Genomic DNA, 55971 nt, shown 5'->3' with positions numbered 1-55971 from the left:
CTGTATCTGGCCGAAAAATCCGGTCGTTTCCTGCCCCATGATCGCCACGCCCGTTACGAAACCATTCAATGGTTAATGTGGCAGGCCTCCGGCCCCGGTGTCATGTTTCCGCAGTTCGGCTTTTTCTTCACCAAAGAAGGCGCCGAGTGGGAAGACAAACGGCCGTTACAGAAATACCGCAAGGAAACCAAACGACTGTTAACCGTGCTGGATCAGCGCCTCAGCGACCATACCTACATCATGGGTAACGACTACAGCATTGCCGACATCGCCAACTGGCCCTGGGTTCGGGCACTGATTCGCCCTTACGAAGCCCAGCAGGAGCTGGCGCTGGATTATTACCCTCACGTGCGCCAGTGGCTGAACCTCTGTCTCGAACGCCCTGCCAGTGTGGCGGTATTACACCCCTGAGGTTCTGGCAGACAGGCTGGATTAAGCGGCGCGGAAATCATCTGTGCCGCCGGCCTCCAGACCACCACGGCCGGGTCTCGCAAGCAGGCCCGGGATGACGTTATTATCCGTTTGCTGTTAGCCATTTTTGCCACTCCAGCGATTGCCAGCCCACTGTTTATCAACCAGGGAAGCCCTTATGAGCCTGATTCTGCACGGCACCCAGCCTTCGCCTTTTGTCCGCCGTATTCGCTTGCTGCTCGACGGCGTTGACCATGAATTCCGTGAAGTCCCGCTGTACGACGATGCCGGGCGCCAGCAATTTGCCGCGGTATCCCCCATCCGCAAGGTGCCGGTGCTGGAAGATAACGGCCAGACCATTTTTGATTCACACGTGATTTTTCACTACCTGCAAAACAAGCTGGGGCTACCGGCGCTGACACTGGATCAGCACAACCTGATCAGCGTGATTGATGCGGTGACGGATTCCTGCGTGGTGCTGGTATTAGGCAAACGCTCTGAGCTGGCGATTGAAGAAGACCGGATGATTTTCCGGTTGCAACGGGAACGCATTGCCGACTCGTTGCGCTGGCTGGAACAACAGGTCATCGACGGCAGCTTTGATGACTGGAGCTATCCAACCATGTGCCTGGTCACCATGGTCGACTGGCTGAAATTCCGCCAATTACATGACTTTGTGGATCAACCGGCATTGCAGGCGCTGGTCGCCAGTCATGCGGAGCGGCCGGTGGTGCAGTTGACGCTGCCTCGTTAGCAGGCAGCTGATACATCAATTTTTGTTATGAGTCAGCGTCGTCTGATCAAATAGCTGCAACTTCTCTGCTGCCGTAGAATGGCCGTTCGAATTATTTCCCATCGCGCGCCAGCCGGAGAAGTTAATGCTGCACGCCCTGACCCAGGCCCTGACACCGGTTTTCCTGTTAATGGCCGTGGGGATTTTCCTCAGTCGTAAAACCGATTACCTCAACAATCCCCAGCTTGGCACTCTGGTGTCGAACGTCGGCATTCCTGCACTACTGCTGCATTCGGTGCTGTCGATGGACATGGACGTGGTTGCCATGGCCAGCCTGATTGGCAGCACCATAGTGATTCTGGCGCTGGTCGCGCTGATCAACTGGTTGCTGCTGAAAGCACTGGGTATCAGCCCGCAGTTCTACCTGCCACCACTCACCAACCCCAATACCGGCAACCTCGGCCTGCCAGTGTGCTTCGCCTTTTTTGGTCAGGAAGGTCTGGCCGCCGGTATTGTGATTTCCTCAGTGGTGCAGATCAGCCATTTCACCTTCGGTGTGGCCTGCATGTCGGGCAGCTATTCCCCCAAAGCGCTGTTAAAAAGCGGGCCGATTATGGCGCTGCTGATTGGTGCTCTGCTGTTGAGTCTGCAATTACAGTTACCGGATACGGTGATGAAAACCCTCGACATGCTGGGGTCGATCACCTTGCCGGTGATGCTGTTGTTGCTTGGTCATTCAGTCGCGCAATTACGCATTTCTGATCGCGCGGCGCTGGGACGGGTGTTGATGTTTTCCGCCTGGCGGCCAGTAGTCGGTGTTGCGGTGGCCTGGCTGGCCACCCGCTGGTTACCGTTATCGCCAGTGGAATCGCTGACCATGATGGTACAAATGGCGATGCCGATGGCAGTCATCAGCTACCTGCTGACCACCCGCTACGGTGGCCCGAAAGAGGAAATGGCGATGATGATTCTGCTGTCGATGCCGTTTTCATTTCTGGTCGCCAGTCTGGTGTGGTGGTTTGGCAGCTGACTGTTCAGACAACTGGCATATAAGAAGGCACTTCCAGGCGCTTTGGCGGATGCTGCGACCGGCGGCTTTCGCTATAATACTCCGCCTGATTCAGAACCCGAGCGGAACCTGCTTGCAATGATTGGCACCCTGTTTATCTTCTCGGCACCTTCCGGTGCTGGTAAAACCAGCCTGGTAAATGCCCTGCTGAAAACCACTTCCCACATCGGGGTTTCGGTTTCCCACACCACCCGCGCACCGCGCCCGGGCGAACAGGATGGCGTCGCCTACCACTTCACCACGGTGGAAAACTTCCAGCAGATGATTGGTGAAGGCGCGTTTCTGGAACACGCCCAGGTATTCGACAATTTCTATGGTACTTCCCAGCAGTGGGTCGAAAGCGAACTGGCCGCTGGCCGCGACGTGATTCTGGAAATCGACTGGCAAGGTGCCCAGCAGGTTCGCAAGCTGATGCCCAAATCCGTTTCTGTGTTTATCGCGCCACCGTCGATTGAAGCCCTACGTGAACGCCTGACCAACCGCGGCCAGGACGACGCCGAAACCATCGAGCGCCGCATGCGCGACGCCCAGTCCGAGATGAGCCATTACGCCGAGTACGATTACCTCATCATCAATGACGACTTCGACAATACCCTCGAAGAACTGCGCGCCATTGTGATTGCCCGTCGCCACCGCCTCGAAGCCCAGCAGTCCCGCCACGCCGATACCCTCACCAATCTGTTGGCAGGCTGATTCGGCGGCAGATTACAGCGCCTGTTATCAGGCGCTGATCATCAACTCTTTCCAGGCCAACATCGAGCCATCCGACATCTTGTGGGTATCCAGCAGGTATTCTTCATAACCACTGCTGGGGAACACGGTATCGTTATAGTTGTAGGTGTCTGGCAGCCCACGACCGGTGCCGCTGTAGTCCGAACAATCGGTCAGAATCTCATCGACCAGATCATCCTCAAAGCCAACCTGTGACGTCACCCAGGTTTTGCCATCCACAATCACCATAAAGTGAATATGCACGGCACGACTGGAATACCAGCTCGGGAAGCAGGTGCTGAACCAGACGTAACCATCATCATCGGTGGTCTGGGTACCACGGAAGAAATCGTTGCTGGTGTATTCGGAATCATTGCCGGTACAGAATGCTACCGACTGCATACCATCACCGCTGTAAACGCCATAACGGTCGCAATGCCAGATATCCACCACCGCACCGGCCACCGGGCTACAGCTGGAATCCACCACCCGGAAGCACAATCGGGTTGGCAAACCGTCGCGGCCTTCGGAAATATCTTCCCGCTCAACGGTATCGGAATAGCACGGGCCTTCAGTGGTTTCGCTGGTCAGCGAGCAGGTCGAATAACTACCTTCTTCAAACGGGTTGGGATATTCCACCGTGATGCTGTCGGTGCCACCCGTCGCCCAGTCGACCGACGAGTTGTCCTGCGAGAGAGACTCCGCATCCGATGAAGATGAATCAGAAGAATCCGAGCTGTCGGAAGAATCGTCAGAATCCGAATCTGAGCTGCTATCCGTAGAAGTATCGTCAGAGCTGGTTGTAGTACCGGAAGAAGAATTCGAGCTGCCGCCGCAGCCCACCAGACTGGTTGCAGCAGGCAGTACCACTGCCAACGACAACGATTGCAACAACAGTTTTCGACGCGTCAGCAGCTCAGGCAAAACAGGTGAGTTCATGGTCTCTCCGTCATTGGGTCAGCAAAATATTTACATCCGTTATACAACGTCAGACCGCTGAAAAAGTGCACAGGCACTGACAAAAACCCGCCAGTAATGACATATCCTGACCGATCAGTTTGACGGCAAACGGGATTGGATCTGCTGTTCGATCTGGTCTTTATCCTGTTCTTTAAAACCGGGATGAACCCAGGCGACCTTGCCATCCCGATCAATCAGCACCGAGGTCGGCATACCACGCACCTGATACAAATCGGCGACGTCACTATCCACATCCAGCAGATTGGTATAACCCACCGGATACTGTTGCAGAAAGCCCAGACCAGCGGCCGCAGAATCATCCAGACTCACCGCCAATACCTGAAACCCACGTGCGCTATAACGACTTTGCAGCTCATCCAGAAACGGCAGCGACTTGCGGCAGGGGCCACACCAGGAGGCCCAGAAATCCAGCAACACCAGCTGGCCATGCAGATCAGAGATGCCCATCCGAGCCGGTTCGGGCTCACTGTTTAGAAGAGGCAAACGAAACTGCGGTGCAGGCTGGCCGATTTCCAGCGCCTGTACACTGAAAACCGTGCCTGCCAAAAGCACGACTGCCGCCAAACGTTCAAAACCCGATCGCATATTTACTCCCGAGAAGCTCAACCCAGTGCGATTAACAGAATTCTGGCACAGCCATGGGTTGCTGGCGAATTCCCAGTGCCCCAGATAACTCACCGTCCCAGCATGCCGGGACACACACGCATGTTATTTATACCAGCGGCGATATTCCCAACTCCCGAACTGCTCAGCCCGCCCCCAATCTCAGAAAAACCTTGTCGGTTTATAGCGAAAAATAATCACGATCAACCAATTGGAACCACTACACTAATTACATGCTCTTAAAAGCAATGACTGAATTAACAGGATGATGCTTCCATCGATCAAATTTTCAGCTACAATGTGCGGTCCTATCGATTAAAACCTGAACGGAAGTTTTATGGCTCGCGTAACTGTTGAAGATTGTCTGACTAACGTAGATAACCGTTTTGAACTGGTCATGCTGGCCACCAAGCGTGCCCGCCAGATTGCCGTAGACGGTGCTGAGCCACTGGTAGCGGAAGAAAACGACAAGCCTACCGTACTGGCCCTGCGTGAAATTGCTGAAGGTCTGGTAACTCCAGCCTCGATTGCAGCCCAGGAAGAAGCCGCCAAGGCAGACCGCTACTGATCGAACGACAGCGCATCATCCCCCGGAGACCCGCATGCCCACTTTTGATGCCCTGTCTGAACGACTGTCACACTACCTCAGCCACCAGCAAATCCAGCAGGTGCGCCGAGCGTATTACTACGCCGAGCAGGCCCATGACGGCCAGCGCCGGCGTAGTGGTGAACCCTATATTATCCACCCTCTGGCCGTAGCCAGCATTCTCGCCGACATGCATCTGGACCATCATTCGCTGATGGCTGCCATGCTGCACGACGTGATTGAAGATACCGGCGTACCTCGCCCGGCACTGGAAGCCCAGTTCGGCGAAACCGTTGGTTATCTGGTGGATGGCGTATCCAAGCTGACGCATATCCACTTTGAGGATAAAGAGCAGCAACAGGCCGAAAACTTCCAGAAAATGGCGATGGCCATGGCCCGCGATATCCGGGTAATTCTGGTCAAACTGGCTGACCGCCTGCACAACATGCGCACGCTGGGCTCGTTACGGCCGGAAAAACGCCGCCGCATCGCTCGCGAAACCCTCGACATCTATTCACCGATTGCCCACCGTCTTGGTCTCAACAGCATTCGGGTCGAGATGGAAGACCTCTGCTTCGAAGCCATGCACCCGATGCGCTCGGAGCTGATTCGCAAGGCCGTCAAGAATCACCGTGGCCGTCACGCTGAAATTATCAGCCAGATCGCCAACACCATTCGCAGCCGTCTCAGTGAAGCCGGTATTTCCGCCCGCGTTGTCGGTCGTGAAAAGCACCTCTACAGCATCTACACCAAGATGGCCAAGTCGAAGAAAAAAGACATCGACGAAATCATGGACGTCTACGGCTTTCGCATCATCACTGATGAAATCGACAGCTGTTACCGGATTCTTGGCCTGATGCACAGCCTGTTCAAACCCATTTCAGGTCGCTTCAAGGACTACATCGCCATTCCCAAGGCCAACGGCTACCAGTCGCTGCACACCACCCTGTTCAACGCCGGTAATGTGCCGATTGAAATCCAGATCCGTACCGAGGAAATGGAGGCCATGGCCAACTATGGCATTGCCGCCCACTGGCTCTACAAGTCCGAAAGCGACCAGGCCAGTGGCTCCCAGCGTGCTCACCAGTGGGTACAGAACCTGCTGGAACTGCAGAAAAATGCGGGTAGCCCGGTCGAATTTGTCGAACACGTGAAGTTCGACCTGTTCCCGGAAGAGATTTACGTCTTTACCCCGAAAGGCAAGATCATGACCTTGCCTGCTGGCGCGACGCCAATCGACTTTGCCTACTCGGTGCATACCGACATCGGCAACCAGTGCATCGCCTGTCGCATTGACCGTCAGCTGTCGCCTTTGAGCGCCAAGCTGCAAAGCGGCCAGACCGTGCAGATTGTGACTGCGCCAAGCGCCCAGCCGAACCCGGCATGGTTGAATTTTGTCGTTTCGGGCAAAGCCCGTTCCGGTATTCGCAGCTATCTTAAAACCCAACGCCGCTCTGAATCCGTGGCGCTGGGTGAGCGGCTGCTCAACAAGGCGCTGGCGGCACTCGACAACACCCTGGCGGATGTCGATGCCGATCAGATTGCCTTGGTGCTGAAAGAAAGTGGCCATAGCCAGCTGGAAGACCTGCTGGAAGATATTGGCTCCGGTAACCGTATGGCACCGCTGATTGCCCGCCGTCTGCTGGCGAGCCAGCGTGGCACCGATATCGACCTTGAAGCCAGCCCGGAAACGCCGCTGTCAATCAAGGGCACCGAAGGCCTGATGGTCAGCTTCGCCAAGTGCTGCAGCCCGATTCCGGGCGACCCGATTGTGGGTCACGTCAGCTCTGGCAAAGGCATTGTGGTACACACCGAGAGCTGCCGGAACGTTGAAGACATCCGCAGCAATCCGGAAAAATGTGTTGCCCTCAACTGGGCCAAGGACATCGACGCCGAGTTTACGGTCAGCCTCAAGGTTTACATGGAAAACCGCCGCGGTCTGATTGTGGATCTCGCCAGCGCCATCAATATGGCCGACGCCACCATTGAGAAAATCAGTGTCGAAGAACGGGATGCCCGCCTCAGCGTGACGCATCTGAAAGTCAATATTACCGGCCGTAAACACCTCGCCCGGGTAATGCGCAAGTTGCGTAATATCTCCGGGGTGAACAAAATCGTCCGACTGCGTAGCTGACCCCTTGTAAAAGCGAGGGGTCGGTAATCAAAACACCAGCCCCTCAAAACAAGGACTACTCCATGTCTCGCGAAGTGATCGCTACCGAAAACGCTCCCGCCGCTATCGGCACCTACTCCCAGGCTATCAAGGCCGGTGACACTGTTTACCTGTCTGGTCAGATCCCGCTGATTCCAGCCACCATGGAAATGAACAACGCCAGCTTCGAGGATGAAGTGCATCAGGTGTTCAAAAACCTGACCGCCGTTTGTGAAGCCGCTGGCGGCAAGCTGCAGGACATCGTCAAGCTGAACATCTTCCTGACCGACCTGAGCCACTTCGCGACGGTGAACAGCATCATGGCGGAATACTTTGCCCAGCCTTACCCGGCTCGTGCGGCAATTGGTATCAAGGAACTGCCAAAAGGCGCGCGGGTGGAAATGGACGGTGTCATGGTACTGGGCTGAGTCGCAGTCCAGCCTTCACCAGCCATAAAAAACAGAGCCGGATTACTCCGGCTCTGTTTTACGTAACTGATCAGCTATAACCCAACTCCGTCAGAATCTCATCGTAACCATCGCGGAACCCCGGATATTTGAACTGATATCCCAGCGCCTTGAGGCGATCGTTACGACAACGACGGTTGGCCCGGCGGGTCGCTTCCGGCATATCGTGGTCGGGATCAACATCATCCAGACGATCCTTGATCCATTCCAGCACATCAAACAGGGTCGCCGGTTCATCATCCGTCGCCAGATACAAATCATCCAGCGCTTCACCCCGCAAGGCCCGTTCACAAAGGAATTGCAGCACCCCGATGCAGTCATCGCGATGAATTCGGTTGGTCCATAGTGGCGGTTCAGGGTCACAGTGGCTGCCATGACGAGCCTGTTCGATCAGACGGTTACGGCCCGGCCCATAAATACCGGTGAAGCGCACCACAGTTCCTGGCAAACCACTTTCCAGCAGGGTCTGTTCCGCCAGCAAATGCTCCTTGCCCGCAAACGCCGCCGGCTCTGTCACTGAGGTTTCATCAACCCACTCGCCGTGCATCTGGTGGTAGACACTGGTACTGGAGATAAAGAAAAACCGCTTCAGGCTCGACGTCGACAGCGCTGCCATGACGTTTTTCATGCCGTTCACGTAATAGTCGTGATAGCCATCACGGGAAAACACCGGAGAGGCGATACTGTAAATCACCAGATCCAGTTCAGCCGGTAACTGCAGAGGAACTTCCTCATCCAGAATATCCGCCTGAATCCAGCGCAGGTTGCCCGAGTCTTGTGCCGCGCCACGACGCAACGCCCAAACCTCATGATGCTCGGCCAACGCTGTCGCCAGACCACCACCAATATCACCTGCACCTACAATCAGCACTCGCGCCATTTAAGCCTCCTGTCCGAACAACCGCCTGCGGCCTGCTTTGCTTGCGACATTCTTGCTGCTCCTGAAGATTAGTCAATGCTGAACCAGAAACGGGTTAAATATGTATTACCTGATAGTCTGAATTGATGACCCCAGCGAAATGCTATGTCATTTCATATTGCTGCTTTACCTGCCCGATTTAATAGGTAAACTGTATCAATAACATATTAGCCATGAAGGCAGGCAATCATGACTTTGACCGAACTGAAGTACATCGTCACTCTGGCGCAGGAAAAGCATTTTGGTCGCGCCGCTGAAAAGTGTTTCGTCAGCCAGCCGACCCTCAGCGTGGCGATCAAGAAACTCGAAAGCGAACTGGACATTGCGATTTTTGAGCGCAGCAAAAGTTCGGTATCCGTGACGCCACTGGGTGAGCGCATCGTCGCCCAGGCCCAACGGGTACTGGAAGAAGCCCGCTCGATCCGGGAACTGGCCAGCGCCGGTAAGGACCAGCTCAGCTCACCGCTGAAGATCGGTGCTATTTTCACCATCGGGCCTTACCTGTTCCCGCATCTGGTGCCGCAGATTCATCAGCGTGCCCCGTCGATGCCACTGTATCTGGAAGAGAACTACACCGGCACCCTGCGCCGCCAGCTGCGCGATGGCGAGCTGGATGCCATCATAGTCGCGCTGCCATTCAACGAGCCCGATGTCCTGACCCGGCCACTGTACGACGAAAACTTTGTGGTGGTGCTGCCAAAAAACCACCCGTGGAAGAACCAGGAACACATTGAACCCGAGCAGCTGGCTGACGAAGACCTGCTAATGCTGGGTGAAGGCCACTGTTTCCGTGATCAGGTATTTGAGTACTGCCCGGCACTGAGCCGCAAGCACCACACCCGTCTGGGCAGTGTGCTGGAAGGCAGCTCGCTGGAAACCCTCAAGCATATGGTGGCGTCCGGGCTCGGCATTACCGTGCTGCCGGAATCGGCGATCAGCAACCTCGACCGCAGTCTGGTGGTCACCCGGCCGTTCACCAACCCGCAGCCATTCCGCACCGTGGCGCTGGCCTGGCGGGCCAGTTTCCCTCGCGGCCAAGCGGTGGATCTGCTGATCGAAACGGCCCGTCAGTGTCGAATCCAGCACTGATCCAGCCATAATCCAGTCATAGCAGCAGGCTCACGATGGATGCCCAACTGGATCTGACTCGCCTCAAAGGGGTCGGGCCCAAGCTCAAGGAACAGCTGCAGCGCCTGAATATCCAGTCGCTGTCTGAACTGCTGTTCCATTTGCCATTCCGCTACGAAGACCGCAGCCGCATTCAGCCAATTGGCAGCCTCAACCACCAGCAACCGGCGGTGGTGCAGGGCGAGGTTCGCGCTGCTGACGTGCTGATGGGCAAACGCCGTTCACTGCTGGTGAAACTGGCTGACCACACTGGCACCATCAGCCTGCGCTTCTACCACTTCAACGCCGCCCAGAAAAAGCAGTTCCAGCGCGGTGCACTGGTGCGTTGTTACGGCGAAGCCCGCCGTGGTGCCAGTGGGCTGGAGTTGTATCACCCGGAATACCAGATTCTGCAGGACGGCCAGGAAGAACTGCCGGACGCCCGCCTGACGCCGGTTTACCCGGCTACCGAAGGCATCAGCCAGCAACGTTTGCGATTACTGATGGAACAGGCGCTGGAGTTTCTGCGCGCTGACTCAGTGCCGCTCACTGACCTGCTGCCGCCGGAGTGGCTGGCTCAATGGCGTCTGCCAACGCTTAAACAAGCCTTGCTGTTTCTGCATCAGCCGCCGACCGACGTGCGGCTGGAGCAATTGATGACCGCCTCGCATCCGGCCCAGCGCCGACTGATTCTGGAAGAGCTGCTGGCTCACCAGCTGTCAATGCACCGGCTACGTTCCAAGGTACAGCAAGACGGTGCACCCGTGATTCAGCCGGATGGCAGTCTGCGCCAACAGCTGATCGACAGCCTGCCGTTTTCACCGACCGGCGCCCAGCAACGGGTAACGGATGAAATCATCGCCGACCTCGCCAAACCGCTGCCAATGCTACGGCTGGTGCAGGGCGACGTTGGCTCCGGCAAGACCCTGGTGGCGGCGCTGGCCGCCTGTCAGGCGCTGCAGGCCGGTTATCAGGTCGCGCTGATGGCGCCCACCGAGATTCTCGCCGAGCAGCACTTTATCAACATGAGCCGCTGGTTTGAGCCACTCGGCGTCAAGACCGGCTGGCTGGCTGGCAAGACCCGCGGCAAGGCCCGCAACCAGTCGCTTGCCGACATCGCCAATGGTGACGCCCGGCTGGTGATCGGCACCCATGCGTTATTTCAGGACGAGGTGCAATTCAGCCAGCTGGGGCTGGTGATCATCGACGAACAGCATCGTTTTGGCGTCCACCAGCGGTTATCGCTGAAGGAAAAGGGCAATCTTGATGGCCAATCGCCCCACCAGCTGATCATGACTGCCACGCCGATTCCCCGCACCCTGGCGATGAGCGCCTACGCGGATCTCGACACTTCCATCATCGACGAATTACCGCCCGGCCGTAGCCCGATCCAGACCGTCACGGTTTCTGATAACCGCCGCGAAGAAGTGATCTACCGGGTCGCGGGCGCCTGCCAGAACGGCGCCCAGGCTTATTGGGTCTGCACCCTGATTGAAGAAAGCGAAGCGCTGCAATGCCAGGCTGCTGAAAACACCGCTGCCGAGTTGATCGAACAACTGCCTCACCTGCGCATCGGGCTGGTCCATGGACGCCTGAAAGCGCAGGAAAAAGCCGCCATCATGAGCGCCTTCAAGGCTCACGAGCTGGACTTACTGGTCGCCACCACGGTGATTGAAGTAGGCGTCGACGTCCCCAATGCCAGTCTGATGGTGATTGAAAACCCGGAGCGACTGGGGCTGGCACAGCTACACCAGTTACGCGGCCGGGTTGGCCGGGGCTCGGTCGCCAGCCATTGTGTGCTGCTGTACAAAACCCCGCTGTCGATGACTGGCAAACAGCGTTTGCAGGTCATGCGCGACAGTCAGGACGGCTTTTACATCGCCGAGCAGGATCTGATGATTCGTGGCCCCGGCGAAGTACTGGGCACCCGTCAGACCGGTTTGCAAACCCTGCGGGTTGCCGACCTGCAACGCGATGGTGAACTCTTGCCAGCGGTCAGGGAAATGGCCACGCACTTATGGGATAACCACCCGCACGTGGTCGCCCCCTTGATCGACCGCTGGCTCGGTGAGGCCGAACGCTTCGCAGCGGTTTAACCCGCCGGGCAATTGTTATCAGCGCTGTTAATAAGTCAGTTTGTTTTCCCTCTGCGCCGTCGTTTCCTGATCTATAGTGAAGAAACGCGTTGAGTTGACAGGGGAGCAGGCGATGGCAATTCCCGCCTCAGTTCAAAAGGTACTGGACGACTGGAAAGTCCGCTATTCAGTTACCGATGATTTGCAAAACGAGCACGTAATGGTGGAAACCGGAAACCGGCCAGCCAACCTGGCCAAAGTGATTTTTCTGAAGGATTCAGCGGGGCTGGTGCAGGCGGTCATTCCGTCCAACCGGATTCTCGACCTGAACCTGATTTCCCATCGGCTCGGGCGCCAGTTTACCGCCGTTGGCGCAGCTGAATTAAGCCGTCTCAAACAACAGCTGGGCCTTGAAGACTTCCCGGCGCTGCCACAACTGACGGGACAGGAAAGCCTGGTCGACCAGTCACTGCTGGACTACGATCACTTGCTGATTCAGGCTGGCCAGGGCGATACCCAGCTGAAGCTGCCCGCCGACCAGTTCCGCGCCCTGACCGTCAGTTCGCACATCGGCAGCTACAGCGTGCCGGTGCAGATTGATATCCATTACAGCGACGCCGACAGCGACAAGGAAGACATTCACGCAGCGGTGCGCCAATTTACGCCATTACGTATCCAACAACGCTTGCAGGATACCCTTGATCTGCCACCGCTGCCGGAAACCGCTCACCGGATTATTGAATTACGCATCGACCCTGATGCCGACACCGTGTCACTGGCACGGGCGATCGAAACCGACCCGTCAATCAGTGCCCAGGTGATGAGCTGGGCACGTTCGCCTTATTATCGGCCCCGCGGCATGGTCAATAATGTTGAAGACGCAGTGCTGCGGGTACTCGGCTTTGATCTGGTGATGAACCTGTCACTGGGATTGTCGCTCGGGCGCAGTCTGGCGATTCCCCGCGAAGGTCCGCATGGTTACACACCATTCTGGCAACAGGCGGTGATGGGGGCGGCGCTCAACAATGAGTTGGCTCGCAAGATCAAGGGCAAGCTGCGGCCAGATGCTGGCCTCGCCTATCTGGCAGGCTTGCTGCACAACTTTGGTTTCCTGGTACTGGGGCAGGTATTTCCACCGCAGTTTTCGCTGGTGAACCGCCATATCGAAGCCAACCCGCATATCAATCGCTTCTATATCGAACGTCATTTGCTGGGCGTTTGCCGCGAACAGATTGCCGCCACGCTGTTACGCCAGTGGCAGCTGCCGGATGAAATCGTGATTGCGCTGCGCCAGCAACATAATCCGTTTTACTGTGGCAATCACGCCAACTACGCCCATCTGAACTATGTCATGACACGGGCGTTGCGACGCCATGGTTATGGCGATGGGCCCGATGAAACGCCAGACCCCAACATTCTCGAAGCCCTGGGACTGACTCTGGCAACCGTCGATGAAGTGACTTCGGAGCTGCTCAACCATGTCGGCGAGCTGAGCGAACTGGTGACGCTGCTGGAGCGCTAGTTGCTGCTCTCTGATTGCTGAAACACCTGAGTGTCAGCCAACTCCGGCATGATGGCCAGAATGCCTTGCAGGCCAAGGCGGCGTAAATGGCGCTGATTGCGCTCGGGGATTTTTTCCGGATTGGCTACCGATTCCAGCGCCTGCTCGATATCGGCTTCACGGATGATGTGTAACATCGGAAATGGCGAACGGTTGGAGAAATTGCTGGGATCGTCTGCAGCTTCTCCTTCAAAACAATAGTGCGGGTGAAAACTGGCCAGTTGCAGCTCACCTTCGTAGCCCATCTGCGCCAGCAGCTCGTCACAAATCAAATACCAGTTCCAGTATTCATCAAACGATTGCAGCAGCTTTGGAGTTACAAATAATGCCGTTGGCAATTGTTGTGGGTCGGCTTCATGAACATCCGTCAGTAACTGCATCAATTCGGCAGTCGCCTGATTGAGTGAGTCGCTGTCACACACATGAATTGCAAGGCTGGACATGACCGGATGAGCGAAGGGACACAACCCTTCGCCCACCACCAGTCGGGTGACCCAAAGACGGGTCAGCTCGGCAGGTGACATCTGCTTATTGAACAGCGTCTTTCAGGCCTTTGCCTGGCTTGAAGGCAGGTACTTTGGCAGCCGGAATGGTGATGGCTTCACCAGTCTGTGGGTTTTTACCCTGACGCTCGGCACGCTGACGAACTTCGAAAGTACCGAAGCCGATCAGGCTTACGCTGTCGCCTTCAGCCAGAGCCTGAGCGATGCGGTCAGTTACCACATTGATCACTTCTGCCGCTTTTTCCTTGCTCAGGTCAGTTTTCTCGGCGATGGCAGCTGCCAGTTCTGGTTTACGCATGAAATTTCCTCTTGGAATGATACAGGCTACAAATAGCCAGGTTACCCGGACCTGCCAGAACGGACCATCTGATGTATTCATGGTCTCTGCTGACAAACCCGCTTGGTTCTGACCGCCCAACGTGCGCTGAACGGTAAAATAATCCTGCTTACCCACAGGTAAGTATTGCCAGATGTCTCAGTGAAAAGATGGCACTGCGGGACAGCAATTCAGGTCATTCTTCAACCTGTGAAATGGGTCACAAAGCCCGTCCCACAAGCCTTGCAGGCCAGTCCGGCTGCCGGATCCGGCCGCAGGCGCCTAAGCTACTGGCCAAGGCTTCGAAAATCAATGCAAGCAGGCCTCTCACTTGCCACTATTTGTGATTTGTCGCATGCTCCGCCGCCATGAAACACCGACATTCCGCCAAATTTCTGCCAATTCTTGACTGTGGGCCAGACTGGCGCAGTCATCGAATCGCTATCCCTTGCCGTTTGCCACGCCAATGGCGGCACTGGCTTTGCGACAATGGCTCGCTGACCCGGCGGCTGCAACAGCACTCAACGGCACCATTTCGGGTCGACGTACTGGCCGAAGATCATGGTCATGCCAGCCCGCAAGAGTGCCAGGATCTGGGCTTGAGCTGGCCACAGTCGGTGTGGCGCCGCGAAGTCGCCCTGTGGCTGGGAAACCAGCTGATGGTGCGTGCCCGCACCGTCGTCCCCCACCAGCAGCTGACACAGCTCAACTATCCGCTACGGGGCCTCGGTAACCGCTCATTGGGCAGCTTCCTGTTTCGCCAACCAAACCTGCAGCGTCAATCGCTGGCAATAGCCCCATCGACCCCGGCACTGCGGCAGGAGTTCCCCTGGACCCGGCGTTCTGTGTTTGCTCTCGGTGCGGTACAGATTCTGGTTTCCGAAGCCTTTTCGATCCACTTGCTGGCACCCGTCACACCAGCATCAGCCCTGGAGTAAGTCTATGTCTGTTCGTCACCAACTGGATCGCGTTTGGCCGCTCTGGCATGAATGGGTGCAAATCACCCGCTTCAACAAGCCTGTCGGCTCCTACCTGCTGCTGTGGCCCACCCTGTGGGCGCTGTGGATCGCCGCCGAAGGCCTGCCAAGCTGGCAGAATCTGATTATTTTCACCCTCGGGGTGTTTCTGATGCGTTCAGCGGGTTGTGTTATTAACGACTATGCTGACCGCCATATCGACCGTCACGTCAAACGCACCCAGGATCGTCCATTGACGCAGGGGCGACTGACCGAAAAGCAAGCGCTGCGTGGTTTTGTGGTGCTCTGCCTGCTGGCATTCGGGCTGGTATTACTGACCAACAGCCTGACGATCTGGCTGTCATTTGGCGGGGTTTTTCTGGCCGCTCTCTACCCTTTTATGAAGCGTCACACTCACCTGCCACAGGTGTTCCTCGGCATGGCGTTTTCCTGGTCGATTCCCATGGCATTTGCGGCCGAAGCCAATCAGCTGACCACTATCTGCTGGTTGCTGTTTATTGCCAAGGTTTGCTGGACTGTCGGTTACGACACCATCTATGCGATGGTCGATCGTGACGATGATCTGAGGATCGGCGTTAAAAGTACCGCCATTCTATTTGGTGACCTGGATGTGACCATTATTGCCATTCTATTTGCGATGGCGCACATTTGTATGCTGTCAGTTGGCCTGCAACTGGAGCTGCACTGGAGCTACCTGATCGGTTGGCTGGCAGGTCTGGGGTATCTGGTGTGGCAGATCTGGGCTATTCGCAGCCGTGAACGCATGGTCTGTTTTCGCGAATTCCGTCAGGCCCACTGGTATGGTGTGATTATGTGGCTGGCCTTGATCATCAGCTACGCCATCAAGAGTTCGGTGTGAAAAAGGTTCACAAACTGCTGGCAAGGCATGACGAATGCCTGTCCCGGCGGTCAATTGTCATGAGCCTGTAACACAAGGCCAGTGTAATACGGGCCGCTTATTAAATTTGTGTGACACTTCCGTGACGAGCTTACTATGACCAAAGCAGGTAAAAGCGTCCTTATCGTGGACGACGAAGCACCTATTCGCGAGATGATTGCTGTGGCCCTGGAGATGGCCGGTTACGAATGCCTCGAAGCCGCCAATGCTCAGGAAGCCCACGCTCAGATCATTGACAGAAAACCCGACCTGATTCTGCTCGACTGGATGCTGCCTGGCACCAGTGGCGTCGAATTTGCCCGTCGTCTGAAACGCGAAGACCGCACCGCTGAACTGCCGATTATCATGCTTACCGCCAAGGGTGAAGAAGATAACAAGGTACAGGGGCTGGAAGCGGGCGCTGATGACTACATCACCAAGCCTTTTTCCCCTCGTGAACTGGTTGCCCGCCTGAAAGCGGTATTGCGTCGTTCCACCCCTCAAGGGATTGAAGAGCCAATTGAAGTCAGCGGCCTGCTGCTGGATCCGGTTTGTCACCGGGTTACGTCAAATGATAAACCAATTGATATTGGCCCAACCGAGTATCGCCTGTTACAGTTCTTCATGACCCATCAGGAGCGCGCCTACTCTCGCGCCCAGCTGCTGGACCAGGTGTGGGGCGGTAACGTTTATGTTGAAGAACGTACTGTCGATGTGCACATCCGTCGTCTGCGCAAGGCACTGGGAGAGTCGCACGAGCACCTGATACAAACTGTGCGTGGCACCGGCTACCGATTCTCGACAAAAGTATCCTGATTTGATGAACCCCATCTGGCGCAGGGAACTGCGCCGCATTGTTTACCTGATGCTGTGCGGGACGGGTATTGGCTACCTGTTCCACTATCCGCTGGCGGGTCTGAGTCTGACCCTGTTGTGCTACACCGTCTGGCACTGGATCCAGCTTTATCGCCTCAATCGTTGGCTTGAAGAAGGCCAGACCACCTTGCTGCCACGCACCATAGGTATCTGGGGTTCCGTGTTTATCCAGAACCAGCGACTGCAACAGCGCAGCCTGAAAAACCAGCAGCAACTGCAAGGCATTATTAACCGTATTCAGGATTCCACAGCAGCACTCAAGGACGCCGTGCTGATGGTCGATTCGACCGGCGCACTGGAGTTCTGGAATCAGGCCGCCGAAGGTTATCTGGGCCTGCGCAGCCCGGTCGACATTGGCCAGCCGATTACCAACCTGATTCGCACGCCGGAATTCAAATCCTACTTTGATCGTGCCGATTACCGCGAGCCTCTGACCATTCGATCACCGGTCAATCCGCAACTCTATCTACAGTTCAACATCACCCTGTTTGGCCGCCGTGATCGCCTGATTCTGGTCCACAACGTGACTCGCCTGAAGCAGCTGGAACAGATGCGCAAGGACTTCGTCGCCAACGTCAGCCACGAGCTGCGGACACCGCTGACGGTCATTTCCGGCTACGTCGAAACCATGCAAATGGGGGCTGAAATGTTGCCGCCGCGCTGGGGCCGCATGCTGCAGCAAATGAATGAACAGAGCCACCGGATGGACAACCTCATCAAGGACCTGCTGATGTTGTCGCGACTGGAAACCGGCAAGGCCGAAGATGAGGTTTATGTCGATGTTGTGGCGCTGGTGAGTGCAATTCAGACCGACGCCCGCGCCCTCAGCGGCGGCCACCATCAGGTCAACTTCGAGATTGAAGACCGTAGCACCCTGTTGGGCAACTACAACGAACTGCGCAGCGCCTTCTCCAATCTGGTCTTTAACGCGGTGAAATACACCCCGCAAGGCGGCACAGTGCAGCTACGCTGGTACCGTGATGAACGTTACGGCTACATGAGTGTGAAGGACGACGGTATCGGCATTGCCGCACATCACATTCCACGCCTGACCGAGCGCTTCTATCGCGCCGACCCAAGCCGCAGCATCGCTACTGGCGGTACCGGTCTGGGGCTGGCCATCGTCAAGCACGTGCTGATTCATCATGATGGTGAGTTGCAGATCAGCAGTGCAGAAGGCAAAGGCAGTACCTTTACCTGTCGTTTTCCGGCTCGCCGCCTGAAGGAAGTCAGCCCGGCCCTGGCTAACGAGTCCGAGCAATAAAGCGGGAAACCGCGTCAAGCTTGTCCGGGTCGTCATCGACCAGGCGGATGCGGATCTGAATGGTTTCGGCATCCGGATGCGGCTCCTGTGCCTGAATCATGCGCACAAAGCCATTCACGCGGGCGAGGATCTTCTGTTCCTCGTCTGCGATATCAATCACCGCCTGCTCCAGTAATTGCGGCACATCGCCGGTACGTTTAAACACCCCCAGCATTTCCTGCAGGCTCATATCCTTGATCACCAGCTTGGCTTCACTACCGGAGGCAAACCTGACGGTCGCCAGCCCCATTGCCCGCACACCGGGCTTTCCAGCGGTAGGGGCAGCAGCCGCGACTGAAGAAGCCGAGGCAGCAGCCAACAACGGAGAAACTTCGGTGATTGTTTTTGTTTCCTGCTTTTTGGTCAGCGCCTGATTACCGACATTGCCCATCAGTACCGAAGCCCCCCCCATATCACCACGACTGCTAACGGTGCCCGCCTGCTGGGATGGCCGTACCTTGAGATGGCGAAACACCATACGGGTCAGCTTGTCGACAAAGGAGTCACGGCTGAACGGCTTGCCAATGTAATCCGAAACTCCGGCCTCCACCGCCTTGACGACATGCTCCTTGTCGCCACGACTGGTGATCATCATAAAAGGCGTGTTCTTGTAACGTTCGTCAGAGCGCATCCATTGCAGTACCTCAATGCCGGACATTTCAGGCATTTCCCAGTCACACAACACCACATCAACCCGATTGCTGCCCAGTGCTGTCACGGCTTTACGGCCATTGATGGCTTCTACCAGGTTGCACCCCGGATACGTCTGGCGGACCGCCTTTTTGACAAGGTCGCGAATGAAGGCGGCATCGTCCACCAACAAGAAGGTTAGCTCGGCCATTAGCGGCAACTCCGGTCTGCAAATTTCTCAGTCAGACTTTCAGGATAGACGAGCCTGTGGGTATTGGCGCTCCAGCTGCCAAAGAGTGGCACCTATGACGGCTGCAGGCGGCACCAGACAGTTGAGCACCGGAATCGCCATCACCAGCGAAACCGTGGCGCCAAAGCCCAGTGCCGTCCAGCGGGTTGAGGCCACCGCCGCCTTGGTATCACGAAAATTGAGCTGATGGTTATCCAGCGTATAGTCACTGTATTGCAGTGACATCACCCAGCTACCAAAGGCGAACCAGACAAACGGCATGACCGGAATCAGCAATGGCATCAACCAGGGAATCACCAGCAAAATGATGTACCAGGGCAGGTAATACTTCATTTTGACCAGCTCTCGCCCCAGCGTCCGCAGGATCAGGGAGCGCAGCGATTCTTCCTCAACATGAATGCCGTGCATCTGCTCAATGCGGCCAGCCAGCATGCCGTAGAACGGACTCGCCAGCAGCAACAGAATGGCGGTGAAAAAATATCCCGACACCAGCGTCGACAACAACAGCGCCACCGGCACCAGAATCCAGGCCAGCCAGGCCCAGCTGCCATCCTGCAACCACTCCATTCCGGTAACCAGATTGAACACCCAGTACACTCCCAATGTCAGCAACACCAGGTTAACCAGCACCGGCAGCCATACATAACGCCGCAAGCCCGGCGTGTTAAGCATGGTAAAGCCCCGGAGAAAATAGCCCATTCCTATCAGCAAATTGTTTTTCATATGAGTTCCGTGCATCACAAAGCCACATTTTATAAGATGTCAGGCCAATGAAAGCAAAGAGCCAGAACAATGACGCCGGACCGACTCGAACGGGTACTGACGACCCTCAACCGCCGCCAACCGGATCTCACCGTAATTACCGACGAGGTTTACAAATCACACAACCTCGCTGCGATCGCCAGAAGCTGTGATGCCTTCGCAATCCAGGATATCCAGGTGGTCTGGCCAGGCTCCAGCTACCGTTTGAGCAACGCCACTTCCGCCGGTTCCGAAAGCTGGATTGATGTGAACACCCACGCCGATATCCAGACCGCTATTGGCGATCTGAAGCAGCGCGGCTTCAAGGTCGTTGCCGCCCATCTCACCGACCGTGCCATCGATTTCCGCCAATACGATTTCACCCAGCCCACCGCCGTATTGATGGGCGCAGAAAAAGAAGGCGTCAGTGACACCGCCGCCGAGCTGGCTGACGAACACCTGATTATTCCGATGTTTGGGATGGTGCAGTCGCTCAATGTCTCGGTCGCCGCCTCCATCATCCTTAATGAAGCAGCACGCCAGCGTGAAGCCGCTGGCATGTTCGATCAACGCCGCCTCAGCGATGAGCGCTTCGAGCAACTGCTGTTCGAATGGTGTCAGCCCAGTGCAGCCAAACTCTGCCAGAAATACCAGCTTCCCTACCCGGCCTTGCGGGAAGATGGCGAAATTGCCGACCCGCAGGCGTTCTCACAACTGATCAACAACGCCGACTAAAATCCCTGTTGGCGATATCACCCATGAGGCGTGTGAGATATATCGCACACGCCCTGTGCGACATCTAGGTTTAAACCTGCACGCCAACCGACAAGCCTGCCATAAGAAATATCCAAGCATTTGAATTTAAACAAGTTTTCACAATAGCCATATTTTTCAAATGGATTTAGTACACATCTCGTACAAACAAGTCTTGCAACACTTTGATACATTACTCCTACAGGGACGACATGATCAGGACGATCATCAAGGACTTGCCAAGAAGGTAAAATACTCAGGATGAGTACTGGCCAGGAGGCCACAGGAAAGGAAACCACGACAGGACCTCAGCAGACTCAGGATGAGTCGAGGGAAGTGGATGTCAGCCAGGATGGCTGAAGCACGGAACGCGCAAGGACGACAGGTCAGGAGACCTCAGGAAAGGATACCGCAGACAGGATGTCTGGCAGACTCAGGAAGAGCCTGCAAGGGAATGGGAAATAGCCAGGACGGCTAGCAGGGACGATACAGGGATGACGGGTCAGGAGACCGCTGACAGGGAGAGCCGGGACAGGATGTCCGCAGGATTCAGGAAGAGTTCTGCTAAAGGATAAGGATGATGGCCAGGATGGCCGATGCAAGGAATGCGCAGGGAAGATTGGCCAGGATGCTTACCAGGAAGGCAAAGGGACAATCAGCGATGGAATTGCGCAGGGATGACTGTGGAATAGGATAGTTCCAGGGTGCTGTGGCGGCCGGAACAGGATGTACTAGCCGCCCAATTTTTCTCTCAGTTTCCTTTCTGGAAACGTTCTGCCATTACCCCCAACACGATAAACCCGACAGTAATTGTCAGGCCATACCATTGGCCAGGAATATGTAACAGGCCACGCGCCAGTATTGGCACAATCCAGACAGTCAGCGCACCGTATCCAAAGGTACACAGAGCGATAAACGCTGCTACCCTCACAACCACCCAATAACGCCGCACCAAACGCCTGACAGAGCCGTTGATGCGGTCTCCGAAGATCACCAGCAAGGTGGCAACCAGCGCCAGGGCAACCTGACTGTTATAAGGCCGAATCCAGCCCGTCAAAGTGTAAAGCAGATCCATCATCCATCGGTTCCTCAAAATCGCAATGAGTACTGCATGACTGAATAACGGGCATAAAAAAACCCGCATAAAGCGGGTTTTTTAGATTTGGTGCCGGCACCAAGAGTCGAACTCGGGACCTACTGATTACAAGTCAGTTGCTCTACCGACTGAGCTATACCGGCAAGTGGGCGTGGATATTACGCGCCGTTTTCGAACCCGTCAACACTTATTTCCATAAAAATCAGTTTGATAGCTGATTTTTATTCGTCGTCTTCTTTATGAGCCTTTTCTTCCATTTCTGAAATCGAGCTGTGACGAACGTCAGCACCGCTAACCACGTAAATCACCTGCTCGGAGATATTACGGGCATGGTCACCAATACGTTCAATCGCACGCAGAATCCAGAGGATGTTGATCGCCTGGGTGATGGAACGTGGATCTTCCATCATATAGGTAATCAGCTCACGCAGCGCCGCAGAATACTGCTGGTCAACCAGCTTGTCGTTACGAACCACGTCCAGTGCACCGTCAACATCACAGCGGGCGAAAGCATCCAGCGCACCACTGATCATCTTGCCGATTTCAACACCCATGTAGCGAATCGACTGCTGGCAATAACCAGACGAGTTGCCATTCACTTCCAGTGCATGAACTGCGATTTTGGTGGCTTCGTCACCAATACGCTCCAGGTCACGAACGACACGGGATACCGCCAGCACCATCCGCAGGTCGGATGCTGCTGGCTGGCGACGCACCAGAATCTGGGTGCATTCACGGTCGATCTGGACTTCCATCTTGTCGACATCATCTTCACGGCGAATGATTTCATCAGCCGGTGATGTGTCGCCAGTCGTGATGGCGTCAATCGCACTGGCGACCTGACGCTCAACCAAACCACCCATCTCCATCATCTGGCTGCGGATGGCTTCCAGATCGGAGTTGAACTGTCCGGAAATATGCTGGTTAAAACCAATTTCCATTGAGGTACCGGAAGTAGGCAAGACGCACTCCTTTAGCCGAATCGGCCGGTGATATAAGCTTCCGTCAGGGTATGCTCTGGCGTCGTGAAGACCAGGTCGGTCGGATTCACTTCAATCAGCTGTCCCAGATGGAAATACGCTGTACGTTGGGAAACCCGCGCTGCCTGTTGCATCGAGTGCGTTACAATGGCAATCGTGTAGTTTTCCCGTAATTCATCAATCAGTTCTTCAATTTTAGCAGTTGCAATCGGGTCCAGCGCGGAACAGGGTTCATCCATCAGAATAACTTCCGGATCTACCGCGATGGTACGGGCGATGCATAGACGCTGCTGCTGACCACCAGACAGGCCGGTACCCGGCGCATGCAAACGGTCTTTTACTTCATTCCACAAACCGGCGCGCTGCAAACTCTTTTCGACCACTTCATCCAGCTCATCACGATGATGTACCAGACCGTGAATCCGCGGGCCATAGGCGACGTTGTCGTAAATCGACTTGGGGAACGGGTTAGGCTTCTGGAACACCATGCCGACCCGTGCCCGCAGCGGCACAACGTCCATTTTCGGTGCGTAGATGTTTTCATCATCAAGCAGGATTTCACCTTCGATACGGCAAATATCAATGGTGTCGTTCATCCGATTAAGACAACGCAGGAAGGTGGATTTACCACAACCTGATGGGCCAATCAGGGCAATTACCTCGTTGGCACCAATATCCAGGCTAACGTCAAAGATTGCCTGCTTTTCGCCATAAAAAACACGGACATCCCGTGCCTTCAGTTTGGGATTCTCACTGAACGGCTGGCCGTCGGTCTTGTGGTTTTCAATAATACTCATACAAAAATCCTGAAATATTTCTTACCAGCGACGTTCAAGTCGGCGACGGAGCATAACAGCCGCGGTGTTCATTACGACCAGGAATGCCAGCAGTACAATAATGGCTCCAGAAGTACGTTCTGTGAAAGCCTGCTCCGGACTGTCAGACCAGAGGAAAATCTGTACCGGCAATACGGTCGCCGGATCATTGATAAATCCGGGCACGTCGACCACAAACGCAATCATACCAATCATCAGCAGAGGTGCGGTCTCACCCAGCGCCTGCGCCATACCAATAATGGTACCCGTCAGCATACCGGGCAATGCCAGCGGCAGCACATGGTGGAACACCACCTGCATACGAGAGGCCCCCAGCCCCAGCGCAGCCTCACGGATTGACGGCGGTACCGCCTTGATCGCAGCACGGCCGGAAATAATGATGGTTGGCAGTGTCATCAGAGTCAGTACCAAACCACCAATCAGCGGCGTCGATCGTGCGACACCAAAAATATTGATGAAAATAGCCAAACCTAACAGACCAAAAGTAATACTTGGAACGGCCGCCAGGTTGTTGATATTGATTTCAACAATCTCGGTAATACGATTTTTTGGCGCGAACTCTTCCAGGTAAATCGCTGCCGCCACACCAATCGGGAATGACAGTGCAAAGGTCACCAGCAAGGTCAGGAAGGTTCCCATGATGGCACCATGGACGCCGGCCAACTCTGGCTCACGGGAATCACCGTTGGTGAAGAAGCTGACGTTAAAGCGGGTTTTCAGGCGACCTTCATCCAGCCACTGCTGTGCCCACTCGGTTTGCTTCTCACTCAGACGGCCATGCCTGCCTTTCTCATGGTCATGCTTGAGCCACTGATCAATTTCGTCATCCATAATGAGCTCAACGGTCACCGTATCGCCCAACAGATTGGGGTTATTCACCACCAGCTGCTGCAGCTGCCAGTGAGCGCCGACACTGACCATGCTGTAGAGATCACGACGTTCAGAGCGACCGGAAGGCTGCATGCTCTCCTTCAGATACTCCTTGATCAGACCTTCATAGTCACCGTTCAGCAACTCGCTTTCCGGCGACTGGCGACTGAGGCCGAGGAAGTCCTTGTCGAGGTAAATATCGGTGGTCAGCACCGTTTGCTCAAAAGCCGACAAACCTTTCGAAAGAATGTTGCCGAACAGCACCACCAGACACAGCAAGCCAAACAGAATGGATGCCATGCCATAGAGGCGGAAGCGGGTTTCGGCACGCCGACGGCGTGCCATGCTGCGCTCGACCTTGACGCGAGTGCTCAGGCTTTGATCAGTCATACTGCTCCCGGTACTTCTGTACCACTTTCAGGGCAACAAAGTTCAGACACAGGGTCACCAGGAACAACACCAGTCCCAGTGCAAACGCGGCCAGCGTCTTGGGTGAATCGAACTCCTGGTCACCGACCAGCAAGGTCACGATCTGTACGGTTACCGTGGTGACGCTTTCCAGCGGGTTAGCGGTCAGGTTGGCGGCCAGACCAGCGGCCATGGCGACAATCATGGTTTCACCGATCGCCCGCGATACCGCCAGCATCACGGCACCCACGATACCTGGCAGAGCTGCTGGCAAAACCACCTGACGAATGGTTTCGCTGCGGGTTGCGCCCAGACCATAACTGCCATCACGCAGTGACTGTGGCACAGAGTTGATAACGTCGTCAGACAGTGATGACACAAACGGAATAATCATCACGCCCATCACCAGACCAGCGGCCATGGCGCTTTCGGAAGACACATCCAGGCCGATACCGGCACCGGCATCGCGCAGAATCGGCGCCACTGTCAGGGCAGCGAAGAAGCCATAAACCACGGTCGGGATACCGGCCAGAATTTCCAGTGCAGGTTTGGCGTAGTTACGAATACGCGGCGTTGCATATTCAGACAGGTAAATAGCCGCCATCAAACCAATCGGCACCGCAATCGCCATTGCAATCACGGAAATCAACAAGGTACCGGTGAACAGCGGAATCGCACCAAAGCTGCCGCTGGAACCGGATTGATCAGCACGCAGCGCCACCTGTGGTGACCACACGGTACCAAACAGGAAATCGAAGACATTGACCTTGCCAAAGAACTGCCAGGCTTCAAACAACACGCTGCTGAGAATCCCGATGGTGGTCAGTACCGCAATACCAGAGCTTGCAAACAGCAGCCCCTTGATTATGCCTTCCACCTCATTACGGGCGTTACGTTGAGGAACCAGACGCCCCAGGGTCAGGGCAAAACCGGCCAGCGCCAGCGCGATGATCACACCACTGCTGATCAACTGGTTGCGTGCCTGCAATTCCACCAGATGCAGTACCGCTGGTGCCAGCGTCGGGTCATCCTGCAGATCCGCACCATTGGCAAGGTTGTGCACTTTACTGATGGCCAGCTGAACGGCCGTGCTGCCATGCTCAACAACCGCAGCAGGCAAGTTGGCGGTCACCAGGGAATCAATGACAGGATCATCAACCAGGCCCCAGATCAGCATCAACAACAAGGGCGGTAAACAGGTCCAGAGGGCCAACATGGAACCATAGTGGCTTGGCAGGGAAGAAAGGGTCGATGTGGACGCCATTGTCCTTGCACGCCCCTTGCCGATCAGAAAAGCAGCAATGCAGAACACTGCAAGAATTAGTAGCAGGTAGCTGAATGTCATTGGACAAGCCTGGTGGTTAACTTATACCGGTTATGGTTATCAGAATATTGAGACGGCGCGACTCCCCCCCAAGAGGGAACCGCGCCGTTCGAATGACAACCTCTGACGGTGATCAGAGAGTCTTCAGAGCCTTGGTGTCGGCCTCAACCTGTTTGCGGCGAGATTCTGCCATTGGAATCATGCCTTTGTCTGCAAGATATCCGTCTTCACCAATAGCACGCTTGGACACGAATTCAGCCAGGTATTCTTCGATACCAGGAATCACGCCAACGTGTGCTTTCTTCACGTAGAAGAACAGTGAACGGCTGATAGGGTACTTGCCATCAGAGATGTTGTCGAAGGTTGGCTTCACGCCATCGATAATGGCGCCCTGAACCTTGTCCTGGTTCTCTTCCAGGAAGCTGTAACCAAAGATACCGAAGTAGTCTGGGCTGGCTGCCAGTTTCTGCACGATCAGGTTGTCGTTTTCACCGGCTTCAACATAGCCACCGTCTTCACGCAGACCATGACAAACAGCCTTGTACTTGTCCTTGTCGGTCTTTTTCAGCGCTTCGATGGACTCAAACTGGGAACAACCGCCTTCCATTGCCAGTTCAACGAATGCATCGCGGGTACCGGAAGTTGGTGGAGGACCCAGCACCTTGATTGGGGTGTTTGGCAGTGCAGGGTTAACCTGCTTCCAGGTCTGGTACGGGTTTTCAATCAGGGCACCGTCTTTACCAGGAACCACTTTGGCCAGCGCCAGGAAGATATCTTTCAGGCTCAGCTGAACGTTTTCTACCGCAGCAGAGTGAGCGAATACGATACCGTCGAAACCAATGGTCACTTCAACGATGTCTTTCACGCCATTTTTGGCACACAGCTCAACTTCAGATTTCTTGATCTGACGAGAAGCATTGGTGATGTCTGGAGTGGCATCGCCGACACCAGAACAGAACAACTTCAGACCGCCACCAGAACCGGTAGATTCAACCTTTGGGGTACGGAAGCCGGTGGATTTACCAAAACGTTCCGCAACCACTGTGGAAAACGGGTAAACAGTGGAAGAGCCAACGATGCTGATGTAATTACGTTCAGCCATGGCTGTAGAACTAAGCACAGACGCCAGAAGCAGGGCGCCAGCTGCAAGAGTATGTTTCATGCTCTTTCCTTTGTTTCTAGGTTAGAACCTGCACACCGTGGTCAGGCCAGCGGCGAAGTTTTTCAAAAGCGTGTTACACGCTGATGACGCGCCGCCATACTGTTGCATTTTTATTACATTAAAATGACAGCCGGACAATTGTTTGCAAATTCGTCAATGCAGGTAGACCGAAATAGCCCAAACGGGAAGGCGCCGGTATTGCGGCGACCCAAAAACCAGTAAACTGCGCGCAAAAGAATTCGAACAGAGCATCGTTAATGAAAGCCAGATCAAAAGAAGACTGCGCCCCTTCACCAGATGGCGAACTCACCCTCAGGCTTATCCCCACTCGCGGTGATGCCAACGTCCATGGTGACATCAGTGGTGGCTGGGTTGTCTCACAGATGGACCATGCAGCCGAAACGGTTGCCAGCCGGGTTGCTCATGGCCGGATTGCCAATGTGGCACTGGAGTCAGTGGTGTTTATGTCGCCGATCCGTATCGGTGCAGCCGTCTGTTTTTACACCCGCCTGCTGGAAATCGGCTCCTCCTCAATTCGCATTGCGATTGAAGTCTGGACCCAGAATCCCGCAGAAGACGAACGCCGCAAGGTCGTCGATGCCGTGTTTGTGTACGTAGCGATTGATGATGCCGGACGAATCCGGCGCGTGCCCAAATAGGCCAGCAGAGAAACCGCTGCAAAGCAGTAGCTGGCCAAGCAAAGCGGGCCGCTGCCCGCATCGCTACAGGAGGGTCAGTTTGGCAAAACTGACCACCAGCCATTTGCTGCCCGCGTCGTCAAAGTTCACCTGTATTCGCAAGCCGGGGCCCTGCCCTTCGTAGTGCAGCACGGTGCCTTCGCCAAACATCTCATGAAACACCCGCTGTCCCAGCGGATAAGGCACGTCGCCCATTAACGACGGCTTTGACGGTGCTCGTTCACGGGCGGTGACTGGCCGGGTGACGGTGTTTTTCAAACGCACTTCGTCAATTAATTGCGAGGGGATTTCGCGAATAAAGCGTGATGGCGTACTGTAGTTTTCCTGGCCATGCAAACGGCGGCTTTCCGCATGAGTCAGCACTAACTGCTCCATCGCCCGGGTGATCCCGACATAAGCCAGCCGGCGCTCTTCTTCGAGACCATCGGCTTCGTCCATCGACATCTTGTGCGGAAACAGGCCTTCTTCCATGCCCGCCAGTACGACCTGAGGGAATTCCAGACCTTTGGCCGAGTGCAGCGTCATCATTTGCACGGCGTCATCGTATTCTTCAGCCTGACCTTCACCGGCATCCAGTGCAGCATTATCAACAAACTGCGCCAGCGGGCTGGCCTCTTCATCACTGCCTTCAAACAGCTTGGCGGCGTTGACCAGCTCCTCAAGGTTTTCAATCCTGGCCTGGCCCTTTTCACCTTTTTCTTTCTGGTGATGGGGAATCAAACCGGACTGCTGGATGACGTTATCCACAATCTCGTGCAGTTCGAGCTCCTCCAGCCCCACGCTGAGCTCGTCGACCAATTCCAGGAATCCGGCAACCGAACTGGCGGCCCGTTTTGCCAGGCTGCCCTGCTGCAATATCAACTGGCAGGCCTGCCACAAGGAACAGCCCTGATCCCGTGCGACCGAGCGCAACAGATCAAGGGTCTTTTCACCAATCGCCCGGCTCGGTACGTTAATCACCCGCTCCATCGCTGCATCGTCGTTGCGATTCAACAACAGCCGCAGGTAGGCCACCGCATTCTTGATTTCCAGACGCTCGTAGAAGCGCTGACCACCATAGATACGGTACGGTATTCCAGCCCGCAACATGGCTTCTTCGAGCGTACGGGACTGGGCATTGGAGCGATATAGAATCGCCATCTCGGTGCGCTTGCGACCCTTGCGGGTCCAGGCATCAACCTGGTCGGCGATATAACGGGCTTCGTCCTGCTCGTTAAAGGCTCTGTACAACCGGATGTGATCCCCTGCTGCACCATCGGTGATGAGGTTTTTCCCCAGGCGACCGCTGTTGTTGGCGATCACGGCGTTGGCGGCAGCGAGAATATTAGCGGTCGAACGGTAGTTTTGTTCGAGCTTGATCAGCTCGGCGCCAGGAAAATCCTGCTGGAAATTGCGGATATTGCCGATGTTGGCGCCACGCCAGCCATAAATTGACTGGTCATCATCGCCGACCGCCATCACGGAGACGGAATCCCCGGCCAACAAGCGAATCCAGGCGTACTGGATATTGTTGGTATCCTGAAACTCGTCCACCAGAATATGGCTGAAACGCTGCTGATAATGCTGCAACAGCTCCGGGTTATGGAGCCAGAGTTCATGAGCCCGCAACAGGATTTCACCGAAATCCACCATACCACTCTGCTGACAATGCTCTTCGTACACCTGATAGAACTGCTGTAAGGTACGCGCAAACGGGTCCGCCGACGGGATCAAATGTGCAGCCCGACGGCCTTCGTCTTTCTGCTCATTGATGAACCATTGCAACTGACGCGGCGGATAACGGCTTTCGTCGATGTTATTGGCTTTCATCAGACGTTTGACCAGCCGCAGCTGATCGTCACTGTCGAGAATCTGGAAATATTGCGGCAATTTGGCTTCGCGCCAGTGCTGTTTCAACAAACGGTGCGCCAGCCCGTGAAAGGTTCCCACCCACATACCATTGGCGGGAATCTGTAACAGCTGTTCGAGGCGGCCTTTCATTTCGCGGGCGGCCTTGTTGGTAAAGGTCACCGCCATCACCCCAAAAGGCGACACCTGCTCTACTTTCAGAAGCCAGGCAATGCGGTGCACCAGAACCCGGGTTTTGCCGGAACCGGCACCGGCCAGCACCAACTGATGACGACTACTGGCAGCCACGGCATTACGCTGGGCATCGTTTAACTGATCGACAAGTAATGAAATATCCATGGCAGCAGTCTATCAAATTGAGTCCAACAACAAGGAGTCGTCAATTTACCTGTTTTTTTATACAGCATCCAATTTGTATAGGGACTCAGTCTGCCCCAGGCCGTATAATCGTTTCCCTGAGGTTAAGAATCCGGAACGATTACTGTGATAAACAGCCCAATATTGGCACAAATTTCCAGCTCCATTCCGCAGCTGCGCAAGTCGGAAGTCAAGGTAGCGGAATATGTTCTCAAGGCCCCCGAGCAGGTAGTCCACATGCGTATTGTCGACCTCGCCCAGGAAGCCCAGGTCAGCGAGCCAACCATCGTGCGCTTTTGCCGGGCGATCGGCTGTAACAGTTTCCAGGAATTCAAGGTTCGGGTGGCGCAGGAGATAGCCATCTCCAACAACATCGGCCAGTTTGCCATTGCCGACAGCGACAGCATCGAAGAACTCTGCAGCAAGATTGCCGACACCACCATCCAGCGTCTGCATCAGGTCAAAACCCAGCTGAACGCCCATCAGGTTGGCGAAGCCGCCCGCGTCATGAGTATGGCAACACGAGTGGAATTCTACGGTTTTGGCGCCTCGGGAGCGGTCGCCACCGATGCCCAGCACAAGTTCTTCCGCCTCAACGTTGCTACTGCGGCTTACAGCGATCCCCACATGCAGGCAATGTCTGCCGTCACCCTGGGCAAGAACGACGTTGCCGTCGCCATCTCCCAGAGCGGCCGCACCCGTGACCTGCTCAACACCATCACGCTGGCGCAACAACACGGCGCCCACGTGGTCAGCCTGGCACCAGCCAATACACCGGTAAGCCGCGCTGCCGATCTGCCGATTCACATCAATATCGACGAAGACACCGACCAGTTTACGCCGATGACGTCACGCATCGCCCACCTGATGGTGATTGATATGCTGGCGGTTGCGGTAACCCAACAACGCGGCCCGGAGTTTGCTCACCACCTCAGCAATATCAAACGCAGCATCAAGTCATTGCGACTGGATCATGGCCACGACGCACTGGAAACAGCCGGTGTTGGCAAGACTCGCAACTGATTTTAAGGAAAATTTGCGTCAAAGCTGGCAAATACGGTAACCCGCGCCAGCCTTGTCACTCTCCTGCAACCTCGACCATAAAAAATCCTCTGAGTATTTCCACTATCACGAGGAAGAGAAAATGGACGCTGCGATCAAGTTCGAAACCCATGAAGAGGTTGTTAGCTTTGATGCCGATGGCAAGGTCGTTGTAAACAAGGAAAGTCAGTTATCCCCGAAGCTGGTTGCGCGTCGTGCAATCGAGGCCCATCTGGAACGCAAAAAGCTGGAGAAAGATCTCTCCGATTATTACAACCTGGACGACAACTGATCGTCATAGCGGCCGGGCTCGTTTGAGCCCGGCAAGATATCAAACAGAATGCGGCTGCTGCAGCCATCCCATCCGACGATATATCTTGCCCAACAACCAGGCTGGGCCAATCAATAAAAACTGCACGTCGACAAAGAAAGAGGGCCTTTTGCCTTCGACCTGATGACCAATAAACTGCAGTATCCACAGCACTACAAAGACCGCACCATATAAGCCCCAACTCCCTTGCAGCCAGTCATGAGTCAGGATACACAGCAAGCTGAAGACCAGCATGCCTATGGCGATTACGGCCGATAGACGCCAGTAGAAAACCGTCACCGCCAACAGCACCGGCACCAGCCAGAGCCCCTCGGGCCAGTCAGCCGGTGACGGGATCAAATAGATAAAGCCAACCACCACCCAATAGATCAACGGCACACAGAGCCAATGAATCAGTTTGTTAAATGTGTGTTGATGGCTTTCGCCATAGAGATCAAACCACTGTTGAAGCGTGCGAGCCTGCGGCTGGTTATTCATGGTTCCACCACCTGAATCAAACGTTTGTTTCAATCTGATGGTTATTAATCACGGCGACAAGTAAAAGCAACGCTGGTAACTGTTAATGTCCCGTTCTGCAACAAGCCGATGGAATATCAAACGGGTATAAAAAAACCTGGCCGAGGCCAGGTTTTTTCAGAGAGTTGGGAATCTCGTTGGTATTACTTACCAGTGAACTCTGGGTAAGCTTCCATACCACATTCGGAGATATCCACACCTTCGTATTCGGCTTCTTCGCTGACGCGCAGACCCATCACAGCCTTGATGACCAGCCAGGTGATGAAAGACGCTACGAATACCCAAACAAAGATGGTCAGGGCGCCAACCAGCTGGCCCATGAAGGTTGCATCAGAGTCGGACAGCAGTACTGCGAAGATACCCCACAGACCTACAACACCGTGAACAGAGATCGCACCCACTGGATCGTCGATTTTCAGCTTGTCCAGAGTCAGGATGGAGATCACCACGATCAGACCACCGATGAAACCAATCACAGTCGCCAGGAATGGAGATGGATCAGCAGGTTCTGCAGTGATCGCAACCAGACCAGCCAGAGCACCGTTCAGACACATGGTCAGGTCGGCCTTGCGGAACAGAATGAAAGCCAGCAACAGAGCACCAACCAGACCACCGGAAGCAGCAGCATTGGTGTTAACAAATACAGAGGCTACTTCGTTGGCAACGCCGATACCGGACAGCTGCAGAGTAGAACCACCGTTGAAACCGAACCAGCCCATCCACAGGATGAAGGTACCCAGAGTTGCCAGCGGCAGGTTGGCACCAGGAATCGCACGGATTTCACCGTTAGGACCGTATTTGCCTTTACGGGCACCCAGCAGAATCACACCAGCCAGAGCAGCAGTTGCGCCCGCCAGGTGAACAATACCGGAACCGGCGTAGTCGGAGTAGCTCAGATCGAACATGCCGAAAACAGAAGAACCACCCCAGGTCCAGGAACCTTCCATTGGGTAGATGAAACCAGTCATCACCACGGCGAAAGCCAGGAAAGACCACAGCTTCATACGCTCGGCAACGGCACCGGAAACAATAGACATGGCAGTTGCAACAAACACTACCTGGAAGAAGAAGTCAGAAGCGCCGGAGTAAGGCAGAGAAGCGTCTTCGACACCATTACGGAAATCAGCCTGTGCAGACAACACGCCGGCAACCGCTTCGTCAGTCATGGAAGCAACGCTATCAGTGCTGTTCAGGAAGAAGCCGCCGCCGTACATCAGTTCGTAACCACAGATCAGATACATGGTACAGGCAACCGCGAACAAGGCGATGTTCTTGGTCAGAATTTCAGTTGTATTCTTGGAGCGAACCAGACCCGCTTCCAGCATGGCGAAACCAGCCGCCATCCACATAACCAATGCGCCAGTCACCAAAAAGTAGAAGGTGTCCATGGCGTATTGCAATTCGTATACTTGGTTTTCCATTCTAAGCCCCCCGCATCAGGCTTGATTGAATCTGTTTATTTAGGCAAATGCCGTTTGCTTACAGTGCGTCAGCACCGGTTTCGCCGGTACGAATGCGAACAACCTGTTCCAGATTGGTCACGAAAATCTTGCCATCGCCGATCTTGCCAGTGTTGGCTGCCTTGGTGATTGCTTCGATGACCTTGTCAGACAGATCGTCAGCAACAGCGACGTCAATCTTCACTTTTGGCAGGAAATCAACCACGTACTCTGCACCACGGTACAGTTCGGTGTGACCTTTCTGACGACCAAAGCCTTTGACTTCAGTCACGGTGATACCTTGAACACCGATTTCAGACAGCGCTTCACGCACGTCGTCCAGCTTGAACGGCTTGACTACAGCAGTGATGAGTTTCATAGGGAAAACTCCTTTTATCTAGGGTTTTAAAAATGGCCTGAGCGAGGGCTCAGGCCATTGTATGCGTTTTACATCTCGATAGGCAGGCTGTAAGACACAACATACTTGGCAGACTTGTCCAGGAAGCCGTCTTCGCCTTTATCCAGATCTTCAGCCACAATTTTGGAAACAGTGAAAGCAACGCTGTCGTTAAAGGCGTAGGTCACATCCAGGTGAGTCCAGTTGTTCGATTCCATGTCGAACGTGCTACCCAGAGCCACAGAGAAGCTGGTATCTGGAACGTCAACACCAATCACACCGTAGAAACCATCAACATCGAAGTCGCTGCTCTTGTACAGAGTCAGGCTAGCCATGTCGTAAGACAGACCCAGATGGTATTCCGCAGAATCATCGAACTTGTCGAGCTCAGGATCGGAAGAATCCGGGTAGATGTAGGTTGCGTAACCCACGTCATAACCAACAGAGCCAGCTTCACCGGCGAAACCTACGTAGAAATCGGTTTCAGTACCGTAAGAGGTGTCACCGGAAGAGGTCCACACGCCAGCGTACAGGCCGGATTCGTGGGAGTAGTCCAGAGAACCAGAAACAACCGGAGTACCATCACCCAGGTTCACACCACGCCACAGGTACATGCTGGCAATATCAACAGAAGCGGAAATTTCTGCCTGGGCAGTTTGAACAGTAGCCACACCTGCAGTCAGGGCGCCAGTAATTGCGATAACTTGTGACAGTTTTTTCATTCTTCTTTCCTTCATCGGTTAGCGTTGCTAGTTCGTTTTTTTATTGGCGTTTCCCGGTAAGCGTCGCCACCTTGAACACCATTATGATTCTGGGATTTGACATAGCAGCCTGCGTGCCAACTCCCAAAACAGCCGCCTTTCACGCCTTTCTGATAAGATTCAGGATAAATACTGCCGACCAAAGCCCTCAAAATGAGCACCCTTTGACAATAACGCACCAAAAGAAAACACCAAGGCTAAAGCATTTGTTCCAGAATAGTGCCGCTCGCCCGATCCAGGTCGCCCGCGGCGCGATATAAACGCAATAAGAGATAAGAATCTTATGAAGAACGCAGAAATTCGTTTAAAAATCGAGGAGTTACTTCGTCAATCAGGAACCGGACAGCTGTCTGCTGAAGTGCACAAAAATCTTGCACAAAAATTAGCCAGCTGGATTGGCGGCCCAGAATGGGTCACCAGAGCGGAGCACGAGCGCCTGCTGCAAGTACTGCAACAGACCGAGGAGAAACTGCAATTACTGGAACAGCGGCTGACTGAACTGGAACAGGCGGACACCTGATCCAGTCACCGCCAACTGGTTGGGAATCAACGCAAGCCCTGATTCTGCATCCGCCGCTCTTTCCAGGCGTCGTAACCATTGATGGCCAAATGAACCAGCAAGGCAGCAACGCCAGCAGAGGCAATCGCTCCAAAGCCACGCACATCAAGCAGAAACAGTCCGCTGGAGAAAAACAGAAACGCTGGATAAAAAATAGTGCGCTTCATAACCAGCTGCAATTTGCTCAATTTATTCATGGCAAGTCTCCTGCTACCGTGATTAACAATTTATAACGGCAAACGGCTCCGCATCAGGAGCCGCTTGTTCATACGATGCTATCAATTAATCGCGATGATTTTCGAAAGCGTCGTTTTCGTGCTTGATGATGGCGTACATGAATCCCAGAAAGGCCACAAACGCCAGACCACACAAAAATGCGATCATCCCCGGGCTGTCAGCGAAGGTAAAACAGGCTGCAACGCCTTCCCAGCTGTCGATTGGTGAAGTATCCATAATCTGTTCCTCTTGGTTTGGATTAATCGGGCGATGACTTTGGCCACCGCCGATCCAGGATGAATTAGTTGCTCAGGGCACCGTGGGCAGGCAGTTGTCCGGCAGTTGCAGGAATAGTGCCTTCAACGATGTCACGTGCAGGAACGCTTTCGCCGTATGGAACTGCTGGAATTTCCACCAGGTCCAGACCAGCCGCTTCAACTTTTGGCGGTACACGCAGCATGTTCATCTTCTTCAGCAACAAGGAGATTGCGTAGCCTGGGATAAAGCCGGTCACACACATGATCACAGCGCCCATCAGCTGACCAAAGAAGCTGATATCTGGAGCACCTTCTGGAACACTTGGGTAGCCGGAAGCAAAGATACCGACCAGAACTACACCCAGGAAACCACACCAGCCGTGTACGGCAACCGCACCTACAGCATCATCAATGCCACATTTCTCAACGAACTTGCCAACCATTGGCATGGTAACGCCACCGAAGATTGCCAGTACGAAAGTCAGGCCCGGGTAGTACAGATCCATACCGGCAGCAACAGTGATGATGCCAGCCAGACCACCGGACATGGTCATGAAAGGTTCACGGGAAGACAGGTAGGCACCAATAACACCACCAGCGAAGCCCATCAGGGTATTAAAGGCGAAAGCAGACAGGTTGGTTGGGTTGCCGTAAATGGTGGTCCAGCCGGTGTCGCCGCCGTTGAAGATGATGCAACCGCCAAGGAAGCCGAAGAAACCAACGATGATCATCATCAGACCAATCAGTGCCATTGGCAGGCTGTGAGGAACGATGGCCATGGCCTTGCCGTCAACAAACTTGCCGATACGAGGTCCAAGGTTGATCAGTACACCCAGAGAGAAGAAACCAGCCACTGCGTGAACCACACCGGAAGCACCCACATCGTGGTATCCCAGATCCATCAGCAACCAGCCGTCAGGGTGCCAGCCCCACGCACCCGCCAGAATCCAAACACCGGAACCCACCACAACGGTCAGGATCAGGTAGGCACTCATACGGATACGTTCGATTACCGCACCAGACAGAATGGAGCCAGTAGTGGCACCAAACATGGCAAAAGCGGCCCAGAAGATACCGGTACCCATATCAGTCACGTCAGGACCCATAGAGGTTGACCATGGCAGCGCTGCCGACGCATCAACAGGAATAAAGCCGTTTGGCATGGCATTGTAGATCCACCAGCCGAAGAAGTAGAAGGTTGGCACCACAACCGCCAGGGTCAGGATGTTTTTCATACCGGAAGCCAGCGCGTTTTTCACACGGGAGGCACCGATTTCATAGGCCAGGAAGCCTGCGTGAATCATGAACATAATGGCGGTACACCACCAATAAAACACCTCGACGTTCATCGCCTGGTGCATCTCAAACGCCGCCTTAAAGGCTTCGAGCTCTTCTGGAGTCATGGGTATTCCCCTCTCTAGTCATTGGTAAACAAGCGTTTCCATATACAAATGACCGACCTGGCCCGCCCCTTGACCACACTGATCGGACAAAAATATTCGCGAGGGGAATATTGCATGCTGAGTGCCAAGCTCAGCGCCGACGGCAATCATTGCCAAATGACAACTTTGGTTTACTGAAAAGAGGTAGAAAGAGGGAATACAGCGATGAGTTTGTCGGCATTGCGTTACTGAACACTGCCGTGCTTGCCATAGATCGACAACTGGGGTCATTATTTACCGAGCGCAATGAAGAAACATGCACCACGATGCCGCACCACAACAGTGCAACCGCACCGTCAGATAACATCGTTCTGTCGATGCACCCATTCACGCAGTAACTCATGCAAACAGCCCGAGACATGCCGGATAAAAACAGCATATTCGCGGACCTGGGGGCGTTCTCAATTAGTAAAGCGGCCCTGCTGAGAGCCAGTTTGCTTCAGAACAAGGCATGAGGAATGTGGTTTAGCGAGCTAAACAAGTGACGAATAACGCAGTGCCTGGAGTCAACTGGCCTCAGCCCGAAGGGTTATGGCTAAAAATCCACCATGCTGTGTTGTTGAACTTGTAAAGGGCTCGCCATTTTCTTCGTTCAACGCCTTGCCTGATGAATTTTTCTGCCATAACAGGACCCGTTAATTAATTGAGAACGCCCCCAAGTCACCACACTTGTTACATGCTTGAAAAGATTCCCGAACACACTTCAGGGATAATGCCCTTGTATTTATGCTGCCCGACCCTCGCCAGAACCGCTGACGCCGTGTTGAACGGGCACACATCCGCTCGATCAGGAGACTATCCATGCTAAGACGCACCAAAATTGTCGCTACCCTTGGACCGGCAACCAACACAGATGAAAAAATCGAACAGCTGATCGAGGCCGGTGCCAACGTATTCCGACTGAACTTCTCCCACGGCGATGCCGACGATCACCGTGATCGCGCCGCCATGGTGCGCCGTGCTGCCAAAAAACTGGGCAAACACGTTGCCATTCTGGGCGACCTGCAAGGTCCAAAAATCCGTATTTCCCGCTTTGCCGAGCAAAAGGTCCACCTCGACGTTGGCCAGAGCTTTGTGCTGGACGCCACGCTGGAGCGTGACGCCGGTAATAAGGAACAGGTTGGTATCGACTACAAGGCACTGATTGAAGATGCCCGCGTTGGCGACATCCTGTTGCTGGACGATGGCCGTGTTGAACTGCAGGTGACCGAAACCTTCCCGACCAAACTCAACACTGTGGTTCGCATCGGTGGCTGGCTGTCCAACAACAAGGGCATCAACCGTCTCGGTGGCGGCCTGTCAGCCAAGGCGCTGACTGACAAGGACAAGGAAGACATCAAGCTGGCGGCGGAAATTCTGGTTGATTACCTGGCGGTATCCTTCCCTCGCGACGGCCAGGACATGGAAGAAGCCCGTGAGCTGCTGCACGCCGCTGGCGGTCACGCCCACCTGGTATCCAAAATCGAACGCGCCGAGTGTGTTGCTTCTGACGAAGCCCTCGACGACATAATCAAGGCTTCAGACGCCGTGATGGTTGCTCGTGGTGACCTCGCCGTCGAAATCGGTGACGCCGAGCTGGTCGGTGTGCAGAAGCGCATCATTTCCCGCTCCCGCCAGCTCAACAAGCCGGTGATCACCGCGACCCAGATGATGGAGTCCATGATCGCCAGCCCAATGCCGACCCGCGCCGAAGTTTCCGACGTTGCCAACGCCGTATTCGACTACACCGACGCCGTGATGCTGTCTGCCGAAACCGCGGCCGGTGACTACCCGGTTGAAGCCGTAGCCGCCATGGTCCGGGTGATCGAAGGTGCCGAGCGTCATCCGTCTGCCAAGCGTTCGAAACACCGCTTGTACGAAGATATCTTTGATATCGACGTTACTATCGCCATGTCAGCCATGTACGCCGCCAACCACCTGCAAGGTGTAACTGCGATCATCTCACTGACTGAAACCGGTGCCACTCCACGACTGATGTCACGACTGCGCTCGCATCTGCCAATCTTCGCCTTCTGCCGTCGCGAAGATACTCAAAGCCGCGTCGCACTGTATCGCGGTGTACAGACCGTACCTTTCTATGCCGATCAGCTGGAGCCTAACAGCATCAACCCAACTGCGATTCAGGTACTGAAAGAGCAAGGCCATGTGACTACCGGAGACTTTGTGGTGGTCACTCGCGGTGACTACCTCAACGCCCAGGGCGGCACCAACACCATGAAGATCATGCGCGTCGAATAAGCCTGCCCCCGCCGTCAGCAGCATTGCTGCTGACGGCATCCTTGATGAGCTTGACTCATAACGACCTTTTACAGCCTGCCACTCCATTCCTGAACATCTGTCCTCGCAAGCGCTACCAGAGTCCAGCCAAAGCGCGTACACTTTTTGCTTAAACAAACGCCGAGCTGCTGTTTCTAAAGCGAATGTATGTCGCCATGAAGCACCAGCCGCAGAGCAGGCTTGCCTGTTCCGCCAGGGTTCTGTGGGAAACCGCCGGGCCTCCCGTATTTGGAAAGGTGTAACATGACTCATAAAGAACCTGGCCTGCAGGACCGTTTTGGTCGGCAGTTCAGCTACTTGCGCCTGTCGATTACCGACGTGTGCAATTTTCGCTGTAGCTATTGTTTACCGGACGGCTATCAAAAGCAGTCTGGCCCTGAGCCTCTGCAGCTCGATGAAATCCAGCGCTTGCTGGCGGTGTTTGCCCAACTGGGGACGCGTAAGGTGCGCATTACCGGCGGCGAACCCAGTGTCCGCAAGGATCTCACCGAGATCATCCAGCTGGCGGCCAATACCGATGGAATCGATCAGGTCGCGCTGACCACCAACGGCTACAAACTGGCTGAAAACATTGCCGCCTGGCACGCTGCCGGGCTGCAGCAGCTCAACGTCAGCATCGACAGCCTGGATGCCGAACGCTTCCAGCAAATTACCGGTTACAGCCATCTCGCTCGCATTATTGAAGGCATTGATCAGGCACTGGCGCTGGGCCTCAAGGTCAAGGTCAACGCCGTGTTGCTGAAAGGTTTTGATCAGACCGAACTGGCGCTGTTTGAAAACTGGCTCAAACAGACACCGGTATCAGTACGGTTTATCGAACTGATGCAAACCGGTGACCAACCGGTATTTTTCTCCGAACATCATGTCCGTGGCGAGGCCATTCGCCAGCAACTGCTGGATAACGGCTGGAGCTTGCGGCCACGCCAGCCTCACGACGGTCCGGCGCTGGAGTTTTCGCACCCGGATTACCAGGGCCGCTTCGGCCTCATCATGCCGTACAGCAAGGATTTCTGTAGCAGCTGTAATCGTTTACGCATCAGCTCACTGGGCAAATTGCACCTGTGCCTGTTTGGCGATCAGGGTCACGACCTGCGCCAGCTGCTGGACGGCAGCCACACCAGCGACGAACTGGCCGCTGAATTGCAGCATTTATTGGGTATCAAGTCAGAAACCCACTATTTGCATGCGGGCGAAACCGGTGCCATGCGCCACTTCGCCATGCTGGGAGGCTAGCGAGATGAAAGTGATCGGAGTGGTACTGGCAGGCGGTCAATCCCGCCGCATGGGCCGTGACAAGGCATTGTTACCGGCCGATGGCCATGCGTCCCTGCTGCACCGCCAGGTTGCGCTACTGCAGTCATTATCACTGCAACAGGTCTGGATCAGCCGCCACCAGAGTCTCAAAACCAGCCCGGATTTACAGCCCCTGCTGGTCGATGACCACAACACCAGCCAGCATCTGGGGCCACTGGCCGGCATCCAGAGCATTGCTGCCCACTGCCCCGATGCCGACGCCGTGATTGCCCTGCCGGTCGACTTGCCACTGATCGACAAGGCCACCCTCAGCCAGCTGATCAACACCGGTGTGCAACAGCGCCAGGCGGTCTATTTTCTGCAGGATTACCTGCCGCTGTTCACGCCGCTCAACGACGAGCTGCGCCAGTATCTCGATCAGCATCTGACCATGCCTACCGCCGACAAGTCGGTGCGGAAATTACTGAATTTTTGTAATGCGCTGTCGCTGCAACCGGCAGATGCCAGCCGTTTAACCAATACCAATACCCAGGATGAGTGGGAAGCCATTCGCCGCCCTCATCCATAGCCGTGAGAAATTCCCATGTCGAAGACCTTTACTGAGCAGTTTTTGCCACTCAACATCGCCGTGCTGACCGTGTCTGACACCCGTACGGAAGAAAACGATACCAGCGGCCAGGCACTGGTCAGCCGCCTGACCGAAGCCGGTCACCAGCTGGCTGACAAGAAAATCCTCAAGGACGACAAATACCTGCTGCGGGCGGCGGTTTCCCAATGGATCGCGGACGACACCACCCAGGTGGTGCTGGTGACCGGCGGCACCGGTTTCACTGAACGCGATACCACGCCGGATGCACTGATTCCCCTGTTCGACCAGACCATCGATGGCTTTGGCGAACTGTTCCGGGCAATTTCCTACCAGCAAATTGGCACCTCCACCATCCAGAGCCGCGCTGTCGCCGGGCTGGCCAACAGCACGCTGATTTTCTGTATGCCAGGCTCCACCAATGCCTGCAACACCGCCTGGGACGACATCATCGCCAGCCAGCTGGACAGCCGTTTCAAACCCTGCAACTTTGTGCTGCGGCTGAAAAACACCGCCAACCAGCTGTGCGACAGCCGCGGCTGATCAACCGGGCAGCAAGAGCAAGATTGTTTTATGAGTAACGAGTTTTCCCATGTAAACGCCGCTGGCGAAGCCAATATGGTCGATGTCAGCAGCAAACAGCCCACGGTGCGCGAAGCGCGCGCCGAAGGCTACGTACGCATGTCGGCGACGACACTGGCAAAGATCATTGAAGGTAATCACCACAAGGGCGATGTCTTTGCGGTTGCCCGGATTGCCGGTATTCAGGCCGCCAAACAAACCAGCAGCCTGATTCCACTGTGCCATCCGCTGATGCTCAGCAAGGTGGCAGTGGACTTTGCAGCCGAGCCGGAACACAACCGCGTGCGTATCGAAAGTTATTGCAAGCTGACCGGCCAGACCGGGGTAGAGATGGAAGCCCTGACCGCCTGCTCGGTGGCGGCGCTGACGCTGTTCGATATGTGCAAGGCGGTTGACCCGGCAATGGTCCTGGAAGGTATCCGGGTGCTGGAAAAAGTTGGTGGCAAAACCGGCCACTGGCAAGCAACTGATTCCGCCAGTGGAGCTGCGTCATGATTCAGGTACTGGTATTCGCTCGCCTGCGTGACCAGCTGGGTGAAGCCGTGATCAATCTGGATATGGCTGCGCCAGCCCGCGTCCATGAGCTGCGTGCCGCGCTGCAGCAGGCTTATCCCAGCCAGGCTGATGCCCTCAACCCTGGCAAGGCGCTGATAGCAATTAACCAGGTACTGAGCCACGACGAAGATGCCGTCATCACCGATCAGGACGAAGTCGCCCTGTTTCCACCGATGACCGGAGGCTGACGATGACCCTGCAACCACCTGCCGATTCGATTCTGGTGCAAAGTGATGACTTCGACGTCGCCAGCGAGTATCAGCAGCTGTGTACCAACAACCCGGACGACGGTGCGGTGGTGTTTTTTGTTGGCCGGGTCCGCGACCTCAACGATGGCGATCAGGTGCAACAACTGGAGTTACAGCATTATCCTGGCATGACCGAAAAAGCTCTTGGCAGCATCGTCGCAGACGCCCGTCAGCGTTGGCAGCTCGGCCGTGTGCGGCTGATCCACCGGGTTGGGCCAATGAATGTCGAAGACCAGATTGTATTTGTCGGCGTCAGCAGCCCACATCGCGGTAACGCTTTTGACGCTGCCGCCTTTATCATGGACTTTCTGAAAAGCCGGGCACCGTTCTGGAAAAAGGAACGCATCCTAGATGGCCAGGGCCAGACGCAATCTGAACGCTGGGTTGAGGCCCGCGACAGCGACCAGCAAGCTCTGCAACGCTGGCAAGCCGATTCCTGACGGGTAGCAAACCATGATCAACAAGCTGGAGCATCTGATTCCACCACCGCTGGTCGCTTTGTTGATCGCCGTGGCCATCTGGTACGGCACAACAGCGCCATCAACACCGGGCCCGCTGCGCTGGAGTCTGATTGGCCTGCTGATTGCCTGTGGCCTGGCTCTGGATTTCAGCGCCATCATCAGCTTTCTGAAACGCCACACCACGGTCAATCCGCTGGCACCGGATCATGCCAGCCAGCTGGTCACCGATGGAATGTACCGTTTCACTCGCAATCCCATGTACCTCGGATTGGCGCTAAACCTCAGCGCCTGGGGATTGTATCTCGGCAGCTGGCTGCTGCTGCCCGCGCTACTGGTGTTTGTCGGCTACATTACCCGCTTCCAGATCCTGCCGGAGGAACGGGCGCTACAGTTGAAGTTTGGAACAGACTTCACCAGTTATTGCAATACAGTTCGACGCTGGCTCTGAGTAAACTACAACAATAATTATCGCGACGTGCGGATTACCCTTGCTGGTAAGACCCCAAAGTCGTTTTTCGATTCAGGAGCCTGTCTATGTCCTCGGCCAGAATGCCGACGATTTTCATCCCTCATGGCGGTGGCCCATGGCCATTTGTTGATCTCAACGGTCGCTTTGGGGAAGAGGAGATGCGGCACTTGCGCGAGTTTCTGGAGCAATATCCCGGAACCTTGCCACAACGTCCCAAAGCCATCCTGGTGATCACCTCTCATTGGGAAGCCCCCGTCGTCACACTCGGTACATCGGCAAATCCACCGATGTATTACGACTATTACAACTTCCCGGAAGCTTCCTACCACATCCAATGGCCCGCACCTGGCTGCCCATCACTGGCGCCACGGGTGGCTGAGCTGCTGCATCAGGCCGGTTTTGCTACCGATTCCGATGATCAGCGCGGTTATGACCATGGCACCTTTGTACCGCTGAAAGTGATGTTTCCAAAGGCCGATATTCCAGTACTGCAGATGTCGCTGATCCGGGATCTTGATCCGGCCCGCCATATCGAGTTGGGCAAGGCGCTGGAGCCGTTGCGGGATGAAGGTGTGCTGATTATTGGCAGTGGCATGTCATTTCATAACTTGCGCAAACTGCGGCAACCGGAAGCAGCCGCTATTTCCCAGCCATTCGACGACTGGCTGCAGGAAATCATGGTGCTGTCACCCGCCTGCAGGGAAAAGAAACTGTTGGATTGGGTGTGCGGACCAAACGCCCGTATTGCTCATCCGCGCGAAGAACATCTGTTGCCATTGATGGTCATTACCGGAGCTGCCGGTACAGATCCTGGCCGGGTTGTATTTAACGGCCTGTTTGGTAATGCCTGGATTACCGGGGTCGAATTCTGCAATGCCTGCTGCGGCCAATAAACCGCAGCAGCAGCTCAACAAAATCAGTAATCGGATTCCAGTTTGAAACCGCGGGCAGCACCGCTCAGATGATCGGCGTCGGATTCTGAGGCCAGTTTGATCATCAAACGCAGGTCGTTTGGCGAGTCAGCATGGGCAAGCGCATCTTCATAGGTGATTTCGCCCTGTTCATACAGGTGATAGAGCGCCTGGTCGAAGGTCTGCATACCTACTTCGGTCGACTTTTTCATCAGCTCTTTCAGCTCATGTACCTCGCCTTTGCGGATCAGATCCGATGCCAGCGGGGTGTTGATCAATACCTCCACCACGGCTCGCCGAGACTTGCCATCCGGGGTCGGAATCAGTTGCTGCGCGACAATCGCCTTGAGGTTGAGCGACAGGTCCATCCAGATCTGGTTATGACGTTCTGGCGGGAAAAAGTGCTGTACCCGCTCCAGCGCCTGGTTGGCATTGTTGGCGTGCAGGGTGGCCAGACACAAGTGGCCGGTTTCAGCAAAGGTAATGGCGTTTTCCATAATGTCCGGTGAACGTACCTCACCAATCATGATCACGTCCGGTGCCTGACGCAGGGCGTTTTTCAGACCAATATCAAAGCTTTCGGTATCCAGACCTACTTCCCGCTGGGTGATGATGCAGCCGTCGTGCTGGTGAATAAATTCAATCGGGTCTTCGATGCTGAGAATATGACCACGACTGTTGTGGTTGCGGTGACCAATCATGGCCGCCAGCGAGGTCGACTTACCGGTACCCGTCGCGCCCACAAACAGGATCAGACCACGTTTGGTCATCGCCAGATCCTTGATGGTATCTGGCAGCCCAAGCGAATCCGTGGTCGGAATCTTGGTTTCGATACGACGCAGCACCATGCCGCAGACGTTACGCTGGAAAAACGCACTGGCACGGAAACGACCGATGCCGCGGGCGTTGATCGCAAAGTTGAGCTCTTTCTTTTCCTCAAACTCATCCTGCTGCTTGCTGTTCATCAGGCCCAGCACGATGTCACGGGTTTGTTCTGCTGCCAGCGGCGTTTTACCGAGCGGCAGCAGCTGGCCATTAACCTTCATGGAGGGCGCCACGCCAGCGGTGATGAAGAGGTCGGAAGCGCGCTTCTCTACCATCAACTTGAGAAATTTATCCATCGACATGGCTGTTTACCTCTATGAATGCCAAGGGCAATAACAGGATCAGAACTGATCCGGGTTTTTCGATTTTTCACGGGCAGCATCTTTCGATACCATGCCACGGGCAACCAGATTCTTCAGCGACTGGTCCATGGTGATCATGCCGTAGGCCGCACCGGTCTGGATCGCCGAATACATCTGCGCAACCTTGTCTTCCCGGATCAGGTTACGGATCGCCGGAGTACCCACCATGATTTCATGAGCCGCGACCCGGCCACCACCGATTTTCTTCAGCAGCGTCTGGGAAATAACCCCTTGCAGGGATTCCGACAGCATCGAACGCACCATGGATTTTTCTTCCGCCGGGAATACGTCGACGATACGGTCGATGGTCTTGGCGGCGGAGGTGGTGTGCAGGGTGCCGAACACCACGTGGCCGGTTTCGGCAGCAGTCAGCGCCAACCTGATGGTTTCAAGGTCACGCATCTCACCCACCAGAATCACGTCCGGGTCTTCCCGCAGGGCAGAACGCAGGGCTTCGTTAAAGCCGAGGGTGTCACGGTGAACCTCACGCTGGTTGATCAATGCCTTTTTCGACTCATGAACGAATTCGATCGGGTCTTCGATGGTCAGAATGTGGTCGTGCTTGGAATCATTGATGTAGTCGATCATCGCCGCCAGGGTGGTCGACTTACCGGAACCGGTCGGGCCAGTGACCAGCACAATGCCACGCGGTACATTGGCGAGGTCCTTGAACACCTGTCCCATGCCCAGCTGGTCCATGTTCAGAACCTTGGACGGAATGGTCCGGAATACCGCGCCGGGGCCGCGGTTCTGGTTGAAGGCGTTGACCCGGAAACGGGCCACGCCTGGCACTTCGAAGGAAAAGTCGGTCTCGTAGAATTCCTCATAATCCTTGCGCTGTTTGTCGTTCATGATGTCGTACACCAGCGCGTGTACATCCTTGTGAGCCAGCGCCGGAACATTAATCCGACGCACATCACCATCAACACGAATCATGGGGGGCAGTCCGGCAGACAGGTGCAAGTCTGATGCACCCTGTTTGGCACTGAAAGCGAGCAGTTCGGTAATATCCACGGCCTGAATTCCTCCAACGGCGACAATAGAAAAAATACATGGCAAGGCGGCCAGGTGGTGCGATTCTGCATCGGCTTGATTAAGATCTGTCCCTGAGCCGCTGGTCCGGGTAAAGGGCCAGTTTTGACGGATCATCCTAAACAAAGTGTATCGAATGTCTATACTTGCCGATCAATACCGCCGAGTCTGTCAACGAATCCAGCAAGCCTGTGATGAATCCGGCCGTCCGGCGGACGCTGTCAGCCTGCTGGCGGTCAGTAAATTCAAGCCTGCCAGCATGGTACGCGAGTGTTATCAACAGGGTCAGCGGCAGTTCGGTGAGAACTATCTGCAAGACGCCATGGAAAAAATTCCGGCGCTGGCTGACCTGGCCGACATCGAATGGCATTTCATCGGCGCCCTGCAGTCCAACAAGACCCGCACCGTCGCTGAACATTTCGACTGGCTCGCCACGCTCGAGCGTGACAAGATTGCCCGCCGCCTGAACGAGCAACGACCGGCGGGCAAAGCGCAGCTGAACGTCCTGATTCAGGTGAATATCAGTGGTGAAGAACAAAAATCCGGTGTTGCAGTGGCGGAAATCGCCGCGCTCGCAGCCGTGGTAGAATCGCTGCCGAACCTGACACTGCGTGGGCTGATGTGTGTACCCGAGGCCACCAGCGACGAAAGCCAGCTGCGCGGCCAGTTCCAGCAGATGAAGCAGTTGTTCAATGAACTGCAGCAGCACCATTCCTGCGTCGACACCCTGTCGATGGGAATGTCTGCCGATCTCGAACTGGCGATTGCTGAAGGTGCCACCCAGGTTCGTATTGGTACCGATATTTTTGGCGCCCGTGACTGACGCGCCTCCGTACAAAGAAGGACACTGCATGTCTCAAATCGCATTTATCGGTGGTGGCAACATGGCCACTGCTATCATTGGTGGCCTGTTGCGCCAGGGTAATGTTTCCGCCCAGATGATCACCGTCAGTGATCCGGGCGAACAGCAGCGCCAGACGCTGACCGAACAATTCGGCATTAGCGCCGTCGCCGACAACCTCGATGCCATCGCCAACGCTGACGTGGTGATCATGGCGGTCAAACCACAAATGATGAAAACCGTGCTGGCGCCGCTGGCAGCAACGCTGAAAGCCCGTCAGCCTTTGCTGGTTTCTATCGCCGCCGGTATCAGTATTGCTAACCTGGCGGCCTGGTCCGGCTGTAATGCCATCGTGCGTTGCATGCCGAACACCCCGGCGCTGGTAGGTGCTGGTGCTACCGGTCTGTTCGCCAACGATGCCGTGACCATCGAGCAGCGTAACGAGGCTGATCAGCTGTTACAGGCCACCGGCGTGACAGTCTGGGTCAAAGAAGAATCCGAACTGGATATCGTCACCGCATTGTCTGGCAGCGGCCCGGCCTATTATTTCCTGTTGATGGAAGCCATGGTTGAAGCAGCAACCAACATGGGGCTGAGCGAAACCACTGCCCGTGCCCTGACGCTGCAAACCGCCTTTGGCGCTGGCAAGATGGCGCTGGAATCCGATGTTGGTCCGGCCGAGCTGCGTCGGCGCGTGACCTCACCGAATGGCACCACAGAACGCGCCATTGTTACGTTCGAAAGCGCCGACCTGCGTGATCTGGTGGCAGCCGCCATGGATGCCGCCTGCAAACGCGCGGAAGAAATGAACCGCGAGCTGGGTTAAGGGTTCCAATCGGCAACGGCAGCCTGTAAACCCGGCTGTCGCTGCCAACCGGAATCCGGCCTGGCCAGATATTCAAGACACAGTTAACCGAACGGAGCCATCATGTCGCCACTCGTGTCCGCAGGACAATTGCTTATTAACGCGATCGGCAGTCTGGTACTGCTGGTGTTCCTGCTGCGCTTCCTGCTGCAGCTGGTGCGAGCCGATTTCTACAACCCGATCTCGCAATTTATCGTCAAATTCTCCAACCCGCTGCTGGTGCCTCTGCGTCGCATTATTCCGGGTTTCGGTGGTCTGGATGTTTCGTCGCTGTTGTTGGCCTATGGCGCCCAGCTGATCACCATGGCTCTGATCCTGCTGGTTTCCGGCTATATGATTCCGTGGCTGAACCTGATCGCCTGGGCGGCCGTCGGCCTGCTGTCACTGCTGCTGAACATCTACCTGTGGGGCGGCATTATTGTGGCGATTGCGTCCTGGATTGCGCCTAACAGCTACAACCCGGCACTGATCCTGATTAACCAGATTCTCGAACCAGCGATTCGGCCAATTCGTAACCTGATTCCACCGATTGGTGGTATCGACCTGTCTCTGCTGGTGCTGTTCCTGTTCCTGCAGCTGTTTGAAATTCTGGTGCTGTCACCGGTCGCCATGGCGGTCGGTATGCCACGCGGACTGGCAATCGGGTTGTAACCTTCGGCTCCAGGCAAGGCATGCCTTGCCGCTACACCAGCAAAGAAATATCCGTAGGGTCCGGGCATGCCCGGACAACAACGATGCCCGGACAACGACGAGAAATATAAACCCCGGGCCACAACAGCCCGGGGTTTATCCACGGATCAATCCAGATCCACTTCCACCACGTCCTGATCGGCCGCTGCCACATAGACCTTGTCGCTGTAGACCACCTCACCGTTAACGATGATATCGACCTGGTAGTTCACATCACCCGGTACTTCGAAGACGGATTCCTCGTTCTTGTCCAGTGTGACGAACTTGTAGTAGTCGTAATAACCGTCGGGTTCATCAAGGTCATCAATGGCGATGGTGAAGAAGCCACTACCAAAGTCATCGCCGATGTTGCGCACCACCAACTCACCGGTGTCACTGATCTTGACCTTGCGGTAGGCCGTCGAGGTTTGCCCCTGATCATTGGTGACGGTCATGGCAAGCTGGTATTCGCCATTAGCGGTGTAGGTATAGGTGCCCAGCGCCGGAGCATCTTCCACCACGGTGCCATCGCCCATATCAAAGCTGTATTTGACGATATTGGAACCCAGCGCCACTGACGAGGTAGCATTCAGGTAGCCTGTCACGAACTCACCGGAATCATCCAGTGAACCTCGAATCACGTCATTAAATTGGTCGTAGAGACGGGCAGTGACGCTGCTTTTAGTCGCCGATGAGCTAACCGGCAGATAGAACACCTGGCTGACGGAAGTCACTTCACCCGCCGCATTCTGGCCACCAATACGCAAGGCCAGCTCACCCTCAATATCCGGTACCACAAACTGGAACGCGACATTGGTGGAATTACAGGTGTCATTGGTACTGCGATCACCAAAGCAGGTGCTGGTGTAGCCGATTCCCCTCACCGCATCACCAAATTCAGCCAGCGACTCCGAAGCGACATCCAGCACTTCTTCCAGCGGTTCATCGATGTAGGCATAGGATGCATAAATACGGTAGCTACTACCCGGTTTTGCGGCAGGTAAACGGCGATCGACATCCATGCCGATGATGGCAAAGTCTGGTGTCAGACCATCCGCTCCGGCATTGAGATAGAGCCCTTCCATCAGGCCGGTAAAGTCGAAGGTATCACTGCTGTCGGCGCTATTAACCAGAGTGCCATGGCCCCAGAAACTGAGCATCGCCGGGCCATAGGGCTGGTTGTAGATTTTCTCTACCACAAAATCGCCATTGGCATCATCGGCAATGTAGGTGTTGCCCTGATAAGTCACTTCGATATAAGGACGATAGTAGTCACCACTCAGGCTATCCCAACGACTATCGGCAAAGTCGACCGATTCCTCACCACGAATGTCCGGCACCCGCAGCTCCTCAAGCTGTGGATAACTGCTCGAGGCCGCTTCCGTCGTCGATGTGATACGGGTGAAGCCATATCCGGAATTATTTACCGGTGAGCTGTCGCCACTTTCGAAATTGGCCTCCTCACCATTCACCACTTTCAGTCCAACAGAGTCGAACAGACTGCCAACCGGGTTACGGCTGTCGCTGGCCCAGCCATAACCGGTATAGGGAATACTGGTCTCGCCGTCGCCCTGATCACTGATAGCAAAGCCGTTGATTGGTTTGACGTTACCCGAGTCGTCTTCTTCCCAGGAGTTGATCCACTCGACAATGCCAAGGCCGTCTTTCAGGTACAGGTAAAAGGCATAGCTTTCGCGGTAATACTTGATTACCACACAGCCTTCGGTACCACTCATTGGTGCGGTGGCATCATCGTCCACCAGAGTTGCTGTCCAGCCGGAGCCTGAGGTAAAGCTATAGAACATCGGAATCAGTGTAGGACCCGCTACCCAGCTGTCACCGACAGCAATATTGGCCGGGAAGATCAGTGCCCCACTCGCTTGCCGGAACGGTGCCACACCCAGATCCGACTTCAGCTGCTCGGCCGTTTCGGTCAGGTAGATATTGCCGCGACTGTCGCGAGCAAAGTTATGGAAGGTTGGCGGTTCAATATCATTGCTGCTACTGCCAATGGTGTAATAACCCATGCGCAGGGTTTTGATACCACGGCTGTCTTCCACCACCGAGGTTTTCCAGACCCGATCGGTGTCAAAGCCACCAAAGCCCTGCAGCCGCATTTCAGAGCGTGACGGGAAAGTCACGGTCTGGCTGCCAAAAGTAACGGCGATATCGGCACTGTCATCGGTGAATGTCAGATAGGTGTTGACCGCATGACTTGCGTTGTAATTCAGGTTCACCACCGGACTGGTGTTATTGTCAGGCTGTTGGTATTCGGTACCGGATTCATCAAACACACAGGCCTGTAAAGCCGTGATGGCGACCACCGAGGCGATCATCTTGAACGTCATTGTTTTCATATCGTCCCCCGCTTACAGCTCAAAACGGCTTTGTAGTGAAATACCCAGAATGCGGTCATCGTTGATATTGTCGCCATCCGCCAGGGTGCTGAAACTGCGTTCGAGGTAGTTGAGATTGATCGCCAAGGGCCAGCGCAGTGAGCTTTTCTTGAGGTCGTATTGCACATCGATACGGTAGGCACTGTATTCAATCGACTCATCGAAGCCGTATTCGGTGCGGCTCAGTGATACGCCGCCGTCCACCGTCGCTTTGGCGTCATAGCCAAGATCGTAACGGCCGCCAAAGGTCCAGGAGCCGAGTGACAGGGAAGCGCCAAAAAACAGCCCTGAAGCCTCGAATTCCGCCCGATAAATGGATTCCAGCGGCATTGAGACATCGCTGGAAATCGGCTTTTCATAGTTCACATTGAACCAGCCCAGATCCATCGCGTAAGAGCCGGGGTCCGTCACTCGGTAGCCCAATGTGGCTTCCTTGAAGATGGTATTCACATTGATACCGTCACCGGCGACCAGCAGCTGGGCATCGTTATTCTGGATGTAGTAATAATCCTGGGTGGCCTGTACTGAAACCAGGAAGGTCTGGATTTCGTAGCTGCCGATGATCCGATGCATCGAATCATCACCACCCAGCAGCGATACCGGGTCGACGTCGATATTGGCGAGGAAGCGGGTCCAGCCCGCTTTTTCTTCAGCGGTGTTGGAAACCTCGGCGATCTGATCCTGATTGGCGGTATTTCCCGGCGTCATTTCATAACGCAGCGCGGGCAACAAATCAGCCACCCGGCGTACCGGATCAAGCCAGCTGGCCTTGCCCGGTTCCCATTCAAATTCAAAGATATTCAGACCTATGGTACGGACATAGGCATTGCGAATAGTATCGGCTTCCATCTCCTGATACTTGTAGCCAATCAGGAAACCGCCAGCATAGGTGTAGCTGTCAGCCTTGGTGGCGGTATCTTCGGTGGCTGCTTCTTCGGCTTGCGCCACCGGTAACAAACCAGCCAGACAAATGCTGGCCAGTGGAATAATCGACCTCATGGAGAATCCCTCGAGTAAACTGACTCATCGACTGCTTGTTCTCTCCATGGGCGATATCTGGCAATTCCGTTCCTGTATCCCTGTTTTCAGTGTCCCGGCCCAAACGTCCAACAGTATTCTGGTTGTTTTTTGATAATAGCCGATGGTTATATGAACAAAAACCACACAGTCTTAAGGCTTTTTGCGTTTTATGACGGAACTCAAAAGAAAATAACGACTCTTATGCCGGTTTTGCGTAGCGAACAGTCTGGAATAACGCTCTCCAGGCGGCCTCAACGTGTAGCAGATCCGGCACAGCGCAAGACATTCCGGTTTCCCGTGGCTACAATGGCCGACCTGTTCAGGAGGTGCCTATGTCACAGCAAGAGTCGGATCAAAAGACCACTCACTTTGGCTACAAAACCGTAGCAACCGAAGACAAGCAAGCCATGGTCGCGGACGTGTTTCACTCCGTAGCGGCCAAATACGACATCATGAACGATCTGATGTCTTTCGGTGTTCACCGGCTGTGGAAGCGCTTCACCATTGAAATGAGCGGTGTCCGGCCCGGCAACCAGGTACTCGACCTGGCGGGCGGTACCGGCGACCTGACCAAAAAGTTTTCCCGCATTGTTGGCCCGCAGGGCAAGGTCGTACTGGCTGACATCAACTCGTCGATGCTCAACGTTGGCCGCGATCGTCTGACCGACGAAGGTTATGTTGGCAACATCGAATACGTGCAGGCCAACGCCGAGTGTCTGCCGTTTGCCGACAACAGCTTCGACGTCATTACCATTGCCTTTGGTCTGCGTAACGTCACCGACAAGGACTCCGCACTGCGCTCCATGGCGCGGGTGCTGAAACCCGGCGGCCGTTTGCTGGTACTGGAATTCTCCAAGCCAACCAACCCGGTCATGAGCAAGGCCTACGACCTGTATTCCTTCAGCGCGCTGCCATTCATGGGCAAGCTGGTTGCCAACGACAGCGAAAGCTACAAATACCTGGCTGAATCCATTCGTATGCACCCGGATCAGGAAACCCTCAAGAGCATGATGGAAGACGCTGGTCTGATGCGTTGCAGCTACCACAACCTCACCAGTGGTGTGGTAGCCCTGCACCGGGGTGTCAAACCCTGATGAGTCTGTTGCCAGTGGAACTCGGTCATGCGCTGTTGTTGCCGGTGGAAGCCGCCATCAACCATGCTCTCAAATACGACCCGGCCAGCCAGCTGCAATTGCAGCGGCTGGCAGGCAAGCTGGTGCATGTGCGAGTGGCCGGTTCCGTTACTCTCGCCGTCCGCTTGCTGGATGGCAGCATTGAGCTGAGCCTCAGCACCGAAGAGCCGGATTTTGACAATCCACTGGCCGACGTTGTCCTGGTTGGCACCGTCAATGATTTGCTGGCGCTGGCCCGGGCCAGTAACAAGGCCAGTGCCATCCTGGCTGGTAACCTGATGATCGACGGCGACACCGAACTGGCGCTGGCGCTCGGCAAGCTGGTTGATCAGCTTGAGATCGACTGGGAAGCCATGATTGCGCCCGTAACTGGCGGCCTGATTGCTCATCAACTGGGTCAGGGTTTGCGCGGTCTGTTGAGCTGGGGCAAACGTACCGGTACCACCCTGCAGACAGCCGCCCACGACTATCTTTACGATGAGTCCGGTATTCTTACCCATCCCGCCGAACAGGAAGCCGCCTCTGAGCGCGTCGATGAGCTCAAGCTGGCGACTGACCGCCTGACCGCCCGGCTGGATCAGATTGAACAACGCCGCCAGCAAGGCCGCGAACAGCCGAACGCCAGTCAGCAAGGAGAATAACGCGTGTCCCGACTCTGGCGTTTATGGAAGATTCTGTTTGTTTTCACCAAATACCGTCTTGATAGCCTGATTCCACTGCAGCACCTGCCCGTCAGCTTGCGTGTATTGCTGATGATTGCTCCCTGGCGACTGTCACCGGTACCGGCCAAACTCAGCCGCGGTGCCCGTCTGCGCATGGCGCTGGAGGCATTGGGGCCAATTTTCATCAAGTTTGGCCAGATTCTTTCGACCCGGCCGGACCTGGTACCCGACGACATAGTGCAGGAACTCAAACGCCTGCAAGACAAGGTACCGCCGTTCCCGGAAGATCAGGCGATTGCCCTGATCGAAGCCCAGCTGGGCGACACCATCGCCAACCTGTTTGCCGAATTTTCCAGCAAGCCGCTGGCGTCTGCCTCGATTGCCCAGGTGCACACCGCCAAACTGCACGATGGCAAAGACGTGGTGGTCAAGGTAGTGCGGCCGAAAATCGAACACACCATCGAACGCGACCTGCAACTGCTGGAAACCATGGCGCGACTGGCTGTCGCCTATTCCAGCGAAGCCCGCCGGCTGAAGCCGATGGAAGTGGTGGAAGACTATCGTCACACTATTTATGGCGAGCTGAACCTGCAGATCGAAGCCTCCAACGCCACCCAGCTGCGGCGTAACTTCCTCGATTCCGGTTATCTGTACGTGCCGGAAGTCTACTGGGAGTACACCCGTACCAAGGTGATGACCAGCGAGCGCATCTACGGCATTCCGGTGGCCAATATTGATGAACTGGAAGCCCAGGGCACCAATATGAAGTTACTGGCCGAACGCGGGGTGGAAATCTTTTTCACCCAGGTGTTCCGCGACAGCTTTTTCCACGCCGACATGCACCCCGGCAACATCTTTGTCTCCCGCGAACATCCGCAAACACCACAATACATCGGCATCGACTGTGGCATTGTGGGTTCGCTGACGCAGGAAGACCAACACTACCTGGCGATGAACCTGCTGGCGTTTTTCAATCAGGATTATTATCAGGTGGCGCAGCTGCACGTCGATTCCGGCTGGGTACCGGCGACCACCAAAGTGCATGAACTGGCGGCCGCCATTCGCAGCGTCTGTGAACCGATTTTCGAAAAGCCGCTGGCCGAGATTTCCTTTGGCCAGGTGCTGATCCAGCTGTTCAGCACCGCTCGCCGGTTTGATATGGAAGTGCAGCCGCAGCTGGTGCTGCTGCAAAAAACCCTGCTCAACATCGAAGGTCTGGGGCGTCAGCTGTATCCGCAGCTGGATTTGTGGAGCACCGCCAAGCCGTTCCTGGAACGCTGGATGCGCGACCGTTTTGGCCCCAAGGCCGCCTTTGCCGAACTCAAGCGCCAGCTCCCGACCTGGATCGAAAAAGCGCCCAAGATGCCCGGCCTGGTGCATGGTGCACTGACCCGTCTGAATCACCTCGACGAAAACCAGAACCAGCTGCAACGGGAAGTCGTGGCGCTGCGCAAGGCCATCGAGGAGCAGAACCAGGGCAAGCGTCACCAGACCATCGGCACGCTCACCACCCTGTCCGGGCTGTTCCTCTGGTGGCAAGCGGTAGCACTGGGTATTAACGATGTGTTCGGTATTTCACTGGCCGCTTTCGGTCTGCTGTGGATGTTATGGAAGGCCTGACGACATCGACAGCATGCGGTATGCTTGCGGGCTTCAAAAAATTGTGGCTGTTGCCAGCCCGTTA

59 protein-coding genes, 1 tRNA gene and 1 riboswitch (1 of these 61 only partly in view) are annotated in these 55971 nt (G+C 55.2%); of the genes, 34 read left to right on the top strand and 26 right to left on the bottom strand.

The window, feature by feature from the left end; all coding sequences use genetic code 11:
• The 4 genes from K6123_RS02300 to gmk all read left to right on the top strand — a co-directional run.
• Window positions 1–411 carry the 3' portion of a glutathione binding-like protein gene (locus tag K6123_RS02300; RefSeq protein WP_221793698.1) on the top strand. Its footprint begins 276 nt before the window's first position, so the window shows 411 of its 687 coding nt (coding positions 277–687); its start codon lies off the left edge, out of view; it ends in the stop codon at window positions 409–411.
• Between the two features lie 178 nt (window positions 412–589).
• Window positions 590–1165, top strand: coding sequence for a glutathione S-transferase family protein (locus K6123_RS02295; RefSeq protein ID WP_221793696.1), 576 nt, complete (start codon window positions 590–592; stop codon window positions 1163–1165).
• Between the two features lie 124 nt (window positions 1166–1289).
• Entirely contained in the window at window positions 1290–2174 is an 885-nt protein-coding gene (locus tag K6123_RS02290; RefSeq protein WP_221793695.1) for an AEC family transporter, read from the top strand.
• 117 nt (window positions 2175–2291) lie between these two features.
• Complete coding sequence (gene gmk / locus K6123_RS02285) at window positions 2292–2906, top strand: guanylate kinase (RefSeq protein WP_221793693.1); 615 nt, start codon at window positions 2292–2294, stop codon at window positions 2904–2906.
• A 27-nt stretch (window positions 2907–2933) separates the two neighbouring features.
• Here the strand turns inward: gmk and K6123_RS02280 are convergent, their stop codons facing one another.
• Window positions 2934–3863: a dioxygenase family protein gene (locus tag K6123_RS02280; protein ID WP_221793691.1), complete on the bottom strand. Its 930-nt coding sequence runs from the start codon at window positions 3861–3863 to the stop codon at window positions 2934–2936.
• Between the two features lie 114 nt (window positions 3864–3977).
• The gene (locus K6123_RS02275; protein WP_221793690.1) at window positions 3978–4490 is read right to left on the bottom strand and encodes a TlpA family protein disulfide reductase; all 513 of its coding nucleotides are present in this window, start codon (window positions 4488–4490) and stop codon (window positions 3978–3980) included.
• Between the two features lie 355 nt (window positions 4491–4845).
• Between K6123_RS02275 and rpoZ the strand changes: the two genes are divergently transcribed.
• From rpoZ to K6123_RS02260, 3 genes are all read left to right on the top strand, one after another.
• Window positions 4846–5076 (top strand): DNA-directed RNA polymerase subunit omega, encoded by a 231-nt coding sequence (gene rpoZ / locus K6123_RS02270; RefSeq protein WP_221793688.1) that lies wholly within the window; start codon window positions 4846–4848, stop codon window positions 5074–5076.
• A 34-nt stretch (window positions 5077–5110) separates the two neighbouring features.
• On the top strand, window positions 5111–7228 hold the full coding sequence (gene spoT / locus K6123_RS02265) for a bifunctional GTP diphosphokinase/guanosine-3',5'-bis pyrophosphate 3'-pyrophosphohydrolase (RefSeq protein ID WP_221793686.1): 2118 nt from the start codon (window positions 5111–5113) through the stop codon (window positions 7226–7228).
• A gap of 62 nt (window positions 7229–7290) precedes the next feature.
• Complete coding sequence (locus K6123_RS02260) at window positions 7291–7674, top strand: RidA family protein (protein WP_221793683.1); 384 nt, start codon at window positions 7291–7293, stop codon at window positions 7672–7674.
• 70 nt (window positions 7675–7744) lie between these two features.
• On the opposite strand, the gene K6123_RS02255 is transcribed toward K6123_RS02260, so the two are convergent.
• On the bottom strand, window positions 7745–8593 hold the full coding sequence (locus K6123_RS02255; protein WP_221793681.1) for an NAD-dependent epimerase/dehydratase family protein: 849 nt from the start codon (window positions 8591–8593) through the stop codon (window positions 7745–7747).
• A 228-nt stretch (window positions 8594–8821) separates the two neighbouring features.
• On the opposite strand from K6123_RS02255, the gene K6123_RS02250 reads away from it, so the two are divergent.
• The 3 genes from K6123_RS02250 (at window position 8822) to K6123_RS02240 (ending at window position 13336) form a co-directional block, all read left to right on the top strand.
• Window positions 8822–9721 (top strand): hydrogen peroxide-inducible genes activator, encoded by a 900-nt coding sequence (locus tag K6123_RS02250; RefSeq protein ID WP_221793680.1) that lies wholly within the window; start codon window positions 8822–8824, stop codon window positions 9719–9721.
• 35 nt (window positions 9722–9756) lie between these two features.
• Window positions 9757–11835 carry an ATP-dependent DNA helicase RecG gene (recG, locus tag K6123_RS02245; protein ID WP_221793678.1) on the top strand — a complete coding sequence of 693 codons (2079 nt, stop codon included), beginning with the start codon at window positions 9757–9759 and terminating at the stop codon, window positions 11833–11835.
• 112 nt (window positions 11836–11947) lie between these two features.
• Window positions 11948–13336 carry an HDOD domain-containing protein gene (locus K6123_RS02240; RefSeq protein WP_221793676.1) on the top strand — a complete coding sequence of 463 codons (1389 nt, stop codon included), beginning with the start codon at window positions 11948–11950 and terminating at the stop codon, window positions 13334–13336.
• Here the strand turns inward: K6123_RS02240 and K6123_RS02235 are convergent.
• Both K6123_RS02235 and K6123_RS02230 read right to left on the bottom strand, forming a co-directional pair.
• Entirely contained in the window at window positions 13333–13899 is a 567-nt protein-coding gene (locus K6123_RS02235) for a DUF1415 domain-containing protein (RefSeq protein WP_221793674.1), read from the bottom strand. The genes K6123_RS02240 and K6123_RS02235 overlap by 4 nt on opposite strands.
• A gap of 4 nt (window positions 13900–13903) precedes the next feature.
• A complete protein-coding gene (locus tag K6123_RS02230) occupies window positions 13904–14176 on the bottom strand; it encodes an HU family DNA-binding protein (RefSeq protein ID WP_221793672.1) in 273 nt (90 codons plus the stop codon).
• Between the two features lie 386 nt (window positions 14177–14562).
• On the opposite strand from K6123_RS02230, the gene K6123_RS02225 reads away from it, so the two are divergent.
• From K6123_RS02225 to phoR, 4 genes are all read left to right on the top strand, one after another.
• Complete coding sequence (locus K6123_RS02225; protein WP_221793670.1) at window positions 14563–15132, top strand: chorismate--pyruvate lyase family protein; 570 nt, start codon at window positions 14563–14565, stop codon at window positions 15130–15132.
• A 4-nt stretch (window positions 15133–15136) separates the two neighbouring features.
• Entirely contained in the window at window positions 15137–16030 is an 894-nt protein-coding gene (gene ubiA, locus K6123_RS02220; protein ID WP_221793668.1) for a 4-hydroxybenzoate octaprenyltransferase, read from the top strand.
• Between the two features lie 135 nt (window positions 16031–16165).
• Window positions 16166–16864: a phosphate regulon transcriptional regulator PhoB gene (gene phoB / locus K6123_RS02215; protein WP_221793666.1), complete on the top strand. Its 699-nt coding sequence runs from the start codon at window positions 16166–16168 to the stop codon at window positions 16862–16864.
• A gap of 4 nt (window positions 16865–16868) precedes the next feature.
• Window positions 16869–18188: a phosphate regulon sensor histidine kinase PhoR gene (gene phoR, locus K6123_RS02210; protein WP_221793664.1), complete on the top strand. Its 1320-nt coding sequence runs from the start codon at window positions 16869–16871 to the stop codon at window positions 18186–18188.
• Here the strand turns inward: phoR and K6123_RS02205 are convergent.
• Window positions 18169–19068, bottom strand: a complete 900-nt coding sequence (locus tag K6123_RS02205; protein ID WP_221793662.1) for a response regulator — start codon at window positions 19066–19068, stop codon at window positions 18169–18171. The genes phoR and K6123_RS02205 overlap by 20 nt on opposite strands.
• A gap of 39 nt (window positions 19069–19107) precedes the next feature.
• A complete protein-coding gene (gene cysZ / locus K6123_RS02200) occupies window positions 19108–19830 on the bottom strand; it encodes a sulfate transporter CysZ (protein WP_221793660.1) in 723 nt (240 codons plus the stop codon).
• Between the two features lie 69 nt (window positions 19831–19899).
• On the opposite strand from cysZ, the gene trmH reads away from it, so the two are divergent.
• The gene (trmH, locus tag K6123_RS02195) at window positions 19900–20583 is read left to right on the top strand and encodes a tRNA (guanosine(18)-2'-O)-methyltransferase TrmH (protein WP_221793658.1); all 684 of its coding nucleotides are present in this window, start codon (window positions 19900–19902) and stop codon (window positions 20581–20583) included.
• Window positions 20584–21352: 769 nt separating this feature from the next.
• Here trmH and K6123_RS02190 read toward each other — a convergent pair.
• The 7 genes from K6123_RS02190 to K6123_RS02160 all read right to left on the bottom strand — a co-directional run bounded on the left by K6123_RS02190 (window position 21353) and on the right by K6123_RS02160 (window position 27277).
• Window positions 21353–21679, bottom strand: coding sequence for a DUF3392 family protein (locus tag K6123_RS02190; protein WP_246624564.1), 327 nt, complete (start codon window positions 21677–21679; stop codon window positions 21353–21355).
• An 85-nt stretch (window positions 21680–21764) separates the two neighbouring features.
• Window positions 21765–21840 (bottom strand) — tRNA-Thr (locus tag K6123_RS02185).
• Window positions 21841–21918: 78 nt separating this feature from the next.
• The gene (gene phoU / locus K6123_RS02180; RefSeq protein WP_425517694.1) at window positions 21919–22659 is read right to left on the bottom strand and encodes a phosphate signaling complex protein PhoU; all 741 of its coding nucleotides are present in this window, start codon (window positions 22657–22659) and stop codon (window positions 21919–21921) included.
• A gap of 11 nt (window positions 22660–22670) precedes the next feature.
• Window positions 22671–23474, bottom strand: a complete 804-nt coding sequence (gene pstB, locus K6123_RS02175) for a phosphate ABC transporter ATP-binding protein PstB (protein ID WP_221793656.1) — start codon at window positions 23472–23474, stop codon at window positions 22671–22673.
• Window positions 23475–23495: 21 nt separating this feature from the next.
• Window positions 23496–24773, bottom strand: coding sequence for a phosphate ABC transporter permease PstA (gene pstA, locus K6123_RS02170; protein WP_221793654.1), 1278 nt, complete (start codon window positions 24771–24773; stop codon window positions 23496–23498).
• Window positions 24766–26136: a phosphate ABC transporter permease subunit PstC gene (gene pstC, locus K6123_RS02165; RefSeq protein ID WP_221793652.1), complete on the bottom strand. Its 1371-nt coding sequence runs from the start codon at window positions 26134–26136 to the stop codon at window positions 24766–24768. The genes pstA and pstC overlap by 8 nt, the downstream gene beginning before the upstream one ends.
• A 112-nt stretch (window positions 26137–26248) precedes the next feature.
• Entirely contained in the window at window positions 26249–27277 is a 1029-nt protein-coding gene (locus K6123_RS02160) for a PstS family phosphate ABC transporter substrate-binding protein (RefSeq protein WP_221793650.1), read from the bottom strand.
• Between the two features lie 257 nt (window positions 27278–27534).
• Between K6123_RS02160 and K6123_RS02155 the strand changes: the two genes are divergently transcribed.
• Window positions 27535–27936: an acyl-CoA thioesterase gene (locus tag K6123_RS02155; protein ID WP_221793648.1), complete on the top strand. Its 402-nt coding sequence runs from the start codon at window positions 27535–27537 to the stop codon at window positions 27934–27936.
• Window positions 27937–27999: 63 nt separating this feature from the next.
• On the opposite strand, the gene uvrD is transcribed toward K6123_RS02155, so the two are convergent.
• Entirely contained in the window at window positions 28000–30162 is a 2163-nt protein-coding gene (uvrD, locus tag K6123_RS02150; RefSeq protein WP_221793646.1) for a DNA helicase II, read from the bottom strand.
• Between the two features lie 147 nt (window positions 30163–30309).
• Here uvrD and K6123_RS02145 point away from each other — a divergent pair, with 147 nt between their 5' ends.
• Together K6123_RS02145 and K6123_RS02140 are read left to right on the top strand one after the other, a co-directional pair.
• Window positions 30310–31203 (top strand): SIS domain-containing protein, encoded by an 894-nt coding sequence (locus tag K6123_RS02145; protein ID WP_425517697.1) that lies wholly within the window; start codon window positions 30310–30312, stop codon window positions 31201–31203.
• A gap of 121 nt (window positions 31204–31324) precedes the next feature.
• A complete protein-coding gene (locus tag K6123_RS02140; protein WP_221793642.1) occupies window positions 31325–31513 on the top strand; it encodes a PA3496 family putative envelope integrity protein in 189 nt (62 codons plus the stop codon).
• Between the two features lie 39 nt (window positions 31514–31552).
• Here the strand turns inward: K6123_RS02140 and K6123_RS02135 are convergent, their stop codons facing one another.
• From K6123_RS02135 to K6123_RS02120, 4 genes are all read right to left on the bottom strand, one after another.
• A complete protein-coding gene (locus tag K6123_RS02135) occupies window positions 31553–32029 on the bottom strand; it encodes an Mpo1 family 2-hydroxy fatty acid dioxygenase (RefSeq protein ID WP_221793639.1) in 477 nt (158 codons plus the stop codon).
• A gap of 182 nt (window positions 32030–32211) precedes the next feature.
• On the bottom strand, window positions 32212–33489 hold the full coding sequence (locus tag K6123_RS02130) for an ammonium transporter (RefSeq protein ID WP_221793637.1): 1278 nt from the start codon (window positions 33487–33489) through the stop codon (window positions 32212–32214).
• Window positions 33490–33547: 58 nt separating this feature from the next.
• Window positions 33548–33886 (bottom strand): P-II family nitrogen regulator, encoded by a 339-nt coding sequence (glnK, locus tag K6123_RS02125; RefSeq protein ID WP_221793635.1) that lies wholly within the window; start codon window positions 33884–33886, stop codon window positions 33548–33550.
• A 68-nt stretch (window positions 33887–33954) separates the two neighbouring features.
• Entirely contained in the window at window positions 33955–34626 is a 672-nt protein-coding gene (locus K6123_RS02120; RefSeq protein WP_221793633.1) for a TorF family putative porin, read from the bottom strand.
• A gap of 322 nt (window positions 34627–34948) precedes the next feature.
• On the opposite strand from K6123_RS02120, the gene K6123_RS02115 reads away from it, so the two are divergent.
• The gene (locus tag K6123_RS02115; protein ID WP_221793631.1) at window positions 34949–35185 is read left to right on the top strand and encodes an accessory factor UbiK family protein; all 237 of its coding nucleotides are present in this window, start codon (window positions 34949–34951) and stop codon (window positions 35183–35185) included.
• 26 nt (window positions 35186–35211) lie between these two features.
• On the opposite strand, the gene K6123_RS02110 is transcribed toward K6123_RS02115, so the two are convergent.
• The 3 genes from K6123_RS02110 to K6123_RS02100 form a co-directional block, all read right to left on the bottom strand.
• Window positions 35212–35421, bottom strand: coding sequence for a hypothetical protein (locus tag K6123_RS02110; RefSeq protein WP_221793630.1), 210 nt, complete (start codon window positions 35419–35421; stop codon window positions 35212–35214).
• An 85-nt stretch (window positions 35422–35506) separates the two neighbouring features.
• A complete protein-coding gene (locus tag K6123_RS02105) occupies window positions 35507–35677 on the bottom strand; it encodes a hypothetical protein (protein WP_221793628.1) in 171 nt (56 codons plus the stop codon).
• A gap of 64 nt (window positions 35678–35741) precedes the next feature.
• Window positions 35742–37100 carry an ammonium transporter gene (locus tag K6123_RS02100; RefSeq protein ID WP_221793626.1) on the bottom strand — a complete coding sequence of 453 codons (1359 nt, stop codon included), beginning with the start codon at window positions 37098–37100 and terminating at the stop codon, window positions 35742–35744.
• 840 nt (window positions 37101–37940) lie between these two features.
• Between K6123_RS02100 and pyk the strand changes: the two genes are divergently transcribed.
• From pyk to K6123_RS02055, 9 genes are all read left to right on the top strand, one after another.
• Window positions 37941–39377: a pyruvate kinase gene (gene pyk / locus K6123_RS02095; RefSeq protein WP_221793624.1), complete on the top strand. Its 1437-nt coding sequence runs from the start codon at window positions 37941–37943 to the stop codon at window positions 39375–39377.
• Between the two features lie 145 nt (window positions 39378–39522).
• A riboswitch (molybdenum cofactor riboswitch) is annotated at window positions 39523–39671 on the top strand.
• The gene (gene moaA / locus K6123_RS02090) at window positions 39660–40649 is read left to right on the top strand and encodes a GTP 3',8-cyclase MoaA (RefSeq protein ID WP_221793623.1); all 990 of its coding nucleotides are present in this window, start codon (window positions 39660–39662) and stop codon (window positions 40647–40649) included. Its footprint overlaps the riboswitch before it by 12 nt.
• A 4-nt stretch (window positions 40650–40653) precedes the next feature.
• A complete protein-coding gene (gene mobA / locus K6123_RS02085; protein ID WP_221793621.1) occupies window positions 40654–41238 on the top strand; it encodes a molybdenum cofactor guanylyltransferase in 585 nt (194 codons plus the stop codon).
• A 15-nt stretch (window positions 41239–41253) separates the two neighbouring features.
• Window positions 41254–41799 carry a molybdenum cofactor biosynthesis protein B gene (gene moaB, locus K6123_RS02080; RefSeq protein ID WP_221793619.1) on the top strand — a complete coding sequence of 182 codons (546 nt, stop codon included), beginning with the start codon at window positions 41254–41256 and terminating at the stop codon, window positions 41797–41799.
• 30 nt (window positions 41800–41829) lie between these two features.
• A complete protein-coding gene (gene moaC, locus K6123_RS02075) occupies window positions 41830–42333 on the top strand; it encodes a cyclic pyranopterin monophosphate synthase MoaC (protein WP_221793617.1) in 504 nt (167 codons plus the stop codon).
• Window positions 42330–42581: a MoaD/ThiS family protein gene (locus tag K6123_RS02070; protein ID WP_221793615.1), complete on the top strand. Its 252-nt coding sequence runs from the start codon at window positions 42330–42332 to the stop codon at window positions 42579–42581. The genes moaC and K6123_RS02070 overlap by 4 nt, the downstream gene beginning before the upstream one ends.
• 2 nt (window positions 42582–42583) lie before the next feature.
• Window positions 42584–43081 carry a molybdopterin synthase catalytic subunit MoaE gene (gene moaE, locus K6123_RS02065; RefSeq protein ID WP_221793613.1) on the top strand — a complete coding sequence of 166 codons (498 nt, stop codon included), beginning with the start codon at window positions 42584–42586 and terminating at the stop codon, window positions 43079–43081.
• 13 nt (window positions 43082–43094) lie between these two features.
• Entirely contained in the window at window positions 43095–43550 is a 456-nt protein-coding gene (locus K6123_RS02060; RefSeq protein ID WP_221793612.1) for a methyltransferase family protein, read from the top strand.
• Window positions 43551–43636: 86 nt separating this feature from the next.
• Window positions 43637–44464, top strand: a complete 828-nt coding sequence (locus K6123_RS02055) for a DODA-type extradiol aromatic ring-opening family dioxygenase (protein WP_221793610.1) — start codon at window positions 43637–43639, stop codon at window positions 44462–44464.
• A 23-nt stretch (window positions 44465–44487) separates the two neighbouring features.
• Here K6123_RS02055 and K6123_RS02050 read toward each other — a convergent pair whose 3' ends face one another.
• Entirely contained in the window at window positions 44488–45609 is a 1122-nt protein-coding gene (locus tag K6123_RS02050) for a PilT/PilU family type 4a pilus ATPase (RefSeq protein WP_221793608.1), read from the bottom strand.
• A gap of 39 nt (window positions 45610–45648) precedes the next feature.
• Window positions 45649–46683, bottom strand: coding sequence for a type IV pilus twitching motility protein PilT (locus tag K6123_RS02045; protein WP_221793606.1), 1035 nt, complete (start codon window positions 46681–46683; stop codon window positions 45649–45651).
• A gap of 154 nt (window positions 46684–46837) precedes the next feature.
• On the opposite strand from K6123_RS02045, the gene K6123_RS02040 reads away from it, so the two are divergent.
• The 3 genes from K6123_RS02040 to K6123_RS02030 all read left to right on the top strand — a co-directional run bounded on the left by K6123_RS02040 (window position 46838) and on the right by K6123_RS02030 (window position 49058).
• On the top strand, window positions 46838–47524 hold the full coding sequence (locus K6123_RS02040) for a YggS family pyridoxal phosphate-dependent enzyme (RefSeq protein ID WP_221793603.1): 687 nt from the start codon (window positions 46838–46840) through the stop codon (window positions 47522–47524).
• 28 nt (window positions 47525–47552) lie between these two features.
• Window positions 47553–48368 carry a pyrroline-5-carboxylate reductase gene (gene proC / locus K6123_RS02035; RefSeq protein WP_221793601.1) on the top strand — a complete coding sequence of 272 codons (816 nt, stop codon included), beginning with the start codon at window positions 47553–47555 and terminating at the stop codon, window positions 48366–48368.
• A 102-nt stretch (window positions 48369–48470) separates the two neighbouring features.
• Window positions 48471–49058, top strand: coding sequence for a YggT family protein (locus K6123_RS02030; RefSeq protein ID WP_221793600.1), 588 nt, complete (start codon window positions 48471–48473; stop codon window positions 49056–49058).
• A 146-nt stretch (window positions 49059–49204) separates the two neighbouring features.
• Here K6123_RS02030 and K6123_RS02025 read toward each other — a convergent pair whose 3' ends face one another.
• Window positions 49205–51433 (bottom strand): PKD domain-containing protein, encoded by a 2229-nt coding sequence (locus tag K6123_RS02025; RefSeq protein WP_221793598.1) that lies wholly within the window; start codon window positions 51431–51433, stop codon window positions 49205–49207.
• 12 nt (window positions 51434–51445) lie between these two features.
• A complete protein-coding gene (locus K6123_RS02020; RefSeq protein ID WP_221793597.1) occupies window positions 51446–52471 on the bottom strand; it encodes a hypothetical protein in 1026 nt (341 codons plus the stop codon).
• A gap of 353 nt (window positions 52472–52824) precedes the next feature.
• Between K6123_RS02020 and ubiE the strand changes: the two genes are divergently transcribed.
• From ubiE to ubiB, 3 genes are read left to right on the top strand one after another with little or no spacing between them, the layout of a single operon-like run.
• Window positions 52825–53586: a bifunctional demethylmenaquinone methyltransferase/2-methoxy-6-polyprenyl-1,4-benzoquinol methylase UbiE gene (gene ubiE / locus K6123_RS02015; protein ID WP_221793595.1), complete on the top strand. Its 762-nt coding sequence runs from the start codon at window positions 52825–52827 to the stop codon at window positions 53584–53586.
• A complete protein-coding gene (locus K6123_RS02010; RefSeq protein WP_221793593.1) occupies window positions 53586–54266 on the top strand; it encodes a ubiquinone biosynthesis accessory factor UbiJ in 681 nt (226 codons plus the stop codon). Before ubiE ends, K6123_RS02010 begins: the two co-directional genes overlap by 1 nt.
• Window positions 54267–54269: 3 nt before the next feature.
• Complete coding sequence (gene ubiB / locus K6123_RS02005; RefSeq protein WP_221793591.1) at window positions 54270–55907, top strand: ubiquinone biosynthesis regulatory protein kinase UbiB; 1638 nt, start codon at window positions 54270–54272, stop codon at window positions 55905–55907.
• Window positions 55908–55971 lie beyond the last annotated feature (64 nt).

Source organism: Oceanobacter mangrovi, assembly GCF_019740315.1.
In the GTDB taxonomy this organism is placed as follows: domain Bacteria; phylum Pseudomonadota; class Gammaproteobacteria; order Pseudomonadales; family Oceanobacteraceae; genus Oceanobacter; species Oceanobacter mangrovi.
The sequence above is the reverse complement of the archived record's forward strand: the minus strand, read 5'-3'. Positions and strand labels throughout refer to the sequence as shown.

Bases quoted from the DNA above. Each gene is read 5' to 3' on its own strand.
- K6123_RS02050 (WP_221793608.1), bottom strand. From the start codon at position 45,609: ATGTCGATGGATAAATTTCTCAAGTTGATGGTAGAGAAGCGCGCTTCC.
- moaB (WP_221793619.1), top strand. From the start codon at position 41,254: ATGTCGAAGACCTTTACTGAGCAGTTTTTGCCACTCAACATCGCCGTG.
- K6123_RS02060 (WP_221793612.1), top strand. From the start codon at position 43,095: ATGATCAACAAGCTGGAGCATCTGATTCCACCACCGCTGGTCGCTTTG.
- K6123_RS02190 (WP_246624564.1), bottom strand. From the start codon at position 21,679: ATGATGGATCTGCTTTACACTTTGACGGGCTGGATTCGGCCTTATAAC.
- pstB (WP_221793656.1), bottom strand. From the start codon at position 23,474: ATGAGTATTATTGAAAACCACAAGACCGACGGCCAGCCGTTCAGTGAG.
- phoB (WP_221793666.1), top strand. From the start codon at position 16,166: ATGACCAAAGCAGGTAAAAGCGTCCTTATCGTGGACGACGAAGCACCT.
- moaA (WP_221793623.1), top strand. From the start codon at position 39,660: ATGACTCATAAAGAACCTGGCCTGCAGGACCGTTTTGGTCGGCAGTTC.
- ubiE (WP_221793595.1), top strand. From the start codon at position 52,825: ATGTCACAGCAAGAGTCGGATCAAAAGACCACTCACTTTGGCTACAAA.
- uvrD (WP_221793646.1), bottom strand. From the start codon at position 30,162: ATGGATATTTCATTACTTGTCGATCAGTTAAACGATGCCCAGCGTAAT.
- phoR (WP_221793664.1), top strand. From the start codon at position 16,869: ATGAACCCCATCTGGCGCAGGGAACTGCGCCGCATTGTTTACCTGATG.
- K6123_RS02110 (WP_221793630.1), bottom strand. From the start codon at position 35,421: ATGAATAAATTGAGCAAATTGCAGCTGGTTATGAAGCGCACTATTTTT.
- K6123_RS02240 (WP_221793676.1), top strand. From the start codon at position 11,948: ATGGCAATTCCCGCCTCAGTTCAAAAGGTACTGGACGACTGGAAAGTC.
- pstC (WP_221793652.1), bottom strand. From the start codon at position 26,136: ATGACATTCAGCTACCTGCTACTAATTCTTGCAGTGTTCTGCATTGCT.
- K6123_RS02025 (WP_221793598.1), bottom strand. From the start codon at position 51,433: ATGAAAACAATGACGTTCAAGATGATCGCCTCGGTGGTCGCCATCACG.
- K6123_RS02010 (WP_221793593.1), top strand. From the start codon at position 53,586: ATGAGTCTGTTGCCAGTGGAACTCGGTCATGCGCTGTTGTTGCCGGTG.
- K6123_RS02280 (WP_221793691.1), bottom strand. From the start codon at position 3,863: ATGAACTCACCTGTTTTGCCTGAGCTGCTGACGCGTCGAAAACTGTTG.
- glnK (WP_221793635.1), bottom strand. From the start codon at position 33,886: ATGAAACTCATCACTGCTGTAGTCAAGCCGTTCAAGCTGGACGACGTG.
- K6123_RS02135 (WP_221793639.1), bottom strand. From the start codon at position 32,029: ATGAATAACCAGCCGCAGGCTCGCACGCTTCAACAGTGGTTTGATCTC.
- spoT (WP_221793686.1), top strand. From the start codon at position 5,111: ATGCCCACTTTTGATGCCCTGTCTGAACGACTGTCACACTACCTCAGC.
- K6123_RS02105 (WP_221793628.1), bottom strand. From the start codon at position 35,677: ATGGATACTTCACCAATCGACAGCTGGGAAGGCGTTGCAGCCTGTTTT.
- K6123_RS02250 (WP_221793680.1), top strand. From the start codon at position 8,822: ATGACTTTGACCGAACTGAAGTACATCGTCACTCTGGCGCAGGAAAAG.
- K6123_RS02100 (WP_221793626.1), bottom strand. From the start codon at position 37,100: ATGACTCCAGAAGAGCTCGAAGCCTTTAAGGCGGCGTTTGAGATGCAC.
- K6123_RS02115 (WP_221793631.1), top strand. From the start codon at position 34,949: ATGAAGAACGCAGAAATTCGTTTAAAAATCGAGGAGTTACTTCGTCAA.
- K6123_RS02230 (WP_221793672.1), bottom strand. From the start codon at position 14,176: ATGCGTAAACCAGAACTGGCAGCTGCCATCGCCGAGAAAACTGACCTG.
- K6123_RS02290 (WP_221793695.1), top strand. From the start codon at position 1,290: ATGCTGCACGCCCTGACCCAGGCCCTGACACCGGTTTTCCTGTTAATG.
- recG (WP_221793678.1), top strand. From the start codon at position 9,757: ATGGATGCCCAACTGGATCTGACTCGCCTCAAAGGGGTCGGGCCCAAG.
- trmH (WP_221793658.1), top strand. From the start codon at position 19,900: ATGACGCCGGACCGACTCGAACGGGTACTGACGACCCTCAACCGCCGC.
- K6123_RS02205 (WP_221793662.1), bottom strand. From the start codon at position 19,068: ATGGCCGAGCTAACCTTCTTGTTGGTGGACGATGCCGCCTTCATTCGC.
- K6123_RS02235 (WP_221793674.1), bottom strand. From the start codon at position 13,899: ATGTCACCTGCCGAGCTGACCCGTCTTTGGGTCACCCGACTGGTGGTG.
- rpoZ (WP_221793688.1), top strand. From the start codon at position 4,846: ATGGCTCGCGTAACTGTTGAAGATTGTCTGACTAACGTAGATAACCGT.
- K6123_RS02295 (WP_221793696.1), top strand. From the start codon at position 590: ATGAGCCTGATTCTGCACGGCACCCAGCCTTCGCCTTTTGTCCGCCGT.
- K6123_RS02055 (WP_221793610.1), top strand. From the start codon at position 43,637: ATGTCCTCGGCCAGAATGCCGACGATTTTCATCCCTCATGGCGGTGGC.
- K6123_RS02255 (WP_221793681.1), bottom strand. From the start codon at position 8,593: ATGGCGCGAGTGCTGATTGTAGGTGCAGGTGATATTGGTGGTGGTCTG.
- K6123_RS02140 (WP_221793642.1), top strand. From the start codon at position 31,325: ATGGACGCTGCGATCAAGTTCGAAACCCATGAAGAGGTTGTTAGCTTT.
- K6123_RS02020 (WP_221793597.1), bottom strand. From the start codon at position 52,471: ATGAGGTCGATTATTCCACTGGCCAGCATTTGTCTGGCTGGTTTGTTA.
- pstA (WP_221793654.1), bottom strand. From the start codon at position 24,773: ATGACTGATCAAAGCCTGAGCACTCGCGTCAAGGTCGAGCGCAGCATG.
- ubiA (WP_221793668.1), top strand. From the start codon at position 15,137: ATGTCTGTTCGTCACCAACTGGATCGCGTTTGGCCGCTCTGGCATGAA.
- K6123_RS02260 (WP_221793683.1), top strand. From the start codon at position 7,291: ATGTCTCGCGAAGTGATCGCTACCGAAAACGCTCCCGCCGCTATCGGC.
- K6123_RS02040 (WP_221793603.1), top strand. From the start codon at position 46,838: ATGTCTATACTTGCCGATCAATACCGCCGAGTCTGTCAACGAATCCAG.
- K6123_RS02160 (WP_221793650.1), bottom strand. From the start codon at position 27,277: ATGAAACATACTCTTGCAGCTGGCGCCCTGCTTCTGGCGTCTGTGCTT.
- moaE (WP_221793613.1), top strand. From the start codon at position 42,584: ATGACCCTGCAACCACCTGCCGATTCGATTCTGGTGCAAAGTGATGAC.
- K6123_RS02030 (WP_221793600.1), top strand. From the start codon at position 48,471: ATGTCGCCACTCGTGTCCGCAGGACAATTGCTTATTAACGCGATCGGC.
- pyk (WP_221793624.1), top strand. From the start codon at position 37,941: ATGCTAAGACGCACCAAAATTGTCGCTACCCTTGGACCGGCAACCAAC.
- mobA (WP_221793621.1), top strand. From the start codon at position 40,654: ATGAAAGTGATCGGAGTGGTACTGGCAGGCGGTCAATCCCGCCGCATG.
- proC (WP_221793601.1), top strand. From the start codon at position 47,553: ATGTCTCAAATCGCATTTATCGGTGGTGGCAACATGGCCACTGCTATC.
- K6123_RS02120 (WP_221793633.1), bottom strand. From the start codon at position 34,626: ATGAAAAAACTGTCACAAGTTATCGCAATTACTGGCGCCCTGACTGCA.
- K6123_RS02155 (WP_221793648.1), top strand. From the start codon at position 27,535: ATGAAAGCCAGATCAAAAGAAGACTGCGCCCCTTCACCAGATGGCGAA.
- K6123_RS02225 (WP_221793670.1), top strand. From the start codon at position 14,563: ATGAAACACCGACATTCCGCCAAATTTCTGCCAATTCTTGACTGTGGG.
- cysZ (WP_221793660.1), bottom strand. From the start codon at position 19,830: ATGAAAAACAATTTGCTGATAGGAATGGGCTATTTTCTCCGGGGCTTT.
- K6123_RS02275 (WP_221793690.1), bottom strand. From the start codon at position 4,490: ATGCGATCGGGTTTTGAACGTTTGGCGGCAGTCGTGCTTTTGGCAGGC.
- moaC (WP_221793617.1), top strand. From the start codon at position 41,830: ATGAGTAACGAGTTTTCCCATGTAAACGCCGCTGGCGAAGCCAATATG.
- K6123_RS02070 (WP_221793615.1), top strand. From the start codon at position 42,330: ATGATTCAGGTACTGGTATTCGCTCGCCTGCGTGACCAGCTGGGTGAA.
- K6123_RS02130 (WP_221793637.1), bottom strand. From the start codon at position 33,489: ATGGAAAACCAAGTATACGAATTGCAATACGCCATGGACACCTTCTAC.
- gmk (WP_221793693.1), top strand. From the start codon at position 2,292: ATGATTGGCACCCTGTTTATCTTCTCGGCACCTTCCGGTGCTGGTAAA.